The organism is Halopseudomonas salegens, from assembly GCF_900105655.1.
Lineage (GTDB): Bacteria > Pseudomonadota > Gammaproteobacteria > Pseudomonadales > Pseudomonadaceae > Halopseudomonas > Halopseudomonas salegens.
The window spans coordinates 1,663,470-1,720,926 of the sequence record NZ_LT629787.1; the positions used below are offsets into that span (position 1 = coordinate 1,663,470).

58 protein-coding genes and 4 tRNA genes (2 of these 62 only partly in view) are annotated in these 57,457 nt (G+C 55.8%); 20 read left to right on the top strand and 42 right to left on the bottom strand.

Going from position 1 to position 57,457, the window contains the following annotated elements; translation table 11 throughout:
* From pheS to BLU07_RS07470, 6 genes are all read right to left on the bottom strand, one after another.
* A protein-coding gene (gene pheS, locus BLU07_RS07445) for a phenylalanine--tRNA ligase subunit alpha (RefSeq protein ID WP_092385645.1) crosses the window boundary here: on the bottom strand, nt 1–764 show its 5' portion. 241 nt of this gene lie to the left of the window's left edge; 764 of the gene's 1,005 nt are visible here — the first part of the coding sequence; it begins with the start codon at nt 762–764; its stop codon lies off the left edge, out of view.
* A 105-nt stretch (nt 765–869) separates the two neighbouring features.
* On the bottom strand, nt 870–1,226 hold the full coding sequence (rplT, locus tag BLU07_RS07450) for a 50S ribosomal protein L20 (RefSeq protein ID WP_092385647.1): 357 nt from the start codon (nt 1,224–1,226) through the stop codon (nt 870–872).
* 23 nt (nt 1,227–1,249) lie between these two features.
* Complete coding sequence (gene rpmI, locus BLU07_RS07455; protein WP_092389665.1) at nt 1,250–1,444, bottom strand: 50S ribosomal protein L35; 195 nt, start codon at nt 1,442–1,444, stop codon at nt 1,250–1,252.
* Nucleotides 1,445–1,506: 62 nt separating this feature from the next.
* Nucleotides 1,507–2,058, bottom strand: a complete 552-nt coding sequence (infC, locus tag BLU07_RS07460; protein ID WP_172830135.1) for a translation initiation factor IF-3 — start codon at nt 2,056–2,058, stop codon at nt 1,507–1,509.
* A complete protein-coding gene (gene thrS / locus BLU07_RS07465; protein WP_092385651.1) occupies nt 2,055–3,980 on the bottom strand; it encodes a threonine--tRNA ligase in 1,926 nt (641 codons plus the stop codon). The genes infC and thrS overlap by 4 nt, the downstream gene beginning before the upstream one ends.
* 179 nt (nt 3,981–4,159) lie before the next feature.
* Nucleotides 4,160–4,236: transfer RNA gene (locus tag BLU07_RS07470), tRNA-Val, on the bottom strand.
* A gap of 165 nt (nt 4,237–4,401) precedes the next feature.
* On the opposite strand from BLU07_RS07470, the gene BLU07_RS07475 reads away from it, so the two are divergent.
* Together BLU07_RS07475 and BLU07_RS07480 are read left to right on the top strand one after the other, a co-directional pair.
* Nucleotides 4,402–6,117: a GspE/PulE family protein gene (locus BLU07_RS07475; protein ID WP_092385653.1), complete on the top strand. Its 1,716-nt coding sequence runs from the start codon at nt 4,402–4,404 to the stop codon at nt 6,115–6,117.
* A 37-nt stretch (nt 6,118–6,154) separates the two neighbouring features.
* Nucleotides 6,155–6,649, top strand: a complete 495-nt coding sequence (locus BLU07_RS07480) for a copper chaperone PCu(A)C (protein ID WP_092385655.1) — start codon at nt 6,155–6,157, stop codon at nt 6,647–6,649.
* A gap of 10 nt (nt 6,650–6,659) precedes the next feature.
* Here BLU07_RS07480 and BLU07_RS07485 read toward each other — a convergent pair whose 3' ends face one another.
* From BLU07_RS07485 to BLU07_RS07540, 12 genes are all read right to left on the bottom strand, one after another.
* Nucleotides 6,660–7,292, bottom strand: coding sequence for a trimeric intracellular cation channel family protein (locus BLU07_RS07485; protein ID WP_092385657.1), 633 nt, complete (start codon nt 7,290–7,292; stop codon nt 6,660–6,662).
* A 1-nt stretch (nt 7,293) separates the two neighbouring features.
* Entirely contained in the window at nt 7,294–8,658 is a 1,365-nt protein-coding gene (gene gorA / locus BLU07_RS07490; protein ID WP_092385659.1) for a glutathione-disulfide reductase, read from the bottom strand.
* A 77-nt stretch (nt 8,659–8,735) separates the two neighbouring features.
* Nucleotides 8,736–9,521 carry a metal ABC transporter permease gene (locus tag BLU07_RS07495; RefSeq protein WP_197675084.1) on the bottom strand — a complete coding sequence of 262 codons (786 nt, stop codon included), beginning with the start codon at nt 9,519–9,521 and terminating at the stop codon, nt 8,736–8,738.
* Nucleotides 9,508–10,104, bottom strand: coding sequence for an ATP-binding cassette domain-containing protein (locus tag BLU07_RS07500; RefSeq protein WP_092385661.1), 597 nt, complete (start codon nt 10,102–10,104; stop codon nt 9,508–9,510). The genes BLU07_RS07495 and BLU07_RS07500 overlap by 14 nt, the downstream gene beginning before the upstream one ends.
* The gene (locus tag BLU07_RS07505; RefSeq protein ID WP_092385663.1) at nt 10,097–11,005 is read right to left on the bottom strand and encodes a metal ABC transporter substrate-binding protein; all 909 of its coding nucleotides are present in this window, start codon (nt 11,003–11,005) and stop codon (nt 10,097–10,099) included. Before BLU07_RS07505 ends, BLU07_RS07500 begins: the two co-directional genes overlap by 8 nt.
* Before the next feature lie 91 nt (nt 11,006–11,096).
* Entirely contained in the window at nt 11,097–12,389 is a 1,293-nt protein-coding gene (locus BLU07_RS07510) for a zinc-regulated TonB-dependent outer membrane receptor (RefSeq protein WP_092389669.1), read from the bottom strand.
* Between the two features lie 158 nt (nt 12,390–12,547).
* Nucleotides 12,548–14,734 carry an OsmC domain/YcaO domain-containing protein gene (locus BLU07_RS07515; RefSeq protein WP_092385665.1) on the bottom strand — a complete coding sequence of 729 codons (2,187 nt, stop codon included), beginning with the start codon at nt 14,732–14,734 and terminating at the stop codon, nt 12,548–12,550.
* A gap of 75 nt (nt 14,735–14,809) precedes the next feature.
* Complete coding sequence (locus BLU07_RS07520; protein ID WP_092385667.1) at nt 14,810–17,983, bottom strand: efflux RND transporter permease subunit; 3,174 nt, start codon at nt 17,981–17,983, stop codon at nt 14,810–14,812.
* The gene (locus BLU07_RS07525) at nt 17,983–19,062 is read right to left on the bottom strand and encodes an efflux RND transporter periplasmic adaptor subunit (RefSeq protein ID WP_197675085.1); all 1,080 of its coding nucleotides are present in this window, start codon (nt 19,060–19,062) and stop codon (nt 17,983–17,985) included. Before BLU07_RS07525 ends, BLU07_RS07520 begins: the two co-directional genes overlap by 1 nt.
* Before the next feature lie 158 nt (nt 19,063–19,220).
* Nucleotides 19,221–19,901, bottom strand: coding sequence for a nitroreductase (locus tag BLU07_RS07530; protein WP_092385671.1), 681 nt, complete (start codon nt 19,899–19,901; stop codon nt 19,221–19,223).
* Nucleotides 19,902–20,072: 171 nt separating this feature from the next.
* Nucleotides 20,073–21,449, bottom strand: a complete 1,377-nt coding sequence (locus BLU07_RS07535) for a hypothetical protein (RefSeq protein ID WP_157719119.1) — start codon at nt 21,447–21,449, stop codon at nt 20,073–20,075.
* A gap of 182 nt (nt 21,450–21,631) precedes the next feature.
* Nucleotides 21,632–22,129: a hypothetical protein gene (locus tag BLU07_RS07540; RefSeq protein WP_092385675.1), complete on the bottom strand. Its 498-nt coding sequence runs from the start codon at nt 22,127–22,129 to the stop codon at nt 21,632–21,634.
* 323 nt (nt 22,130–22,452) lie between these two features.
* Here BLU07_RS07540 and BLU07_RS07545 point away from each other — a divergent pair, with 323 nt between their 5' ends.
* From BLU07_RS07545 to BLU07_RS07555, 3 genes are all read left to right on the top strand, one after another.
* The gene (locus BLU07_RS07545) at nt 22,453–23,703 is read left to right on the top strand and encodes an MFS transporter (RefSeq protein ID WP_092385677.1); all 1,251 of its coding nucleotides are present in this window, start codon (nt 22,453–22,455) and stop codon (nt 23,701–23,703) included.
* A 114-nt stretch (nt 23,704–23,817) separates the two neighbouring features.
* Entirely contained in the window at nt 23,818–24,471 is a 654-nt protein-coding gene (locus tag BLU07_RS07550) for an ABC transporter ATP-binding protein (RefSeq protein ID WP_092385679.1), read from the top strand.
* 22 nt (nt 24,472–24,493) lie between these two features.
* A complete protein-coding gene (locus BLU07_RS07555; RefSeq protein ID WP_197675086.1) occupies nt 24,494–27,019 on the top strand; it encodes an ABC transporter permease in 2,526 nt (841 codons plus the stop codon).
* A 71-nt stretch (nt 27,020–27,090) separates the two neighbouring features.
* Here BLU07_RS07555 and BLU07_RS07560 read toward each other — a convergent pair whose 3' ends face one another.
* Complete coding sequence (locus tag BLU07_RS07560) at nt 27,091–27,522, bottom strand: DUF2834 domain-containing protein (protein ID WP_157719120.1); 432 nt, start codon at nt 27,520–27,522, stop codon at nt 27,091–27,093.
* Nucleotides 27,523–27,555: 33 nt separating this feature from the next.
* The gene (locus BLU07_RS07565) at nt 27,556–28,218 is read right to left on the bottom strand and encodes a hypothetical protein (RefSeq protein ID WP_092385685.1); all 663 of its coding nucleotides are present in this window, start codon (nt 28,216–28,218) and stop codon (nt 27,556–27,558) included.
* A gap of 100 nt (nt 28,219–28,318) precedes the next feature.
* Between BLU07_RS07565 and BLU07_RS07570 the strand changes: the two genes are divergently transcribed.
* The 3 genes from BLU07_RS07570 to BLU07_RS07575 all read left to right on the top strand — a co-directional run bounded on the left by BLU07_RS07570 (nt 28,319) and on the right by BLU07_RS07575 (nt 29,711).
* Nucleotides 28,319–28,741 carry a winged helix-turn-helix transcriptional regulator gene (locus BLU07_RS07570; protein WP_092385687.1) on the top strand — a complete coding sequence of 141 codons (423 nt, stop codon included), beginning with the start codon at nt 28,319–28,321 and terminating at the stop codon, nt 28,739–28,741.
* A gap of 13 nt (nt 28,742–28,754) precedes the next feature.
* Nucleotides 28,755–28,886: a hypothetical protein gene (locus BLU07_RS17960; protein ID WP_269434159.1), complete on the top strand. Its 132-nt coding sequence runs from the start codon at nt 28,755–28,757 to the stop codon at nt 28,884–28,886.
* A 120-nt stretch (nt 28,887–29,006) separates the two neighbouring features.
* Nucleotides 29,007–29,711 carry a hotdog fold domain-containing protein gene (locus BLU07_RS07575; RefSeq protein WP_197675087.1) on the top strand — a complete coding sequence of 235 codons (705 nt, stop codon included), beginning with the start codon at nt 29,007–29,009 and terminating at the stop codon, nt 29,709–29,711.
* Between the two features lie 337 nt (nt 29,712–30,048).
* Here BLU07_RS07575 and BLU07_RS18060 read toward each other — a convergent pair whose 3' ends face one another.
* Complete coding sequence (locus BLU07_RS18060) at nt 30,049–30,183, bottom strand: IS1096 element passenger TnpR family protein (RefSeq protein WP_407920098.1); 135 nt, start codon at nt 30,181–30,183, stop codon at nt 30,049–30,051.
* A 256-nt stretch (nt 30,184–30,439) separates the two neighbouring features.
* Between BLU07_RS18060 and BLU07_RS07590 the strand changes: the two genes are divergently transcribed.
* The 5 genes from BLU07_RS07590 (at nt 30,440) to BLU07_RS07615 (ending at nt 34,157) form a co-directional block, all read left to right on the top strand.
* The gene (locus tag BLU07_RS07590) at nt 30,440–31,411 is read left to right on the top strand and encodes a hypothetical protein (RefSeq protein ID WP_092385689.1); all 972 of its coding nucleotides are present in this window, start codon (nt 30,440–30,442) and stop codon (nt 31,409–31,411) included.
* On the top strand, nt 31,408–31,782 hold the full coding sequence (locus BLU07_RS07595; RefSeq protein ID WP_092385691.1) for a hypothetical protein: 375 nt from the start codon (nt 31,408–31,410) through the stop codon (nt 31,780–31,782). Before BLU07_RS07590 ends, BLU07_RS07595 begins: the two co-directional genes overlap by 4 nt.
* A 21-nt stretch (nt 31,783–31,803) precedes the next feature.
* Complete coding sequence (locus BLU07_RS07600; protein WP_092385693.1) at nt 31,804–32,178, top strand: hypothetical protein; 375 nt, start codon at nt 31,804–31,806, stop codon at nt 32,176–32,178.
* A 268-nt stretch (nt 32,179–32,446) separates the two neighbouring features.
* Nucleotides 32,447–33,463, top strand: coding sequence for an IS30 family transposase (locus tag BLU07_RS07605; RefSeq protein WP_092385696.1), 1,017 nt, complete (start codon nt 32,447–32,449; stop codon nt 33,461–33,463).
* Between the two features lie 319 nt (nt 33,464–33,782).
* Nucleotides 33,783–34,157 (top strand): hypothetical protein, encoded by a 375-nt coding sequence (locus BLU07_RS07615; protein WP_197675088.1) that lies wholly within the window; start codon nt 33,783–33,785, stop codon nt 34,155–34,157.
* Nucleotides 34,158–34,179: 22 nt separating this feature from the next.
* Here BLU07_RS07615 and BLU07_RS07620 read toward each other — a convergent pair whose 3' ends face one another.
* From BLU07_RS07620 to BLU07_RS07635, 4 genes are all read right to left on the bottom strand, one after another.
* Nucleotides 34,180–34,455, bottom strand: a complete 276-nt coding sequence (locus BLU07_RS07620) for a hypothetical protein (protein ID WP_092385700.1) — start codon at nt 34,453–34,455, stop codon at nt 34,180–34,182.
* Nucleotides 34,456–34,492: 37 nt separating this feature from the next.
* Nucleotides 34,493–35,182, bottom strand: coding sequence for a class I SAM-dependent methyltransferase (locus BLU07_RS07625; protein WP_197675089.1), 690 nt, complete (start codon nt 35,180–35,182; stop codon nt 34,493–34,495).
* Nucleotides 35,183–35,276: 94 nt separating this feature from the next.
* On the bottom strand, nt 35,277–35,894 hold the full coding sequence (locus BLU07_RS07630; protein WP_197675090.1) for a LysE family translocator: 618 nt from the start codon (nt 35,892–35,894) through the stop codon (nt 35,277–35,279).
* Nucleotides 35,895–35,965: 71 nt separating this feature from the next.
* Complete coding sequence (locus BLU07_RS07635) at nt 35,966–36,139, bottom strand: hypothetical protein (RefSeq protein ID WP_197675091.1); 174 nt, start codon at nt 36,137–36,139, stop codon at nt 35,966–35,968.
* Between the two features lie 525 nt (nt 36,140–36,664).
* On the opposite strand from BLU07_RS07635, the gene BLU07_RS07645 reads away from it, so the two are divergent.
* The 4 genes from BLU07_RS07645 (at nt 36,665) to BLU07_RS17555 (ending at nt 39,407) form a co-directional block, all read left to right on the top strand.
* Entirely contained in the window at nt 36,665–37,645 is a 981-nt protein-coding gene (locus BLU07_RS07645; RefSeq protein ID WP_092385706.1) for a hypothetical protein, read from the top strand.
* Nucleotides 37,646–37,719: 74 nt separating this feature from the next.
* A complete protein-coding gene (locus BLU07_RS07650) occupies nt 37,720–38,304 on the top strand; it encodes an LOG family protein (RefSeq protein WP_197675092.1) in 585 nt (194 codons plus the stop codon).
* 226 nt (nt 38,305–38,530) lie between these two features.
* Entirely contained in the window at nt 38,531–38,884 is a 354-nt protein-coding gene (locus BLU07_RS07655; protein ID WP_092385710.1) for a hypothetical protein, read from the top strand.
* Nucleotides 38,865–39,407, top strand: coding sequence for a hypothetical protein (locus BLU07_RS17555; protein WP_157719121.1), 543 nt, complete (start codon nt 38,865–38,867; stop codon nt 39,405–39,407). Before BLU07_RS07655 ends, BLU07_RS17555 begins: the two co-directional genes overlap by 20 nt.
* Nucleotides 39,408–39,501: 94 nt before the next feature.
* Here the strand turns inward: BLU07_RS17555 and BLU07_RS07665 are convergent, their stop codons facing one another.
* Nucleotides 39,502–39,792: a hypothetical protein gene (locus BLU07_RS07665; RefSeq protein WP_157719122.1), complete on the bottom strand. Its 291-nt coding sequence runs from the start codon at nt 39,790–39,792 to the stop codon at nt 39,502–39,504.
* Between the two features lie 161 nt (nt 39,793–39,953).
* Between BLU07_RS07665 and BLU07_RS07670 the strand changes: the two genes are divergently transcribed.
* The gene (locus tag BLU07_RS07670; RefSeq protein WP_092385716.1) at nt 39,954–42,140 is read left to right on the top strand and encodes a TonB-dependent receptor; all 2,187 of its coding nucleotides are present in this window, start codon (nt 39,954–39,956) and stop codon (nt 42,138–42,140) included.
* Between the two features lie 79 nt (nt 42,141–42,219).
* Here the strand turns inward: BLU07_RS07670 and fos are convergent, their stop codons facing one another.
* The 14 genes from fos to gacA all read right to left on the bottom strand — a co-directional run bounded on the left by fos (nt 42,220) and on the right by gacA (nt 52,670).
* Entirely contained in the window at nt 42,220–42,618 is a 399-nt protein-coding gene (gene fos / locus BLU07_RS07675; protein ID WP_092385718.1) for a fosfomycin resistance glutathione transferase, read from the bottom strand.
* Between the two features lie 89 nt (nt 42,619–42,707).
* Nucleotides 42,708–44,132: an FAD-binding protein gene (locus BLU07_RS07680; protein WP_092385720.1), complete on the bottom strand. Its 1,425-nt coding sequence runs from the start codon at nt 44,130–44,132 to the stop codon at nt 42,708–42,710.
* 64 nt (nt 44,133–44,196) lie between these two features.
* Nucleotides 44,197–45,402 (bottom strand): IS256 family transposase, encoded by a 1,206-nt coding sequence (locus BLU07_RS07685; protein ID WP_092382989.1) that lies wholly within the window; start codon nt 45,400–45,402, stop codon nt 44,197–44,199.
* A gap of 221 nt (nt 45,403–45,623) precedes the next feature.
* Nucleotides 45,624–46,040 carry a hypothetical protein gene (locus BLU07_RS07690; protein ID WP_092385722.1) on the bottom strand — a complete coding sequence of 139 codons (417 nt, stop codon included), beginning with the start codon at nt 46,038–46,040 and terminating at the stop codon, nt 45,624–45,626.
* 67 nt (nt 46,041–46,107) lie between these two features.
* Nucleotides 46,108–46,635, bottom strand: coding sequence for a DUF2937 family protein (locus BLU07_RS07695; protein ID WP_092385724.1), 528 nt, complete (start codon nt 46,633–46,635; stop codon nt 46,108–46,110).
* 73 nt (nt 46,636–46,708) lie between these two features.
* On the bottom strand, nt 46,709–47,194 hold the full coding sequence (locus BLU07_RS07700; protein WP_157719124.1) for a pilin: 486 nt from the start codon (nt 47,192–47,194) through the stop codon (nt 46,709–46,711).
* Entirely contained in the window at nt 47,187–47,666 is a 480-nt protein-coding gene (locus tag BLU07_RS07705) for a pilin (protein ID WP_092385728.1), read from the bottom strand. The genes BLU07_RS07700 and BLU07_RS07705 overlap by 8 nt, the downstream gene beginning before the upstream one ends.
* Nucleotides 47,663–48,511 (bottom strand): hypothetical protein, encoded by an 849-nt coding sequence (locus BLU07_RS07710; RefSeq protein WP_092385730.1) that lies wholly within the window; start codon nt 48,509–48,511, stop codon nt 47,663–47,665. The genes BLU07_RS07705 and BLU07_RS07710 overlap by 4 nt, the downstream gene beginning before the upstream one ends.
* A gap of 522 nt (nt 48,512–49,033) precedes the next feature.
* A tRNA-Leu gene (locus tag BLU07_RS07715) sits at nt 49,034–49,120 on the bottom strand.
* 20 nt (nt 49,121–49,140) lie between these two features.
* Nucleotides 49,141–49,214 (bottom strand) — tRNA-Cys (locus tag BLU07_RS07720).
* A 50-nt stretch (nt 49,215–49,264) separates the two neighbouring features.
* Nucleotides 49,265–49,340, bottom strand: a tRNA-Gly gene (locus tag BLU07_RS07725).
* Nucleotides 49,341–49,565: 225 nt separating this feature from the next.
* Nucleotides 49,566–50,117, bottom strand: a complete 552-nt coding sequence (pgsA, locus tag BLU07_RS07730) for a CDP-diacylglycerol--glycerol-3-phosphate 3-phosphatidyltransferase (protein ID WP_092385732.1) — start codon at nt 50,115–50,117, stop codon at nt 49,566–49,568.
* An 82-nt stretch (nt 50,118–50,199) separates the two neighbouring features.
* Nucleotides 50,200–52,029, bottom strand: coding sequence for an excinuclease ABC subunit UvrC (gene uvrC / locus BLU07_RS07735; RefSeq protein ID WP_092385734.1), 1,830 nt, complete (start codon nt 52,027–52,029; stop codon nt 50,200–50,202).
* A 2-nt stretch (nt 52,030–52,031) separates the two neighbouring features.
* Entirely contained in the window at nt 52,032–52,670 is a 639-nt protein-coding gene (gacA, locus tag BLU07_RS07740; RefSeq protein ID WP_092385736.1) for a response regulator transcription factor GacA, read from the bottom strand.
* A 288-nt stretch (nt 52,671–52,958) separates the two neighbouring features.
* Here gacA and BLU07_RS07745 point away from each other — a divergent pair, with 288 nt between their 5' ends.
* Both BLU07_RS07745 and BLU07_RS07750 read left to right on the top strand, forming a co-directional pair.
* Nucleotides 52,959–54,890, top strand: coding sequence for a putative nucleotidyltransferase substrate binding domain-containing protein (locus BLU07_RS07745; protein WP_092385738.1), 1,932 nt, complete (start codon nt 52,959–52,961; stop codon nt 54,888–54,890).
* Between the two features lie 2 nt (nt 54,891–54,892).
* On the top strand, nt 54,893–55,603 hold the full coding sequence (locus tag BLU07_RS07750) for a 3'-5' exonuclease (protein ID WP_092385740.1): 711 nt from the start codon (nt 54,893–54,895) through the stop codon (nt 55,601–55,603).
* A 335-nt stretch (nt 55,604–55,938) separates the two neighbouring features.
* Here the strand turns inward: BLU07_RS07750 and BLU07_RS07755 are convergent, their stop codons facing one another.
* A complete protein-coding gene (locus tag BLU07_RS07755) occupies nt 55,939–56,250 on the bottom strand; it encodes a GNAT family N-acetyltransferase (RefSeq protein ID WP_407920105.1) in 312 nt (103 codons plus the stop codon).
* A gap of 84 nt (nt 56,251–56,334) precedes the next feature.
* A protein-coding gene (locus BLU07_RS07760; protein ID WP_092385744.1) for a GntP family permease crosses the window boundary here: on the bottom strand, nt 56,335–57,457 show its 3' portion. Its footprint extends 281 nt past the window's final position; 1,123 of the gene's 1,404 nt are visible here — the last part of the coding sequence; the start codon falls outside the window, past its right edge — the gene reads right to left on this strand; it ends in the stop codon at nt 56,335–56,337.

Genomic DNA, 57,457 nt, shown 5'->3' on the forward strand with positions numbered 1-57,457 from the left:
GCCGAGGGTTCAGTAAACGGAAAGAACGAGGGCCGGAAGCGCACTTCCAGATCAGCCTCGAAGAATTCACGCAGAAACTGCTCGATAGTCCCTTTCAGATCCGCAAAGCTGACACCCTCATCGATCAGCAAGCCTTCAACCTGATGGAACATCGGCGAATGGGTCTGATCCGAGTCGCAGCGATAGACACGGCCCGGACAAATGATCCGGATCGGCGGCTGCGAGCGTTCCATGGTGCGCACCTGGACCGGCGAGGTATGCGTGCGCAGCAAGGTGTTGGCATTGAAGTAGAAGGTATCGTGCATTGCCCGCGCCGGGTGGTGGCCGGGAATGTTGAGCGCTTCAAAATTGTGATAATCGTCCTCGACTTCAGGACCTTCCTCGACGGTATAACCGACGTGGGCAAAAATCTGTTCGATCCGCTCCATGGTGCGGGTGACCGGGTGCAGACCACCACTCACCTGACCACGTCCCGGCAGGGTCACGTCCACCCGCTCGGCGGCCAGTCTGGCATTCAGCGCAGCGGCTTCCATATCGGCCTTGCGCGCATTCAGCTCGCTGGACACTTGTTCTTTGGCGGCATTGACCATGGCGCCAACCTTCGGGCGCTCTTCGGCCGGAATATTGCCCAGGGTCTTCATCACCTGAGTCAGTTCGCCCTTCTTGCCTAGATACTGCACGCGGATCTGCTCCAGCGCAGGGACGTCAGCAGCGTGCTGTACCGCCTCCAGCGCCTGGGCGACCAGGGCGTCAAGATTTTCCATTGTCAGACTCCAGAAACAAAAATAGGGGAAGAGCGGTTAGGCTCTTCCCCTATCATTGACGTTGCCATCTACCCCTTGCGGGGCAGGGATTGTCGTAACGAGGGCTTAAGCCAGGCTAGCCTTTGCTTTTTCGACAATCGCGGTAAACGCCGCTTTTTCGTTCACAGCCAGATCGGCCAGAACCTTGCGGTCGATTTCAACGTTGGCCTTTTTCAGACCGGCAATCAGACGGCTGTAAGACAGACCATTCTGACGGGCACCGGCATTGATACGGGCAATCCACAGGGCACGGAACTGACGCTTGCGCTGCTTGCGGTCACGATAGGCGTACTGACCTGCCTTGATGACTGCCTGCTTGGCTACGCGGAAAACGCGCGAACGCGCACCGTAATAGCCTTTGGCGAGTTTCAGAACTTTCTTGTGACGCTTACGCGCCGTAACACCACGCTTGACACGAGCCATTCTTTATATCCTCTAACCTTGACTTAACGGAGGCGCAACATGCGCTCAACTTTTTGCACATCAGAAGCAGCCAGCTGCGAAGTACCACGCAGTTGACGCTTACGCTTGGTGCTCATCTTGGTCAGGATGTGGCTCTTGAAAGCGTGCTTGTGCTTGAGACCGTTCCCGGTTTTCTTGAAGCGCTTCGCAGCGCCACTTTTCGTCTTCATCTTTGCCATGTTCATGTAACTCCACGTAAGAGTGAATAAGGTAATCGCAAGGCCTGGCGTTGCCCTGGAGATTACTTTTTCTTCTTGGGTGCGAGGATCATCATCAGCTGCCGACCTTCCATCTTCGGGTGCTGTTCCACAGTGCCGTATTCCAGCAGGTCAGCTTCGACCCGTTTCAACAGCTCCATGCCCAGCTCCTGATGCGCCATTTCGCGGCCTCGGAATCGCAAGGATACCTTGGCCTTGTCCCCATCAGAGAGAAACCGGATAAGGTTACGTAGTTTAACCTTGTAGTCTCCCTCTTCCGTCCCTGGACGAAACTTTACTTCTTTGATCTGAATCTGTTTCTGATTCTTGCGCGCGGCAGCCTGCTGCTTCTTTTTCTCGAACAGGTGCTTGCCGTAATCCATGATCCGGCAAACAGGCGGCTCAGCATCAGGGGAGATTTCAACCAGGTCCAGCTTGACCTCCTCTGCGGCGGTCATGGCTTCCTGAATGGACACGATACCGATTTGCTCACCGTCAGCGCCAATCAGGCGAACTTCGGTCGCCGTGATGTTTTCGTTGATCGGCGGGCGTTGTGCGGCTCTTTTGTCTTGTCTCATCTCGCGTTTAATCGTTATTGCTCCGAATTCGGGCGGCCTCGTTGTGCGACAGCAGCGGCGAGGAACTCTGCGAACTCGGTAACCGTCATGGAACCCAGATCTTTGCCCTCCCGTGTGCGCACGGCCACAGTGTGCGATTCGACTTCCCGGTCACCTACGACCAACAGATAGGGAGTCTTGTGTAAAGTGTGCTCACGGATTTTAAAACCGATCTTCTCGTTTCTCAAGTCCGCTTGTGCACGATAGCCCATTTCATTCAATGTTTTCTCGACTTCTCGGCAAAATTCCGCCTGATTGTCGGTAATATTCAATACGGCAGCCTGATGCGGGGCCAACCAGGCCGGAAAATCACCGGCATAGTGCTCGATCAGAATACCGATAAAGCGCTCGAATGATCCCAGAATTGCCCGATGCAGCATCACCGGATGCTTGCGGCTGCCATCTTCGGCGACATATTGCGCGCCCAAACGGCCCGGCAAAAGGAAATCCAGCTGTAAAGTACCACACTGCCAGACACGCCCCAGGCAATCACGCAGGGAAAATTCGATCTTCGGTCCGTAGAAGGCGCCCTCACCCGGCTGCAAATCCCACTCCAGGCCGGCTTCATTCAGCGCTTCTTCCAGTGCCTTTTCGGCCAGATCCCAGTCGGCGTCATCACCCATGCGGTCATCCGGACGGGTCGACAGCTTCAACTCGACATCATCAAAGCCGAAGTCACGATAGACCTGCAGGGTCAGTTGGATAAAGTCAGCCGCCTCCTGCTTGATCTGCTCGTCGGTACAGAAAATGTGCGCATCATCCTGAGTAAAGCCGCGCACGCGCATCAGACCATGCAGCGAGCCGGAAGGCTCATTGCGGTGACAGGAACCGAACTCGGCCAGACGCAACGGCAGATCACGGTAGCTTTTCAGCCCCTGATTGAATACCTGTACGTGGCACGGGCAATTCATTGGCTTGACCGCGTAATCACGGCTTTCCGACTCGGTGGTAAACATATTCGCCGAGTAATGCTGCCAATGGCCGGAGCGCTCCCAGAGCACCTTGTCGACCACCTGTGGCGTCTTGATTTCCTGGTAACCGGATTTGCGCTGCAAGTCGCGCATGTACTGTTCCAGCACCTGATATACGGTCCAACCCGCCGGGTGCCAGAACACCATGCCCGGTGCTTCTTCCTGGGTATGGAACAGGCCGAGGCGTTTGCCGATCTTGCGGTGATCGCGTTTTTCCGCTTCTTCGAGGCGGGTAATATAAGCAGCCAACTGCTTCTTGTCGGCCCAGGCCGTGCCGTAAATTCGCTGCAACTGTTCGTTGCGTGCGTCACCGCGCCAGTAGGCACCGGAAATCCGCGTCAGCTTGAATGCCTTGAGAAAGCGCGTATTCGGCACGTGCGGGCCGCGGCACATGTCGAGATAGTCTTCATGGTAATACAGACCCATCTGCGTTTCGTCGGGCATATCCTCGACCAGGCGCAGTTTGTAATCTTCATTGCGGGCCTTGAATGCCTCGATCACCTCGGCGCGCGGGGTCATCTTCTTGACCACGTCGTACTCGGTGGCGATCAGCTCACGCATGCGGCTTTCGATCGCCGCCATGTCTTCCGGCGTAAAGGGACGCTCGTAGGAGATGTCGTAATAGAAGCCATCCTCGATCACCGGACCAATCACCATCTTGGCGCTCGGATACAGCTGTTTGACCGCATGCCCGATCAGGTGCGCGCAACTGTGGCGGATAATATCCAGCCCGTCGGCATCCTTGGGGGTAATGATCTGCAGCGTTGCGTCCTGCTCGATCAGGTCACAGGCATCAACCAGGCGGCCGTCAACACGACCGGCAAGGGTTGCCTTGGCCAGACCGGCACCGATGGATTGCGCCACATCGGCCACAGTCACGGCATGATCAAAGGAACGCTGGCTGCCGTCCGGTAGAGTAATGACAGGCATAGTAGGCCTCTCCTTTCAGTGGTGACCCCTACGCAAGGCCACGTGATGGATATGCCGTTACGCCGGGAAAACAGTGACCTGACTGGCAGTACCAGAGCCAGAGACTCGAAAGTCGGTCACAGCCCGTAGTGACGGCGCTGAAAACAAAAAACCCGGCCGCAGGGGACCGGGTTCGAAACTGGTAGGCACGATTGGATTCGAACCAACGACCCCCACCATGTCAAGGTGGTGCTCTAACCAACTGAGCTACGTGCCTGCAATGGAGGCGAACTTTACGCAGGCCGTCGCCCCTTGTCAAGCTTAAGTAACTGAATAAAAGCGAAAAAACCCGAGCCACGAAAATCCAGCCTGCAACAGACATCTTGTGCCTTTCAACAGACCTCGACATACTCAAGGGAGTAATCCAGACCCGGTGAAAGCAATGACGATAAAAAGCCGAGAGGCGCTCAATCTCCGCCTGAACAATTACCGCGCCGAATTGCCGGAAAAACTGCTCGGACAGATTCTGCTCGAACGCGGACTGATCACGCCCGATCAATTGAAGGCCGCACTCAACCTGCAACGCAAGCAGCCCGTCAAGTTGCGCCTGGGTGAAATGCTGTTGAATATCAACGCCATCAACCAGGAACAACTGAGCAGCGTAATCGCCGAGCAACTGAAAGTACCGGTGGTCGATCTGGCCGAATTTGACCTGGATGACGGCCTGCTTGCCCTGTTGCCCGAAGAAATCGCCCGTCAATATCAGGTAATCCCCTTGATGGTGCATGCCGAACGGCTGATTGTTGCCTGTCCGGACCCTACCCAGCACGAATTGCTGCATTTGCTCGGCTTTATAACCGGCAAACCCGTGGAAGCGGTTTTGGCCGATACGCAGGCGATCGAGCATGCGATCAACATGCACTACGGCACGGTGGCAGCGGATGTCTTGCCGGAGGATGAGACCCGGGAACCGGTGCTTTCATTGCAACAGATGAAGCAGTTGGCGGAAGACAAACCGACCGTGCGTTTTGTTGATAACCTGCTGGAAGATGCCATCAGCCGGCGCGCCTCGGACATTCATATCCGCCCTGACGAGAAAGAAGCCAGCATCCAGTTCCGGGTTGATGGTGTGCTGCTGGATATTCGCAAGATCCGTCGCGCCGCCCTGCCCGCCATCGTCAGCCGCATCAAGATTGTCGGTGGCATGAATATCGCCGAACGCCGCCTGCCACAGGACGGACGCTACATGGTGCGCATGCACGACCGGGTGATCGACCTGCGTCTGTCGATCATGCCCACGGTGCATGGTGAAAGCGTGGTCATGCGCATTCTGGATACCAACCAGAGCATGAAAAAGCTCGAGGATCTGGGCTTTTCCGAACAGGATGCCGCGCGCTTTCGCCGGCTGGTCAGCCTTAACCAGGGCATTTTGCTGGTCACCGGCCCAACGGGTTCGGGCAAAAGCACTACCCTGTACGCAGCCATCAATGATATTCGCAACACCGGGGTCAACATCATCACGGTGGAAGATCCGGTCGAATACCAGATCGAGGGCATTCGCCAGATTCAGGTACGTTCCGGCATCGGCTACACCTTTGCCCGCGCCCTGCGCCATATTCTGCGACATGACCCGGATGTGATCATGGTCGGCGAGATTCGCGACCATGAAACCGCCATGATGGCCAGTGAAAGCGCGCTGACCGGACATCTGGTCCTCAGCACCCTGCATACCAACAGTGCGTCCAGCACAATCACCCGGCTGCTGGAAATCGGCATAGCGCCCTATCTGGTCAACGCTACCCTGATCGGCGTTCTGGCTCAGCGCTTGGCTCGACGCAACTGCACTCACTGCCTGACCACGGAAAAAGTCCCCGATCATGTATTGCAGGCGCTGGGGCTGGATAGCCGGGAGACCTTCAAGACAGGTGCAGGCTGTGAGCACTGCAATGATCGTGGTTATGCGGGCCGTATTGCCGTTTATGAACTACTCGAAGTCACACCGAATCTGCGCCGACTGATCCAGCCGGACGCCGCCGCACAGGATATCGAAGAGCAAGCAATCAGCGACGGCATGCGACCACTGACTCAAGGCGCACTGAACCTGGCCCGGCAGGGCGTAATCTCACTGGCCGAGGTCTATCGCGTGCGTCTGGAATAAGGCTACACTGCGGGCAATCATTAACAAGGGGATTTTCATGCGCCATTTGCTTACAGCCGCCCTGGCTACTGCTGCTCTGCTCGCCCAGCCGTTGCTGGCCAACGAATACAAGCATGGTGATCTGTCTATCGACAATCCCTGGTCGCGCGCAATGCCCGCTGTCGCTCAGACCGGTGCGGTCTACCTGACGATCCGGAATGACGGCGACAAGACAGACACCCTTCTCAGTGCCAGCACGCCGGCTGCCGGTAAAACCGAGCTGCACGAGCATGTTCATGAAGACGGCCTGATGAAAATGCGCGAAATGTCTGAAGTGATCATTGCCGCAGGTGAGACCGTCGAATTCAAGCCCGGTGGTTATCACGTCATGCTGTTCAGTCTCCAACAAGAACTGTCAGCCGGCAGCGAACTGCCCCTGACACTGATTTTTGCTGAAGCCGGTGAAATTGAGGTTAGCGTTCAAGTAGTACCGAGCAGGGGTAGCCATAATGATCGTCGGCCGAACGAGCACGGCAACGACCACCAGCATTAATAATGCCTGTTTATTGCTCAGGGGGCTCCCGATCGAGCAAATGAAAACGCGGCAACCCCAGATGCCAGCGGATTGCCGCCAGCCGAATGATCAGTACGACCGCAATCGCCAGTTTGACATCCAGATTGAACGGCCAGTTGAACGGATGCAGCAGGATATAGACAAGTGACCCGGCAATGCAGGCGGTGGCATAGATTTCCTTGTGGAAAATCAGCGGTATCTCGTTGCAGATGATGTCACGCATTACGCCGCCGGCAACACCGGTCATCACGCCCATGATCACTGCTGCGCTCCAGGGTACGTCCAGCTGCATGGCCACCTGGGTACCAATCACGGTAAAGACCGCCAGGCCAAGCGCATCGGCTACCAGCAAACCGGTTTCATGGATCGGGTGAGTCAGGCGCACCCAGAGCACAGTACCCAGCGCCGCCATTACCGCAACCAATATGTAGACTTCATTACCAATCCACAGCACCGGATAATTGTTCAGGATCACATCACGCAGGGTACCGCCGCCCAGCGCGGTAATGATGGCGATGACCATCACCCCGAACAAGTCCATCGACTTGCGCCCAGCCATCAAAGCACCGGTGATGGCAAATACGGCGACGCCAAACAAATCAAGCGCATACAACCAGGTCATGTCAATCGACTCGAACGGGTGTACGCATGGTGACAAACTCTTCCGCCGCAGTGGGATGAATACCCAGGGTCGCATCGAACTGGGCCTTGGTAGCACCGGCTTTCATCGCCACAGCCAGCCCTTGCAGCATCTCGCCAGCTTCCGGACCAACCAGATGAATACCCAGAACCTTGTCGGTGGCCTTGTCGACCAACAACTTCATCAGACTCTGCTCATCCCGCCCGGCCAGAATATTGCGCATCGGGCGGAAACGGCTGACAAACACCTTGAGTGCATAGCCCTGCTCGCGGGCCTCCTCTTCACTCAAGCCCAGCGTGGCGATATTCGGAATACAGAAGACCGCGGTGGGAATATTCGCGTAATCAACCGGCACATAATCCTCTGGCCCGAACAAGCGCCTTGCCAGTGCCATACCCTCGGCCAGGGCCACCGGGGTCAGTTGCAGGGTATCGGTCACATCACCAATGGCAAAAATCGCCGGATCACTGGTCTGGTACTCAGGATCGACCGCCACAAACCCCTTGTCATCCAGCTGAACATTGGTGTTTTCCAGCCCCAGACCATCCAGCTTGGGCCGCCGGCCGGTGGCATAAAGCACTAGATCGGTCTCAATGACTTCGCCATCCTGCAGGGTCACTCGATAGCTGCCGTCTGCCGATTGATCAATACGGGCCACATCACTGTTGAAGCGCAGCTCAGTGCCTTTCTTGTGCAGCATCTCAGCCATATGTTCGCGTACTTCACGGTCAAACCCGCGCAGGAACAAATCACCGCGATAGAGCAGAGTCGATTCGCAACCCAGACCGTGAAAGATGCTGGCAAATTCAATCGCGATATAACCACCACCGACCACCATTGTGCGCCTGGGCAGCTCCTCCAGGTAGAACACCTCGTTGGAGCTGATGACGTGCTCGCGACCCGGGAATTCGGGAATGAACGGCCAGCCGCCGGTGGCAATCACAATGCGCTCCGCGCTGTAAGTCTTGTCCCCTACCGCGACCGTATGCGAATCAATAAAGCGGGCGCGACCATCAATCAGGGTTATCCCGGCCCCGGTCAGCATGCCCCGGTAAATGGTATTCAGGCGCTGGACTTCAGCCGTCTTGTTATCACGCAGGCGCTGCCAGGTAAAACCGGCTGCCGCCAGGTCCCAGCCATAGCCCGCTGCGTCCGCCAGGTCTTCGGCAAAATGCGCTGCATAGGCGAACAGTTTTTTCGGCACACAACCAACATTCACGCAGGTGCCACCCAGGTACATATCTTCCGCCACCGCAACCCGGGCACCATAACTGGCCGCAATCCGGCTGGTTCGTACACCGCCTGACCCGGCACCAATGACAAAAAGATCAAAATCGTAACTGGACATGCTGACTCCTCATTCAGGACTGCCACAGCATACCCCATCCCCTATGCCATGTGGATGGGTGAGCGCCGCACAAGGGATCAGCAAGAACGCATGCGCAGCTTTTGTCCGCCAACCAGTACGCCCATCAAGCCCAGTTGAAGCAGCACAAGCACAGGTGCAAAGGGTTGATCCAGCCACAGGCTGACCACCCAGGCGCAGACGAAGGCCAAAAACGCCAGCAGCTGACTCCAGACCAGCAGGTGCGTCAGGTTCTTTGCCACGCGTGCAGCAGCCCAGGCCGGCAGCAACAAGGTTGCCATGGCACCCGGTACACCCAGGGCCTGTGCCCCGACCACAATCACCAGCACCAACCAGCCGAGTTCCAGTGACCGCCAATACCAGGCAAGACCAGGCTGGGCGCTGATATCCGGCTGCCGCTGTGCCCAGAGCCAGACCCGGCGCAACATCGGCAACACGATGACGGACAGTGCAACCAGGGCAGTAACCCGGACCAACTCGCGAACCCCGGTGAAATAGAGCTGGCCATCGACCCAACGCGCTGCGGCCAGGCTGGCTTGTGAGATATTTGCCGCCAACAGGGTAATAACCGCCAGACCGGCGAGAAACAGAGTCAACGACAAGCGCTCGGCATCATGCCAGCGTCGCTGGATGGCCAAAGCCAGCGCAGCCAATACCAAGGCCGGCCACAATACCGGAATGGCCAGCACCGAGGCGGCCACACCGCCAACTGCGGCCCACTGGCTGACGGCAAACACTTGCCAGACCGACCCACGCAACAAGAGCCCGACTCCGGCCAGAGTCAGTAATATCGTTGTCAGCAGACCATTGACCAGAGGCAGCAAAAACCAATCATGCAGACTCAAGCAATTGCTCCATCGGGGTAGCAGTAAAACCCAGGGCGGCCATAAACTGCTGATCATGACTGGTCAGCAGTAACGTAGACGTCGCCGGCATGGCGTGAATCAGCTGTACCGCCGTAGCACGCACCTCGGCATCCAGATGATTGGACGGCTCATCGAGCAGAACCAGCGCAGGCCGTTTGGCGCTCAGCGCCGACTGCACTACCGCAGCCAGACGCAACAATTGCCACTGACCGCCACTCAAGCGGTCCAGGCGCTTGTTCAGCAAGGGCTGTATCAGCGGTGAATCCGGCACAGGCGCCTGCATGGCCGAAAACCAGTCACGCCCGCTGAGGGGCCAGGGTGTCGGGCGTGGATGCTCCTGGGCCAGATAGCTCAGTGCGCTGTCCGCCAGATGCAATTCACCCGCAAACACCTGCGCCCGCCCGACCAGGGCCTGCAGCAACAAGGATTTGCCACTGCCATTGGGGCCGGTAAGCAGATGGCGTTCACCGGCCTGCACGCGCAAGTTCAGCGGTCCCAACAAGGGCCGCTGAAACCCCAGGGTCAAGGCCTTGCAGTGGACCAGGGTGCGCGAATCAGTCATCGATAAAGACACGGGTCCATTGCGCCAGCAGACTCAGATAGCTGTCCAGTGTCGGCTCTGCCGGCTCCAGTGGCAAAGGATGCACAGACCAACCCAGCTGTTCCTGCAGATAGCGCCCACCGCGTTCCGGTTGAAACACCGCAAACAGTACCCGACCCTCGGTACCCGCCAGGCTATCCGTCAGCTCACGCAAATGCCGCGCCGTTGGCGGAATTCCCGGCACCGGCTCCAGATAGCCCACGACCTCGACCGGCAGCCATTCGCTCAGATAATCCAGGTCTTCGTGATAGGACACATAACGCTGACCGGCAGTTACGCTTGCGGCCAGATTGTCCGCCTCGCTGTGCAGGCGAGCAGCGAGCCTTGTTGCCTGATCGGCAAAATACGTCGCCTGCGTGGGCTGCAACTGCCCCATACGTTCAGCCAACGCGACAGCCAACGTCGCCATACGCCGTGGGTCGAGGGTAAAGTGCGGATTACCCTCGGCATGCACATGGCCCATATTCGGACCATCCAGGGTAATCGACTCCCGCAGACGCAAAAAATCTGCCGCACGAAAATGCCCGGGACGACCTTGATTGATCCCGGGATTGGCGGAACCGCTCAATGCGGCTGGCAACCAACCCTCTTCCAGACCAGCCCCCACTGAGAGCAGCAGATCGGCACGCCGCATAGTCGCCATATAGCTGGGCCGCGCATCCAGGTAATGCACATCCCGGTCAGCCGGTGCCAGAACACGTACGCTGACCTGATCACCCCCGATCGCATTGGCCAACATGCCCAGGCTCGGCGTCGTCGCTACCACCCGCATCTCGGCGCTGGCTGACTGGGCCAGCAACGCGCTGCCCGCCAGAATCAGCACCATGCAGGGCAACTGCAAATACCTGTTGATAAGTCGCATGCAAATCTCCGTAAAAAAGCCGGTGTGCCCTGTTCAGGCTGCACCGGCGTCAGGCAAGAACGGTCGCAGACGTCCCTGTCTACAACAACAGTCAGAAAGAGTGAGCACCGTGAGCGCCCAGCGCCACATTGAGTTGCAGCATGAACTCCAGGCCCCGACCCGGATTGTGATCATGCTCGTGGTCATCATCATGACCATCCGCAGCAAAATCATTACGGCTCAGCTGGGCGCGCAGAAAGACCGGTTCGATTGGACGGAAGGTCAACTGTGCACTCTGCCGATAGGATGTCTTCAGGCTGTTGACTGCTGTCGGGTGGGAGCCGACCACATCGTTGGTCAAGCCCAGCGCTTCGGCGCGCAAACCAACCTCCCAACGGGGCGCAATACCATACACCGCTTCCAGGTACAGGCCGTCCTGGCGTTCGCTGTGGTTATCACGCTTGTCCCAGTGACTATGGTCATCATGGGCATGCTCTACGTACTCGGTGAGGTCACGGCGCATATAGACGTATTCACTGGCCAGCTTCCAGTTGCCATGCCCGTAACTTTTGCCGGCATCGTATTTGTACACAGCATCCAGACCGGCAAACCAGGCATCACCTTCCAGACCATGGGCATGGTGACCGTGGTCATCCAGGCGGCCATACTGGTTTACGTAACCGGCAGAGAGGCCGTATTGGGCGGCATGCTGCGCACCCAGATCCGGGCCGAATTTGGCAAAGGCGGTCATCATGCGTGGACCGCTACTTTCGCTGACCGGCAATTCATCGTTGAACTGCGAGACGGTATTGTCCTGATCACCCTGCAACAATTCCACACCCAGCCGGGTGTAGCTCGCAGTGGGAGCCAGCCAGTTGACCTGAACACCCGTGTCTTGCAAACCATGCTCGCCAAACAGGTATTCGTTGACCATAGGACGATCAACAAAGTCCCAATCGTGACCGTGCTTGCTGTTGATGTAACCGATATCGGACAGGAACTTGCCAGCCTTCACCTGCAAGCCAGCAGGCAACGAACGCGTGGTCAGGTAGGCCTCTTCAACGTCGAAGTCGCTGTCATCAAAGCCGATCAGCAAGGTACCGTCCATGAAGTCGCCCAGACGTGCCTGGAGAGCCAGTTCCGAATGGCCCATATTGAAGCCGTCATCAAATCCATGATCGTGACCGCCATGACCGTGGTCATGGTCATCGTGACCACCACCGAAACCAGCTGGTGACGCGTTGCCCTCGTCGATCTGGTTGTAATACACCCCTTCCAGAATCAGCGAAATATCGATATCGACATTTAACGCCGAACGCTCCTGGGAGGCCGACTGCGCCAGCACGGAGGTGCTGAAGGCCAAAGCGGCCAGGGTTGCAGCGATGGGAGTTGGGGAAAATTTCATAATGGATTGACCTATTGGTAACTGGGTTTCAAAGCGGATGTGATAATGTAACATTACGCCTGACAGGTCAACCTTGCATTGAACTTTTGCACAACAAAAACGCCCCGAGCCAGGCGTCTGGCTCGGGGCATACATAACTCTCTGATGAAAAGACGGGCTTACATGGCAGCGCGGGCTGCCCGTGCCGCATGCAATTTCTGATAGCTCTCAATCAAGCGCTGATGCTTCTCGAGGCCTTCCAGTTGCATACTGGTCGGTGTCAGACCATGAAAGCGAATCTCGCCCTGAACCGAGCCGACCACGGCTGCCATGGTTGCTTCACCAAACATGCGCCCGAGGTTGAAGAGGAAGTCATCCAGCTCCAGCTCATCATCCAGCACGATCTCAAGCACCGCACCGACTGCCTGATAGAAAAGTCCACGTTCCAGCGTGTTGTCGTTGAACTGCTGGAACATCTCCACCCGCTCCAGGGCCTCTTCATGCTGCTGCAAGGCCAGATTGATCAGCAGTTTCAGCTCCAGAATGGTCAGTTGCCCCCAGCAGGTATTCTCGTCAAACTCGATGCCGATCAGGGTAATGATATCCATATGTTCATCGATCTGGCTCTCCTCGAGACGGTCCAGCAAATCGGCCAACTGATCATCATCCAGTGCGTGCAGGTTGAGAATATCTGCCCGGTAGTCCAACGCCTTGTTGGTATTGTCCCAGATCAGATCCTCTACCGGATAAACCTCGGAATAGTCGGGTACCAGAATGCGACAGACCGGGGCGCCCAGGTCCTCGTACACCGCCATGTAGGACTCTTTGCCCATTTCATCAAGAATACCGAACAGGGCTGCGACTTCTTCGGCATTGGAGCCTGAGAAATCCCATTCACAAAAATCCACATCCGCCTTGCTGCTGAAAAAGCGCCAGGACACCAGCCCGGACGAGTCAATAAAATGCTCAACGAAATTGTTCGGTTCGGTCACCGCCATACTGTTGAACGTTGGCGGCGGAAAATCATTCAGGCCTTCAAAGCTGCGGCCCTGCAAGAGTTCGGTCAGGCTGCGCTCCAGAGCCACTTCAAAACTCGGATGCGCGCCGAACGAGGCAAACACACCGCCGGTTTTCGGATTCATCAGCGCCACGCACATCACCGGGAACTGGCCGCCCAGCGAAGCATCTTTTACCAACACCGGAAACCCTTGAGCCTCCAACGCCGCGATACCCTGAACAATCGCCGGGTATCTGGCCAATACCGCCTGTGGCACATCCGGCAATGCCAGTTCTTCTTCAATAATCTGCTTCTTCACTGCCCGTTCAAAAATTTCCGACAGGCACTGTACCTGCGCCTCGGGCAACGTATTGCCCGCACTCATGCCATTGCTCAGGTACAGGTTCTCGATCAAATTGGAAGGAAAGTACACCACCTCGCCATCCGACTGGCGCACAAAGGGCAGCGAGACTATGCCCCGCTCCACCTTGCCGGAGTTGGTATCAATCAGGTTGGAACCACACAATTCCCCTTCCGGGTCATAGATGGCGCGGGTGTACTCATCAAGAATCTCCACCGGCAAGGCATCATCCGGGCCAAGCTGGAACCACTTCTCGTCGGGGTAATGTACGAAAGCGCTGTTGGCGATCTGTTCGCCAAAAAACTGATCGTTGTAAAAGAAGTTGCAGCTCAGCCGTTCTATGAACTCACCCAGTGCCGAACACAGGGCGCTTTCCTTGGTCGCGCCTTTGCCGTTGGTAAAGCACATCGGCGAGGCAGCATCGCGAATATGCAGCGACCATACATGGGGCACTATATTGCGCCAGGATGCGATCTCGATTTTCATTCCCAGCCCGGCCAGAATGCCGGTCATATTGGCGATGGTCTGTTCCAGCGGTAAATCCTTGCCTTCAATCCAGGTCGCCCCGGCCTCATCCGGTTTGCCCAGCAGCAAGGCCTGGGCATCCGCATCCAGATTGGCAACGGTTTCAATCTGAAATTCCGGGTTGGTCTGTACGACCTTTTTTACGGTGCAGCGATCAATGGCGCGCAGAATACCCTCGCGGTGTTTTGCCGACATATCCTCCGGCAACTCAACCTGAATCTTGAAAATCTGGTTATAGCGATTCTCCGGATCGACAATATTGTTCTGCGACAGGCGAATATTTTCCGTCGGGATATCCCTGGCAAGGCAATACACCCGGACAAAATAGGCGGCACAGAGCGCTGATGAAGCAAGGAAATAATCAAAAGGGCTGGGCGCAGACCCGTCGCCCTTGTAACGAATGGGTTGATCAGTAACGACAGTGAAATCATCAAACCTGGCTTCAAGTCTGAGATTGTCGAGAAAGTTTACCTTGATTTCCATGAGCACCCGGCCAGCAGAATGAGTTGCAGCGGTAACGCTGTCAGTGCTCCATTGTCCGGGTTTAGCGCCTGCTTGTCATGGCTGGTCTTGAGGAACAGCCGATTGCCGTCGTTCCCGCCAGTGCAACGCAACAATCGTCAAGGCTGGCAGGAAAGTCAGAGTAACGATGGCGGCGCCCAACAGCCCGAACAGCACAATCGCGCCAACACCACGATAGAGCTCGGTCCCCTCCCCCGGAAGGAAAACCAGAGGCGAGAGTGCGCACAGGGTCGTCAATGTGGTCATGGCAATCGGTCGCAAACGGGTTTGCACCCCAGCCAGCACGGCATCCACTACGCTTACGCCTTTGTGACGCAGGTTCTGCCGCGCCTGATCCACCACCAGGATCGGGTTATTCACCACGGTCCCCATCAGAATCAGAAAGCCCAGCATGGTGATCATGTCGAAGGGCTGGCGCAATGGCTGCAACCCGAACATCGGCAATAATCCTCCAACCAGATTCATCAGCGCCAGACCAATGATGCCACCCGCCACCCCCAGTGGAATGGCCGTCATGATCAGCAAAGGGAAACCCCAATGGGCAAAGATCGCTACCAGCAACAGATACACGATGGCGATGGCAATCAGAAAGTTGCCACTCAGTGCGTCACGGGTGGCGTTGAGCTGGTCGCTGGCCCCGGAAATATCGACATTGACCGCAGCGGGTAGCTCTCCACTGGCACGCATGTTGTCCAGCAGCTCGGTGCGGACGCGCTCTACCCCCGCCTCCAGCGGCACATCCGGCGGCGGAATAATGTTCAGAGTCACGGTGCGCCGGCCATCGACCCGCCTGACCGTGCTGGTATCTACCGTTTCATCTATCTGCGCCAGGCTCGACAACGGCAACGCCTGGCCGCTGGCAGTATAAATCTGCGTGTCGGCCAACTGGTCCAGTTGCGGATCGCGGCCCTGGCTGCCATACAGATAGATATCGATTTTCTCGTCATCAAGGAAGAAGTCATCTACATAGGCCCCTTCCGTCAGCGCTGCCACTGCGAAACCGATCGCCCCGGTGCTCAGCCCAAGCTCTGCTGCGCGCTCCCAGTCTGGCCGGATCTGGATGAGTGGCTGAGCAAGCGTCAGGGTAGAAGGCTGGCTCTGGATTCTGGGATTATCGAAAATCTCCCCCGCCCGGCGATAAGCCGCATTGGCTGCCTGGTAGACTTCAGCCAGATCGGCTCCGGAGATATCCAGATTGATACTCCGGGTGCCACCATCATTACTGGAGATGATCGAGCCTTTGGCCGCAAAGGCTCGCATGCCCGGGAACTGCCGATAAAACCGGGTGATTTCATCCATCAGCGGCTCGATGTGGCGTGGGTTCAGGGTTTCCGCGATGATCCTGACCCGGGTTGGCGATACGCCCATATTCAGATAGGCCAAAGGCGGTACGCGGGTTTCACCGCTGGCATAGGCCTCACCATCCGCATTCACGTGCGGCAGGAAATAGTCTTCTACCTGCTGGGCAATTCCCTGCATTTCAGTGAGGTTGTAACCCGGGGGCGCAGTCATGACAGCAAAGGTTTTCGGTTCTTCACCCTCGGGCAGGTACTCCGCTGGCGGGGTCAAGAGCAGGATGACCAGCAGGCTGCCCAGCACAGTCGACGCAATAACCAGTGCGCGACGCAGCGAGCCGGTTGCCAGCCAGCGTACCCAGGACATCAGGCGCCTGGACCAGCCGCCGCCCGTCACATTACCGTATTGGTCAGTGACGACCTCGCGTCGGCCAAAATCCAGCCGCGCACACAGGGTCGGAATCACGGTAACGGCAACCAGCATGGACGCCAGAATGGCCGCCGAAATGGCGATGGCGACATCCGAATACAGCTGTCCCGCCTCCTGCTGAATAAACAAAATCGGCAGGAACACCAGAATGGTCGTCGCGGTGGAAGCCAGCACAGCCGGCCAAACTTCCCGCACCCCTTTTAGCGCTGACTCGAAGCGGTCCAGCCCGAGTCGCCGATGTCGTTCGATGTTTTCCAGCACCACAATGCTGTTGTCCACGGTCATGCCGATGGCAAAAGCAATACCGGCAAGGGAAATCACGTTCACTGTGCGCCCGGCCAACAGCAAACCGATAAACGCTGCAATAGCACACAGGGGGATACCCACCACACCGGCAAAGGTAGCGCGCGCGGAGCGCAAGAACAGGAACATCACCAGAGTGGCAAAGATGGCGCCGATACCCAGATTGGTCCAGACATTGGCAACCGATGCTTCAACATAGCGAGCGTCATCGGACGTCAGCCCGAGCTGCATGCCAGCGGGTTCCAGAATCTCCCGGTTGATTGCCGCGACCTCGTCCATCATCGCGTGCTTGATATTGATTACATTCGAGCCGCTTTCGCGCCTGACCTGCAGGCCCAGGCCCCGCTGACCATTGATGATCGACAGGTCGCGTATCCGCGAATGGTCCTGACGCACGCTGGCGACATCAGCCAGGCGAATCACGCTATCGCCACGGCGGGCTATCACCAGGTCTTCAAGTGCCTGTATATCGGCAAAGCGTCCGACCGTGCGCAGCAGGTACCTGCGCTTGCCGGCGTCAATCTCGCCGGCGGAAACATCCCGATTGCGCGCACTGATTGCATCACGCAAATCTGTCAGCCCCAGACCCCGCTGCGCCAGTGCCGCTTCGTCCACGGTAATCTGTATCTGGCGATCAGCACCGCCACCGACAGACACTTCCGAAACGCCGGGTACGCTTTCCATCCGAGGCCGAACACGGTCTTCAATAAAGTCGCGCATCAGCTCGATATCCAGCTCCCGAGGATTCCCCTCAAGGGTGAACACGCGAAAATACATGAAGGCATTGGATGAGAAAGAGGCTGCCACAATGCGTGGCTCATCCACATTGTTCGGATATCCGGACACCTGGCTCAGGGCATTGTTGATCTGAATCAGGCTTTCATTGATGTCGACGCCGAACGGAAACTCCAACTCGAGCTCTGCTGCGCCGCTGGAGGCGGTCGCAACCATCCGGCTCAAATTGGGCACATTGCGCAGGTAGCGTTCCTGCTCCACCAGGATTTCTTTCTCGATGTCCTGGGGTGTAGCCCCGGCCCAGCGGGTTTCAACGCTGACTGTTCGCACCTCCAGATCCGGAATCATCTGAACCGGGATACGCATGGCGGCCGCCGTCCCGAGAATGGCGACAATCAGAGCAATAACGGCAACCAGGGTCCCATGGCGAATAATGCCGGCGAACATCAGTTATCCTCACCGGTAGCCAATTGCACTTCGAGTCCTTCACTGAGGGACTCATTGCCACGGGTAACCACGTGTTCGCCACCCTGCAGCCCTGACAATACCTCAACCTGCCCGGCGAAACCGGTGCCCGGCCTGATACGCTTTTCACTGACCACAAAGACACCTGACTGATCAGTTGGCTCGGCCAACCAGACTGTCACCCGGCCCTCAGGGTAACGGTTAATCGCATCCCGCGGCACAGTAAAGCCCTGCTCTCCCGTCGTCATTCGCAGCGTGGCCTGCATCGCCATGCCGGGCAGTACATCCACATCCTCCGGTGCCACTGCCCGCAACAGAAAGGTCCTGGCTCCGGAGTCGGTTACCGGCACCAGGGTATCAATGGTTGCTTCAATGCGTTCGCCCGCATGGTGCAACTGCAGAACCGAGCCCTCGTTGATACGCGCGTAATGGACCTGCGGCACCTGAAAATCCAGGCGTATATTCTGGGTATCGACCAGCCGCAACAACTCATCGCCGGGTGCGACCCATTCACCCAGATCACTCATGCGCTGACTGACTACCCCGGCAAAGGGTGCCTTGATACTGTGCCGTCGCAGAGCTACTTCATGGCGGTTGCGCTCTGCTTGCAAGCGCTTCAGCTGGGCCTGCGCCGACGCCACCGCACTCTCACGGGCACTGACTTCAGTCGCCGCAATATTGCGCCCGGCACCGACTGACTGCGCCTCGGCCAAGCGACGACGCGCCTCAGCCAGATCGACCCGGCCGGCATCCAGTGCAGCGTCAGCCTGTTCCAGTTCCAGTTCCGCCTGTTCGTCATCCAACCCTATCAGCAGGTCACCAGCGGCAACATGATTGCCCGGCTCGACCGAGACCCGGTCAAGCAAGCCGGCCACCGAGGTCGACAAGCGTGAAGATCGCATGGGATTGGCGGTACCATTCAGCAACACCTCAACGATGATGTCCGTTTCGGTGACACGTTCGATACGCACTTCAGGACGATTGTCAGCGGATACACTGACAATCGGGCTGCAGAGCAGGAGCAAGGGAACAATCCACCAACCTGGCAATAAGCGACGCAAACCTGATTCCTCGGATGAGAGCATTTATTGACTATCAGGTTACAGCAGCCGGATTAACCGTACTGCTGCTGCAGCCTGATAAATTGCAACAGAATACTCTCATCAAAAACAAATAATAATCAATTGCGTTTCGCCCGCGTTATGCTACTGCGCTCTGCCTATGCCTCGTCAAAGCCAACGAATGCAGCCACCTCATTGACTGAACGACGCCTGGAAACCACCGCATTGGCCGGAAAACCCTCATCCGGGTAGCCCATGGCTACACAAATCATGATCACCTGATCTTCGGGAATGCGGGCATGCTCGCGTACCACCGGCGAATGCATGATGCCCTGACTGTTCACAACACAACCCAAACCACGGGACCAGGCGGCATTGACCAGGCCGTTGACCAGTGCACCACAGTCAAACTGGGCGATGTCTCCATCCTTGAGTACCCGGTCATAGGTCACGACAATGGACACCGGTGCATCAAACTGCCGGAAGCCACGCAGTATCCAGTCCTGACGCTTTTCCTTGTCGTCACGGGCGATACCCATGGCCTGGAAGAGTTGCACGGCGATATCGACCTGCCGCTGTCGGTGTTCCCCCTCGTAAGTGCCAATACCGCGACTTTCCTTGGAGGGCGGCACACCCTTGAGCATGCGTTCGGTATTCTCGGCACGGATACGATCGAGCGGTTCACCGCTGACCACATGCAAATGCCATGGCTGGGTATTCATTGAGGAGGGTGCCCGCGTGGCCAGGGCAATGACTTCCTCGAGCACACTGCGCGGGACCGGCTGCTGCTTGAATGCACGGATGCTGCGACGCCCGTTTACCACCTCATCGTAATTCACCCTTGATCTCCCCTCGCCCATCAGATTGATTCAAAGCGCCGATCTTACGTTCAGTGATCACCCCGCGTCACGCCGTAACAGCCTGAACAATATCGCCTCAAACAGGCTGGTGATAAAAGCCCGCGACACGACAGTCGGTGATTGGCATGCAAGCACGCCTTGGGCCGAGGGTTACCTGGCCGCCTCAAGGACAATCTTCAAAGCCGTTTCCGGCATCGCCGGACTGTCCGCTGACGGGAATCGGGACATGAAATCCATCCGCATGCTCAACCGATCAGCATCGGCGCTGAAATGGGAGATGTACTTGAAGCGCGGATTCCTTTCGATTGACTCATGCATCACGTCAAGCTTCTGCCGCCCGACGTAATCCCCCTCAATACTTAGTTGATCAAGGAAAGTACGGCTCAGTACGCCGGAAACCACATAGACACTATCACCCTGACAAACAGCGTGATCGATTGGAAGACCGGGCTCAAAGCGCCAATCCGGGCTCGCGGACTGCAAGAAAACACGGCTGCCCATATTTTCCAGAGTCACGCCCGCGTCGCAGCCGGTCACCTTGTTTGCCATATCCTCCTGACTGACGGGACGGGAAACCACCGCAGGTTCAGTGCGCATGTGCCACCCCGCAAACAGCTCATTCGGGGCGGCAACGTTGCTGAGCGGCTTCAACACGTCCCGGAAAAACTCAGCCGCGTGCTGGCCCTGCCAGCCACGTGGAGTATCTGTCGACCAACCGGACGTGGACCGCTGCCATAGCTCGCGCTCAGCCATCAGTTGGTCAGCCTCCTCGTCACGCAGCGTCCAGACCACCCTGGTCGGCCAGCGTTTGTGCTCGGCATTAGCCTGCACATGTTCCCGGATGACATAACGAGACGTTCGCCCTTCCCGGGGAAATGACAGCAGACGCCTATCCACCAGGGGAATATAGGTTCTATCACGGTAGTGAATCCGGGCATAAGGTACCTTGCCCAGATAAGCCAACCCCATAACCGGATGCCCGTCGTCCGTGCTGTTTTCCACAATCAGGGTCACATCCCCGGTTTGTGCCCTGGCATGAACCACCGCTTCAGGTGGGCTGGGTCTGACCAGGTACCCGATGCCGGGGCTCACCACTATCACGATAGCGACAAGGCCCAGCGTACGTCGTTCGCCGGTACTGGAAGCCCGGACAACCTGCCAGCAATAGTGCAAAGCTATTATCACCGGCCCTGACACGACTGCACTTAATTCCAGATGGCTAAAATCGCCGCCAAACACACCCAGCAGCGTGCTCATCAGCAGCGGCGACATGGCAAGCAACCCGAGCATCAGCAAGGCGGTGACTATCAGCCTCAGCCGTGACTCGGTACACGCTGGCCTGCATGCTGTCGCCAGAATCAGCCCGACCGTGCCCAGCCAGGCAAGCAGACTGAGCAGGGCATTCCAGCCAGCACCGCCGGTCAGGAAAATCAGGCTCAGAACCGACAGTACCAGGGCAGGCAAAACACCCAGGCACACATACAGAACCATTCTGAGCAAACGCCGTAACACGCCGTTCGGCTCCATCAGGTCAGGCCACCGGGTAACAGGAATACGCAGGCAAACGAAGATGTCAAAGGATTCTCTCGGCGTCGATAGTTACTGGTCGAATGGTAGCTTGTGCCATCCTGTTGATGAACCCTATGCCACCAGCAAGATGACATCTGGGAGCCTCCGAGCGACACGGGATACCCTGCCGCAGGGTATTGTCAGTTGTTGAGATAAAACCCGTAGCCCACAGGCCACATTATCGCGATAGCGACAAGGCCGAGAAGGCATCGTTGCCTGACGCTGGAGACCCGGACCACTTGCCAGCAATACTGGAGGGCCAACAACGTCGGCCCGAGCAGAATCATCAACAACACCAGGAGGATCAGCACGTGGACGCCCGGATCGACCACTGAAAAATAAAGCACAATCGCAAATCCAATCACTTGCGGTAATATCAAACTCAGCCCGAACATGAGCAAGACGGTAATAAGCCCCCTCAAGCACCACCCTATTCGGGATGGCTGGTAGAAGATTGCCAGAATCAGCCCGGCTGCGCCCACCCAGGGGATCACAGTGGTGAACGGGCCATAGCCGTGCTTGATATCGTTCGGAGCAAAAAACTGAACCACCAAGGCCATCAGCAAGGCAGGCAGTACACCTGCAATCAGGAATAAAGCCGGGCGAAGCGCTTGCCATGCCTCGTTTTTATGTGTCATCAGACAAAGCCTCCCTGCAGGATGCATCTGTAGATAATTGCGTGCGTCAAAGGGCACAGCAGAGGCATCAGATTCATATTCCGTCCCTGGTCTCAAGATAACACCGCCATCATAGCGCTCCTGCTCTACTGCTGACAGTCCGGCCTTGATACCCGAACATCAACAGCTTCTATGCGTTACCCTCAGCAGCCCGCGATTGGGCAAAAACAAGTACCCTTAGGCTTGAGCTGTAATGAACGCCCTCAGGCTGGATCGGTTTGCAGCAACAGGGAAAAGATCGCCAGCATCCTGCGACGACCCCACCAACCTGGAAGCGAGCCACGATGCATCAGAACACCCATCGCCCGAACATGATCATTACCGTACTCTGCGGCACTCTGACATCGCTGGTTGTAATCGGCTTCGCGCGCCTGGCCTACGGCATCATCCTGCCATCGATGCGCACAGATCTCGGCTTGTCCTATCAGCAAGCCGGTATTCTCAGCACGGTTACCGCCCTGTGTTACGTCTGCTTCGTTCTGGCCGGGGGCCTGGCAGCCGCGCGTTGGGGTGCCAAGGCCTCCATCATGTTTGGCATGCTCACGGTCACTGTGGGGTTCGTCGGCCTGGCATTCGCCACGAACTTCTGGCTGGTGATGGCGCTGATGGGACTACTGGGTTTTGGTACCGCTTTCGCCTTTGCGCCCATGGTGGCCTTGCTGGCTACCTGGTTTCCCGATAAACGCGGCCTGGTAATCGGTTGCATGACCAGCGGCGTGGGGATGGGCGTTCTGGTATCCGGCGTTCTGGTGCCCTTCCTTTTCACCACATTCGGTGAGCAGGGTTGGCGAGTCAGTTGGGGCGCGTTTGCTGGCGCCGCCCTGTTCGTATCCATCATGATCGGGCTATTCGTCAGCAACCCACCAAAGGCGACCACCAGCACTGCCGGCCAGCTGCCGTCAGACCAGAAGTGGCTGATCTACCGCAACCCACGGGTACTGATCGTCGCCACCACCTACGGCATCATCGGCCTGAGCTATATCGTTCAGACGGTGTTCATGGTCAGTTTCATGGTTGAATCCGGCCACAGCGAAGCCATTGCAGGGCGCTATATGGCGATGATGGGGCTGATGTCCATTGCCGCAGGCCCGCTGTGGGGCTGGGTGTCTGACTTCTGGGGCCGGGGCAACGCATTGACGATGTGCATCTTTCTGGTGATCGTGGCCATGGTATTGCCGCTGGTTGAGCAGAGCCTGCCCTATTTCTTTGTTCACTTCCTGATCATGGGCGCTTCCGTGAACGGGTTGTTCGCGATGATTCAGACCAGTGCCACGGACCAGGTGGCACCCCGCTACATCCCCATCGCCTTCAGCTTCGCGACCCTGTTCTTCGCCTTCGGCCAGTTCCTCGGCCCGGCCATTGCCGGCTGGCTGATCGAAACCACCGGGGGCTTCACCGTCGCATTCAGCCTCACTGTGTTGGCGCTGTCAGTGGGCTTTTGCCTGACCCTGCTGATCCGCCGTTTTCCCAGGGAATGGGCGGTAGGAGAGCCCGACGCGGTGCCGTCCGCTGAAAACCCGGAAAGAGCGCACTGAAACTCGGGAGAGTGTTGCCAATCGTGTCTGCGCGTCGTCGGCTTTGCAGCGAGCGTGGCATAGTGTCGTTTGATCCGAGCAAGCCAGGGAGCTCCCGTGTCCACCAGTGTGCAAATGAGCGGCATTCACCTCTCCTACCCCACCGAGTCAGGGACTGTCGCGGCACTCAAGGATGCCTCGCTCAGCGTCCCGCCCGGTGAATCACTGGCCATCACCGGGCCCTCGGGCAGCGGCAAGACGTCCTTGCTGCTTCTGCTGTCCGGCCTCGAACGTCCGGACCGCGGTGAAATACGGGTAGGCAGCCAACGTCTGGGCGACATGGACTCGAATGCCCTGGCTGACTGGCGCAACGAGCACCTTGGCATCATTTTCCAGTCATTCCATTTGCTACCCGGCCTGAGCGCACTGGGCAACGTCAGCCTGCCGCTGGAAATTGCCGGGCAAGCCCACGCCCGCGAGCGTGCCCTGACCATGCTGGATTCGGTCGGGCTGAGCCATCGATTGCAGTACTACCCCACACAACTCTCCGGTGGCGAGCAACAGCGCGTGGCGATTGCCCGGGCACTGGTGCATCAACCCAGCCTGCTGCTGGGCGACGAGCCCACCGGTAACCTGGACCAACAAACCGGTGAAAAGGTGCTGTCATTGCTGTTCGATCTGCACCAGCAGAGCCATTCCACTCTGGTGCTGGTAACCCACGACGAGCGCGTCGCCGAACGCTGCCAGCACCGGGTCAGAATGGATGGTGGTTGCCTGCATGCGCTCTGAGGCCTCTGCAAGCGTCTCCTGGATGCTCCGATTCGCCATCAGCGACCTGCGCTCACGCCTCTCCGTACTCAAGATCTTTCTTGCCTGCCTGATACTCGGCGTTACCCTGGTGGCCGCCACGGCCAGCCTCTATCGGGTAATCGAGCAGAGCATGCTGGCGGATACCCGCGCGCTGCTGGGGGGCGATATCGAGTTGGACAGCAACGAGCCGTTACCGGATGAAGTGCTGGACTGGATTCGTAGCGGGGGCACTCTCTCGCTGGTGCGTGAGCTCGACACCATGGTCAGCGACGCCAGTGGCAACAACTTTTTTCGCGCGGAAATACTGATTCCTGATGCCGGCTACCCGCTGTATGGCGAGCTGCAACTGACACCAGACCAACCTCGCGCACAACTCACGGCGCAGCAGGATGGTTTCTGGGGCGCCCTGATCGATCCATTGCTGGCTGAGCGCCTGGGGCAGAGTATTGGCAACGACATTCAGATCGGTGCAGCACGCTTTCGCATCAGCGGCCTGATCGAGGCACAGCCAGACCGCCGGCTGAACGCCAACTGGCGCGGCCTGCCGATCATGATTTCCGAGGAGGCGCTGCAGGCAACCGAACTGATACGGCCAGGCAGCCGCGTCGACTATGAATACCGTGTACAGACCGACCGCGATCTGGATGTCTGGCTGGCAGAGTTCGAGCAGGCCTTCCCCGAACCACGCTGGGATACCACCACCTTTGCAGAGCGCAGCGAGCGCCTCGCCGAACGGCTGGACCAGATCGCCACCGCGCTGATCCTGATCGCATTCACCACCCTGTTTATCGGCGGTCTGGGTGTCGCCAACAGCATCCATGCCTATCTGGATGAAAAGCTCGGCACCATCGCCACCCTGCAGACCCTGGGCCTGCGGCGCAGGCCATTGGTCGGTATCTACCTGCTCCAGATCGGCATACTCGGCAGTATTGCCGGCCTTGTCGGCGGCGCCATCGGTTTGGGGCTGTCTACAGCAGCTTTGAGTCTGGCCGGCGATGCCTTTGCCGTGGCCGATTCGAGCGACTTAGTGTCGCTCTGGATACTGCCCTTGCTGCTGAGCTGGCTGTTTGCCGTGCTCACTGCCTATGTGTTCGCCCTACCCGCTCTGGCCAGAGCCTTGTCTGCGTCACCGGCCGGGTTGTTTCGCGGTTCAGTGCAAGCTGCCAGCCATGAGCCACGCAGTTGGCGTATCGCCAGCTATGGACTGCTGGTCACCTACATCACCACGCTGCTGCTCTGGCTGCCCTCCTCTCAACTCGGCTTTCTGTTCCTGCTCGCACTGGTCGTGCTCTGGGGGCTGTTGGAAGCGCTGATCAAAGGCTTACAATTCGCTGCCCGAGCGTTGGAAAACGGTGGCTTTGCCGAGCGCAATTTCGCCCGGCGGCTGGCCCTGGCCAACCTGCATCGACCGGACTCGCCGCTTCGGGCGACCTTGCTGTCGCTGGGTACCGCGCTCACGCTGGTCGTTGCCTGCACCCTGCTGGTCAGCACCTTGCTGCGTGCGCTGGAATCCACCATCCCGGCCGAAGCACCGGCATTGATTCTCTATGATGTTCTGCCTGATCAGGTGGATACGCTCGAAGCGGGCCTCGAATCCCTCGACCCCGCCAGTCAGACAGAACTATTGCCACTGGTACGGGGTCGCCTGTCCACCATCAACCAGCAGCCAATAGCCGAAGTGCTTGCAGACAACCCACGCGCCAGACGTGAAGCCATGGGCGATGAATACAAGCTCAGCTACCTGTCCGGCAACCCGGAAGATCTCGAGCTGATTGCGGGCAACTGGTGGACGTCCCCTGCCCCTGAGGGCCAACCCGCCTTCATGGCCATGGAAGACCGGGAAGCCAACCAGCTCGGCCTTTCCGTAGGCGACCAGGTAGCCTTTCTGGTCGAAGGTCAGAGCATTCCTGCAGAAATCAAGGCTTTGTACCGGCAGAAAGGCCTGCAGACCCGTTTCTGGTTTGAAGGCGTGATGCAGGATGGCGCACTGGATGAGCTGATCGGCCGCTATGTCGGCGTGGTCTACCAAAGCGACCCCGCCGCAAAAACCTCCCAGCAATGGTTGGCCAGAAATATCCCCAACGTCATCACCCTGCGTACCGCCGACTGGCTCGAAACCGCAGGCAACCTGCTCGGCAAAGCCGCTGCCGGTCTTGCCGCCGTTGCTCTGGTCAGTCTCACGGCAAGCCTGCTGGTGTTGTCCAGCGTGGTCAGCGTCAGTCGCCGCCGGCAACTGTATGAAGCCAACCTGCTGCATGTCCTGGGTGCGAGGCACAGAGCCATTCGGCTGGCCATGCTGCTGGAAACGGCGCTGCTGACGTTTATCGCCACCCTGTTCGCTACTGCGCTGGGTGCGTTGGTCGCTCTGCCGTTGGCGGCGACCCTGTTGAAACTGCCGGCGGGAGATCTGTGGTGGCTAGGCGCCCTGGTTGCAGCTGCAGTCAGTTCACTAGCCCTTCTCGGCGGCCTCATCCCCACCCTGCGCGCGTTACGGCTCAATCAGGCCCTGCTACTGCGCGAAGGATGAGCGCAGCCACCCCAAAACCGCCCCTTTCACTCCAGTAGGAGGGTCGGCCTACGCTGTTACCGGTGATATATTCAGATCGCCAAAACACCCGCGCCTACAGCAGTGAAAGAAAACAACATCAAAACGAACATGTCATACGTCTTGATCTGATAACGCAAATCACCCTTCGCCAATCTGAGTTCTCGTGCAGCCAAAAACAATGGAAATGCAACACTGATGGCTATCAATGCACCGCCAAGAATATAGACGTATAGATAGCGAAAGCCCAAACGTCGCCCTTCAATAAACATCCAGAGGTTACAGACAAAAGCCAGAAACAGAATATCGACAACGATAAATTTGGACGCCGGGTTTGTATCAACTATTGCAGCCGTCCAGAATGCGATGAGCGCTTCCAACGCCCCATTACCCAGATACGCGGGCACATGGTACCAGGTAAAAATGAGTGCAAGTAGCGCCGACAATACATAAACTGGCACCAGTAGCTTTGCTGTCAAGTTCATTTGCATACCTGCCTTTCTAGGTTCTCTGAATATTTACACGTGGCCAGGTTGCTGCAGGTCTGGTCTTGATTTCCACGCAAACACAATACGTCCAACCAGAAAGCCCATTGCAAGCATTAGCAGCCAGACAAAGACCATCAGCATGAGGGGTGGGGGGATTTGGATGCCCGGTAGCTTTATTCGAATATTCGTTTCTGCCGAGGCGATTCGATGCGGGAGAATTGCCAAGAAATCGCTACTGGTTTGAATTTCTGCGTAATCACGCCGGCTGCGATAGCGCACCACACTGACCATATCCCACTCGTTGACGAAACCGTCACTCAGCGTGGTAGTAAACACCGGATGCGCGCCGTTCTTTATCCAGATAGGCAAGACTGCTGCCCTGAATTTCTTGAAGGTATCAACGCCGGAAAGGCCATCGGAAGCACCATCACCATAATCAGCCTGATCACGGAACTTGAATACGTTGAGAACGTAAAATGGCTTTCCATCATCCGTGCGCATCAGCTCACGGGTAGCTTCCATATCTACAAAGTCTTTCGCTACTCCTGTGAACTGTTCTATTTTCGCCAGATAATAGGCTTGCTCCTCCCCTGACAGTGGCGCTTGGCCGCCTCGGTACCAGATAACAAAGATCACAAAAACTACTAACCCAGCTATGCCCGCCAAAGCGGTGGGACGCTTGAACAGTCTCATGCGCCTTCCTCCTGAAGTGATCAGCATAATGCTTGCAAAACGCAAGTTAAGATTATTATACTAACTTGTAAAACGCAAGTAATATATGCTTTAATACGCCATGCTTGACAAATTCCCCTGCCGTTCACACTGCCCAATCAACTATGCGCTTGAGTCCTTTGGCGATAAGTGGACCTTGCTTATCATCCGCGACCTGATGTTCAAGGCTAAACAGTCGTACGGTGACTTTCTTGCGTCCAACGAAAAAATTTCTACCAACATCCTCGCCGACCGCTTAAAGCGACTGGAAGAGATGGGAATTGTGATAAAGAGTGTGAATGAAACCAACCGCACCAAAATGATTTATTCCCTAACACCCAAAGGCCAGGATCTTTTGCCAATAATGCTTGAGATTACCAAGTGGAGTGGCAAATATGACGCGCAAACCAACGCGCCCAAACCCTTCCTGGACAGTATTGAAAATGACAGACTAAGACTGATTGAAGACATACAAGCTGGTTGGAAAAGCGCCAAGAAGCAATAACCCCCTCCACACAATGCTGCTGTTTGCCATGCTCACCGACTACGTCTTTGCCCTGCCGGCACTGGCCAAGGCGCTTGCTGCTGCACCGACAGGACTGTTCAGCAGCAAGCTTCATGGCGCCAGACATGAGCTGCGCGAAGGGTAAACACAAGATCCCAAACTGGCTCTGATGCACCAACATCATTATCCTCTATGCCACGCTCTCCGTGCCCCGCCACAACCGGCAAGCAAGTAACATAAGGCGAGACCCACACCCGGAGGCAGCATGAACAACCCAACACTGCATATCGCCCGCCGCTTCTGCGGGCCACCGAACAGCGGCAATGGTGGTTATGTCTGCGGTCTTGTGGCCAAACATATGGACCAGACCTGCCAGGTAACCCTGCACGCACCGCCGCCACTGGATACCGACCTGCAGCTGCACTCCGATGGCGACTGCCTCCAACTCAGACACGGCGACCAGCTACTGGCCAGCGCCAGACCCTACACTTTCGATCTGGACATTCCGCCGCCGCCCACACTCGAGGATGCCGAGGATGCCCAGCAACGCTTTGTCGGCATTCGCTACCACGACCTGCCCGGCTGCTTTGTCTGCGGCACCAACCGCGATGCAGGCGACGGTCTGCGCATATTCACCGGCTGCGTTTGCGATCATGAGGACCAGGTAGCGGCACTCTGGAAACCCGCTGCTGACCTGGCTGACACCAACGGCAACGTAGCCAGCGAATTTCTCTGGGCCGCACTCGACTGCCCCGGCTTCTTCGCCGTCAAACCCGTATCCAACATGGCCCTGTTGGGACGCTACAGCGCTCGAATTGAACAACCCGTGCATGCTGGAGAAACCCTGATAGTGTCGGCCTGGGCGATTAGCCATGAAGGGAGAAAGCACAATGCGGGCAGCGCCTTGTACCGCAGCAACGGCGAACGCGTCGCCTGTGCGGAAGCGACCTGGATCAGTTTGAATAGGTGAATAGGCAGGGGGCAGGGGTACGCTGCATGCGCCAACAACCCTCCCCGTGGTGGCTGCTGTTGAAGATGAATTTGGTTATGCGGAGATCGCCGTGGTGAGCATTTCGGACCCTTATAGCGGCATAATTGTGCGCCGCGCTGGATCGGCAGCACCCCCGCGACCCGTTTGATGTGTACCTGCTTTTGCGCCATAACACTGGGGGTTGCGGTATCGAACTCACTCTCACCCCACCAGTTCTGCATGTCCTCATGCTCAGGATGCGATGGGTCAGCCATGGCTTCGAGGAAGAAGGCATAAAAGCCACCAATGCCTCCCACATCTTCCGGCGGGCACTGGCCTACTGCATGCAAAGCTGAACCGTGTGATGCAATTGCTCCAGCGTAGAGTCTCCACTCACCCTGATCCGGCGCCAGATTCGGGCCTTGGTATGACGCAGGGTAATCTGAAGTTGCTGGATGATATCGGATGGCATGAATAGCGTCCGTTTTGGTGATCCGAGTGAGTAGCCGATAGCTCAACAGCGGAAGCATTCAAACATTAGCCAATAATATGTCAACCACTTCACAGTTTCAGCCAAACCCGATTGACCCGGTCGATCGCACTCAGCAAAATCTCACGCCAGAGACGCCCCAGATCTGGCAAAGGTTTGCACGGAGCAACGGACAGTCGCCACATCTCGGCCATATGGGCGGTGCGCTTCAGAATGGATTACCCAAAAGGAATTGTTGATGCCCGAAATACTTCTGCCAAGCTACCCGCTCGGTGCCCGCGAAACCGACCTCATGTGCGCTGACCCGAGAATCACCCTGCGGGACGGATTGAACCGCCAACCCTTGAGATTAAATGCCAACACGCCCTATCTGATGACCGACACAGTCAGGCCGGGCGATATGGATATTCTCGGCACACTGGCCGCAACAAATGCATCCCGAGATCTCACTGAACTGACATCAGTGTTGACCAGTGAAGGTGTCGAGATTCTTGCTGGTTTCCATGAAAACATGGTTTCAGCAGGTACAGCTGGCGCAGGTCCCGCTGCGGCAGTGTACGGCGGACGCATGACGCAGCTGTCAGAGCATCTTGCTGCATACGAGAAGGCTTTGCTCGAATACAGAGCCGCTGCTCGCTCAGGCTCACCGCTTATGGTTGCCAAACGCCAGGAAGCCACGCGGGCTTTCGAGAGGCTTCAGCGTGGTTTCCAGAATGAGATCAGCGCAATCACTGCAGATATAAAAGCCCGTAGAGGTACGGCACTGACGCGTCTGGAGCGCGGCCTCAACATCGCACGCAGCAGCCGTAATACGAACTCGCTGCAAATCCGGAACCAGGCACATGCCCATCAATTGGTGCGTTTCAGCCAGCACGCAAAACTCTTTGGGGACAAACTCGCCATCATAGACTTCGGAAGCCGCATCGGGCATATACACACCGAACACATGGCGGGAGGCGACTGGCATCGTGAGATGTTTAAACAATCGTTGAGTTTTGCAGCGAGTGCAGGCACTGCAACGGCAGTTGTTAAATTCGGGCTAGCTGGGCTTGGCGCTTTAATGCTGATAACACCTCTAGGGCCTATAATTTTGGTGGGTGCAGGTATAGCCATTGCGGGCACTGCTGCATATGCAGCCATGAAAGCAGACGATATTTTCTTAAACAACTCAGGAGGATGGTATGACCAGCTTATGGAGAAACTCCAATGAGTTTAACCTCAAAGCTTGCGCTTATAGCAGCCATAGGTATGTTGTTTGCCATGTTTCTTTTTGTCATATTTGGCCAAATCACTGTACGAAGATTGCGCAAAAAATCGGAAATCAAGCAGCTACTTGGTATGGAGCTTGCCAGCGGCTGGGACATCATCAATGTAGCCGGAGCCCTATCACGTCCAAAATGGTTTTCAGAAAAATTGCGCAAAACACCAATATATTTTATGGCGGCAGATGAACGGCCGCTCTACGAACACACCAATAAATTCGAGCGCTGCTTGGCCCGACTTTTTTTTTGGTCCTGGATGTCTTCAGTTGCATTGATCCTCATAATCATAGCCCTTTCAGAATTCGGAATCATTGACTGAAATATAAAACAGAGAAACGAAATGACATTGACCCAGGAGCTATTAGCGTATGCTATTGCAATACTTTTTATTGCCATGATTCTCTTTGTTATGGTGGGGCAGACCACTGTCCGTCGACTACGAAAAAATCCGGAAGTCAAAGACTCATTGGGTATGGAATTGGCCAGCGGGTGGGATATTCTAAACGTCGCAGGAGCCTTATCCCGTCCAAAATGGTTCTCCGAAATGATGCGCAAATCGCCATTGGGTTTTATGGCGGCTGATGAACGGCCGCTCTATGAACACACCAATAAATTTGAGCGCTGTTTGGCGAGAATGTTTTTCTGGTCGTGGGCAATATCGGGCACCTCATTACTTACAATCGCCATTCTCTCAAAGCTCGGAGCTCTTGACTAACAAACACATAAACAGACTGAGATTCAGGCAATAACAGCGGACGTTAAAGCATGCAGGCGTAAGTCACTGACAAGTCTGGAGCATGATCTACATATCGCATGCGACAGCCGTAATACGAACTCGCTGCAAATCCGGAACCAGGCACATGCCCATCAATTGGTGCGTTTCAGCCAGCACGCAAAAATACTGGGGAATAATCTCGCCGTTATCGATTTTGGAAGCCGGCGGTCTCAAGGTCCAAGTGCAACACATGAGATAAAGTGTTGCCATGAAAACCTACACGCATTTAACTACTGATGAACGGGTCGCCTTGATGCTGATGCGAAACAAAGGGTTGAGCCTGCGTTCTATCAGCCTCCACCTGGGCCGAAACGCCAGCAGCCCCAGTCGGGAACTCAAACGTAATAGCACCGGAAAGCATTACGATGTCATTCATGCTTGCGCCTTGGCGCGTGAGCGGCGAAGCATACCCCGGCGCCAAAGTCGCTTGCTACCAGACAGCGAGTTTTTCCTGGTTGTACGCAAAATGCTCAAACGGGGCTGGTCTCCCCAACAAATCGCGTCCAGACTGAAACATCAATGGCCGGACAGCCCCGAGTTTCATGTGAGTCACGAAAGTATCTACCTTGCCATCTACGCGCATCCCCGCGGCGAACTCAAGCGGCAACTGATCAGCTACTTGCGCCAAGGTCACGGCAAGCGTCGCCGCCGCACAGTCAACGCAGAACGGCGTGAGCGCTATCCCTCTGAACTGAGCATCCATTTGCGACCTCCAGAGGTTGAGGATCGCCTGATTCCGGGGCACTGGGAAAGCGATCTGATCATGGGAGCCGGCAACCGCTCGGCCGTAGCAACGATGGTTGAGCGTACCAGCCGCTTTGTTGTTTTGGCCAAGCTGGACGCCCCAACGGCTGAATGTGCATCACAGGCGATAACGCGCGAAATGAATCGACTCGCACCTTCACTGCTCAAAACCATGACGCACGACCAGGGCAGTGAGATGGCACGTTATCAGGACATTACCGCCCAGACGGGCATGAAGATCTATTTTGCCGATCCACACAGCCCATGGCAGCGCGGTAGCAACGAAAACACCAACGGCCTGCTACGCCAGTACCTGCCAAAAGGAACAGACTTGTCCACGGTCAGTCAGGAGCGCCTTGATGAGATTGCCAACTTGCTGAATACTCGACCACGCCAGACGTTAGGCTGGAAATTTCCGGTTGAAGTGCTTGTTGAGTACCTTCAGCTGTCGGCGAGCAATAATCTTGAATCCATTAACTGAGTGTTGCACTTGGATCCTGAGACCGCCCCCGCATCGGACATATACACACCGAACACATGGCGGGAGGCGACTGGCATCGTGAGATGTTTGTGCAGTCGTCGAGCTTTGTAGCGAGCGCCACCTCCGCGACTATAGTTGTCAAAATTGGTTTAGCCGGATTAGGCGCGCTCTTAATGATAACGGGGGTCGGGCCAGTAGTCTTGGTCGGGGTCGGAATCGCCATTGCTGGCTCTGCCGCCGCCGCAGCAGCAATAACGATGGATAGTTATACCAAGAGTAATGCCAGGAGTTGGTATGATGAAATAATGGAGATATTGCGGTGAGTTTATCATCTAAGATTGGATTTATAGCATTTTTAGTCTTGTTATTTTCGGTATTTCTGTTTGTTATATTCGGCCAGATTACCGTACGCCGACTACGCAAAAATCCGGAAGTCAAAGACTCATTGGGCATGGAGTTGGCCAGTGGATGGGATATTCTAAACGTGGCAGGAGCCTTATCCCGTCCAAGATGGTTCTCCGAAATGATGCGCAAATCGCCGTTGAATTTTATGGCTGCTGATGAGCGGCCACTGTATGAGAACACCAGTAAGTTTGAACGATGTCTGGCACGGCTGTTTTTTTGGCCTTGGGCTACATCAGGCCTTGTATTACTTTTACTCGCTATTCTTTCAAGCTGCGAAATCATTGACTGAATAATACGCCCCATGCGGCTCCTCAGTGCTGCATTCCCATCACCAATATCTTCATTAGCAAATAAAACGCAATAAATGCGAGCGCAGCCAGCACTAGCAAAACGCCCAGCAAAATATTCAGCACAAAAACAAACATATTGGGATGCAGGCTTTTTTGCTTGCCGGTTGCATACACGAGCGCCGCGCCAATGAATAAATAAAACACCGCTTCCGCTATTGAAAACTGACCGTTTACCAGCGCTGTATAGCCAACTGAAGACCAGACCAGCACGGCTATCAATAAAATAAAACAGGGCATATTTATCGTTTTCTTGGTGGCTGCAAAATCGGACAGATCACGCGTGAGTGCCGGGTTTGACCGCCGCAAAACGCAGGCGGACGTAATCCGCCGTCCAGTTGCCCTGGGCGTCACAAAGACGGGGCTTCAGCTTCTCGACAACCGTGGTAATCAAATCATCGCGCTGCGACTCTGGCAGCACGTTGGTGTAAGGCTGAGCAAATGTTCTGAGCCACCCTCCCACATCGCCAGGCAAAGGCGTCGCGCGGGGAATGAGCGCTACTTTTGTCACTTCGAAACCAGCCTGCTCGAGCATTGTCTGATACGCATCTGGCGTCGGAAAAAACCAGGGGCATTCTGCAGGGACTCCCAGCCCGTGCAACTCCGACTCAAGCGCATCGATAATCGTGGCCACATTGCCTGCACCACCAAACTCACCAACAAACCGACCACCCGGTCTGAGCGCAGCCCACACCCCTGCTATGACAGCCTCCGGTCGCAGCATCCAGTGCAAGGCGGCATTGGAAAAGACGGCATCGAATCTCTCGACAAACGGAAGCTGATGCCCGTCACAAACGGACGCCTGCAAGCCACTGGATATCGCTGCCGCAATCATGTCCGGGCTGGCATCGATCCCCACTACATCGCAGCCTGATCGCTGCAGCTTCAAAGCCAGTGTGCCATCTCCGCAGCCCAGATCGAGTATGGATTCCCCCTTCACCGGGGCAAGCCATTCAATCACCGGCATCCCCAGTTCGGATACAAAGCCTGCATTTGCGCTGTAATCCTGAGGATTCCAGTGTTGCGTGGATCCTGAATTCATTATTTATTCCTTTAAACAGTCAAGCCTTGGCCAACACGTATGCCCCGGCGCCCAGCATAAACCCGCCAGCCGTCATATTCAGCGTGCGTCTTGCCCTGAATCCGTCAACCAGCGACAACACCCTGCCAGCAACGCCAGCATACGCCAGTTTTGCCCCACCGACCGCTACGACAGTGATGATCACAATCAGGGCAATATCCGCAAGGGTAACAGCGCCCAAATCGACAAAGGCGGGAAACAGGCTGGCATAGAAAAAAATGGCTTTCACATCGCCGAGGGTAACAATCAGGCCAGAAGCAAAATTCGCTGACAGCGACGCTGCAGAGTGATCAACAGACCTGACGGGTAAGAATGCCTTGGCGCGCAGCAGACTGATACCAAACCAGATCAGGTAAAGGCCCGCCATATAGCGCAAGACCAGGAAAAATCCTCCCATCACTTCCGCCAGCGCCACCATACCGAGAACAGCGAAAAACACGAAGACGAGATCACCCAGTACGATACCAGCCGCCACTGCAGCCCCACTCCAGAACCCGGCTGTCGAGGATCTGACCACAACCAGGGCTACGCTGGTGCTGGGAATCAGCGCCAGGATTGTCATCACGACAAACAGCGCAACTATTTCAATCAGGTTCATGGTCATTTCCATCGCAGATACCTCAGCTTTATCCCTCTGGCAGCGCATGCTTCAGGCAAACGGCGAAAGTATCAGTCACCAGCAAGCCCGCGCAGAAATTGACTCAACAGATCATCCAGTTGCTTGCGCTGCTCCTCCGAAAGAACAGACACCAGTTTAGCCTGCGTTTCGACATGTGCGGCCACCGCTTGATCAATCAGGTCATATCCTTGAGTAGTAAGAGGAAAAGGCCGTGGGCCGCCCATGTTTTTTCCATGCTGTGGTCAAGCTGCTGATTAAGCAGCTTGACCCGGCCAAGTGTGCCCATCGGTGCATCGCCGTATAGCGGATGCAGCTAATCCCCAGCAGGTGGCTGATAGCGCTGATGGCCAGGATCGGTTGATCCGCGCCGTGCGGCCACCACAAGGGCTGGAAGATGCTTTGGTCGTTCTGACTTGCTCCTTGCTGTCCCGCGTGAAAACGGGGCAGCGCATTCTGATCGTCGGCGGCGCAGCGCGCCTTTAGATGTCGCGTGAGTTGATTGACGGTGCTTTTGCTGGGCGAAATGCCAATGCAAACCCAAGGAAACTTTGGACTTTGCCCAAGGGACTGGCTTACTCTCTGATCAAATCAGGGAGTAAGCCAGTCCCGCATCCGGACACGGACAGTCTGCTATTCCCCTTTTTGCATTATCACAACCACGCCATATTCGCATGCAAAATTGACCGATCAACTCAACGCTAGCTGGGCTGATCGGCAAATAAGCGCGGGGCAGGAAAACAGAGGCACTTATGCGTATTGTCTTCGGCTTGCTGATTACCTTTGCAGTGATTTCTCATTCATTGGCTACTGAACTCAAGCAGTTCGATTTTCAACCGGATGCAACGCCAGCAGAAACGACAGACAGTCCATCAGTCTGTGCATTTAGTGATCTGACGCTCCCTGACGATTTTGCGGTTTTCGCGGCGGGTGCCTATTCAGGTCGCAAGATCTCGTATCAGATTGATCAAAGTGGACATGAAGGCACCCAGATCGACGTAGCTGTAAACAGCCCGGACAAGCCTGTAGTACTCATGCTCGGAGCTTATGAACCCACGATCTGGAACATCGGTTGGTCTGAGAGAACCCATATTCTCGCCGTGCTCGTGAGTGGGTACCATCGTCAGGTAGTCGCCGGGTTAGAAAGCGGCGTACCCTTACTTGCAAGCACACAGAACAACCGGGGGCCATGTGGCTATTTCTACGTAAAACCGGATAACCTTGCACCGCTGAATCCTCTCGCCAAACGAGTCTTCGGCCAGCCAGTAGACATGGTTTTCCCGGCGCAGAACGGCACAGTGGTCATTGGTGACCCCATCGATCAAGGAACCACCCTGGTGACCTCTGATGAGGTCACACCGGAATCCTTTCGTGACGAGTCCGCCCCCATTGCCGGTCAGGCCGGTTTACAGGATGCAGTAAACAAGGGTTTGTTGCGTAGAGCCACCGAAAGCGATGCTTCAGCATGGTCGGATGCCGTTTTCCAGAATTCACCCCAACCTGATTTACCACCGATTGCCGGTCAGGGTGTTCCACGACCGCCCAAGCCACCCATCATCAATGCGTACGTCGTTCTCAAGGATTTTGTCTATCCCGCAGGTTTGTATGGCGCAAATTCAGCCACATTTCTGATACCCGAGGGCGTGCGAAGGCCAGAAGGCAATCCCGGGCACTCAGCCGTTTATGATTTCAACACCTTGAGTTGCACTGGTCCTTTATGCAATACCCGTTAGCCAGGGGCCTGCCCAACGATGGTCCTCTGTTCAAATAGACGAGTAAAATGGTTTTTTAAAACGTTTTTCAAGGAATGCCTGTGAGAATTTGTGTTTTCTGCGGCTCAAGTGCCGGCAATCATCCTGTGTATGTTGAAGCAGCCCAGCAACTGGGGACGGCGCTGGCCAAGGCCGGAATCGGCCTGGTATACGGTGGTGCCCAAGTCGGCTTGATGGGCGCAGTAGCTGATGCGGCGCTGGCCGCCGGGGGTGAAGTCATTGGTGTGATTCCGCGTCACCTGGTTGAACGCGAACTGGCCCACGAAGGCCTGAGCGAGCTTCGCGAAGTAAACTCCATGCATGAACGCAAGGCGATGATGGCGGACCTGTCCGACGGATTTATCGCCCTGCCCGGCGGTGTCGGTACCTTTGAAGAGCTTTTTGAAATCTGGACCTGGGCCCAGCTCGGGCATCACCAGAAGCCATGTGCACTGCTGAACATCGGCGACTACTACAACAAGCTGATCGGCTTTCTTGACCACGCCATGAACGAAGGCTTTATCAAGCAACCTTACCGCGAGATGCTGATCGTTGCGTCAAATGTGGACACCGTTCTGGCCAGGGTACAAGCCTACGAAGCACCCAAGGTGGCAAAGTGGATGGGGGCGAACCAGCGATAAAGGCATCCACCCAATCGCCCGAGCAATAATAAAACAGACGCCCCCATGGGGGGAAGGCATGTGCTGCCGGGAGCTGAATGGGCGGACTTAACACCAGGAGCCCTGTCGTTCTGACCCAATATTACTGAAAAAGTGTGACTAATCTCACAAATCGAAATCAAGTGCTTGACCATATATACAGCATCTATCTATCTTTCATCGCTCAAATGTGGAGAAGGAGTGCCCAATGAGCGATTGTCCGGAGTCCGTTATTGGACTGAGACTGGATCAAGAGAGCACAAGAGAAGTTGAAAGGATTCGCAGGAAGTATGAAGCAAGTCTCTGGATCAATGCCTTGCTTTCTGTTGCAGTCATTAACAGTATATTTACCCGCAGTTCTCCACCTGTTGCTGGTTGGAATATCACCCAAGTGGATTGGCAAAGTTACAGTAAAGCCATGATTAACGTCCCCATGATCACCCGAGGAGCCATTGAGCGTGATATGAAACTAATGGTTTTACATTATGAGATGCCGGGCAACTACGATTATAAACACTCACAGTTTTGGCGAGGACTCCTGAATGGTTGCGCGATGCCTTAATTTATTGATTATCACAGCGGCTTTGGGCGGTCCAGTGTTGGCTTGGGCGTCTTCTGGAAATGATCGGCATCACGAAAACCAGCCTGTGGTGGACTATCTTTCTCATAGCGCACGCCTTGAAATAAAGCAGCTTGAACAGGAAATAGAGCGATGCTCCCATGCGGCCAGGTCCCGGGAGATATCGCAGGACGAGGTGTTAGCTGATCTTCAATCCGAATACGGAAGAGAAGCATTGATCAGCGCTTTGGGGCACCTTCATTTTCGCAATCAACTGCAGTGTGAGCTGGCTGCCAGGCAGTCTCTGTCATACACGCTGGCAACACTCGATAGCGTAGCGGATGATGAAGCGGTTATTGTTGACGAGATTGCCAGTTACCCGCGCAGCCTGCTGTATCCGAGTGCTCGGGAACTTGCGTACGAGCTTCGATACGAGGATCTGCCTTCTGAACTCAAAGGCAGCCTGGAAGCACTCCTCGGGAGTGAGCCTTTTGATTTGCTGACGGTACTGGACTTCGATAAATAAAGGTTGCCACATTGCAGGCCAAAAACCCGAAAGTTGCCGGCATCAGCCATCAGCACGTGACTGGCATCTTCGGGGTCATCATATGAACAGGCGCTTAATCATCCCTCTCAAAGGCTTTCCACTTGCGATTGCCGGATTGAAGAAATTCAGACCGCCAGGATACGGCGATGACGCCCACCGCCAGCAGCAGAGTGGCGCCGCTTCCGGCTTTGAAACCAAGCTGTGACGTAAAAATCCACCAGAAAACCAGTAGCGCTACAACACCGAATATAACGACAAAAGGCGTTGATCGCTTTTTACCCAGCTGGCCAGCAATGGGCCTGCCAAGGGCACTGCTGGCCCGGTTGTTATCGTCAGTGGATTGTCGATGTTTATCCATAGCCACCCAAACTACCTTAGCCAGCAGGTGCTGGAAACCCAGCCAACAAAATGAATCATATGTTGATCTGCCAAAGGGTGATCGATTGATGAATTTTACACGACCGCTTGAATCTAAATGATAACTATTTACAATGCTCCGACATTTAGTTCATGGAGCATCATAAAATGGAAGCCCACCCATTAAGTCGACAGGTCAGTTTCGCCCTCCTCTGTCTTGCTGTTGCCACACCTGCCTACCTGCAGGCAGCCCCCAAATCTCTCGATGCTCTGGTTGTCGTTGGCAGCCGCACCCCGGCCCAGATCAGCGAGATTCCCGGCACCGTGTGGGTGCTGGAAGGCGAAGAGCTGGAAGAGCAATTCCGTGCCGGTCAGGACCTCAAAACCGTACTTGGCAAGCTGGTTCCCGGCATGGACCTGGCTCCGGAAACGCGCACTAATTACGGTCAGAATATGCGCGGGCGCAGCGTCCTGGTGATGATCGATGGCGTATCCCTGAACGGTTCACGCGGATTGAGCCGACAGTTCGATTCCATTGACCCGTTCAATGTAGAGCGCATCGAGGTGCTTTCCGGCGCTTCAGCCATTTACGGCGGTGGCAGTACCGGGGGCATCGTCAACATCATCAGCAAAAAAGGGCATGCGGGCAGTACCCGATTCAGTACCGAGCTGGGCGGCTCCAGTGGTTTCAATAACAGTGAAGACCGCACCTTGCGAGCTGGCCAGGCAATCGCAGGCGGCAATGAGCGTATCAGCGGCCGACTTGCCATTGCCGCGCAGGACAAGGGTGCCATGGTCGATGGCAACGGCAACCCGATCATGCCGGACATCTCCCAGACCGACCTGCAGTTCAACCGCAGCGTCGATATTCTCGGCAGCACCCAGATCAGGATCGATGACAATCAGCGCCTGGACTTGATGGCTCAACTCTACGATTCGGGATATAACGGTGATCAGGGTGTCTGGCTTGGCCCCTACCTCAGTGAAATCAACAACCCGGACATTCGTGATGGCTTCTCCAGCGATCGTGAGCCGGGGACCGAACGCTATATGGTCAACCTGGCTTACCAACACCTGGATTTCCTTGGTCATACTGCGTATGTGCAAGCGTCGGTCCGCAATGAAGAATCCAGCTTTCATCCCTACCCTTACCAGCGGGCAAGCTTGCCACAAAGCTATTTTGGCGCCTCGCGCCAGGATACCCGTCAATACCTTCTCAAGGGGCTATTGGCCAAAAACCTGGGTAAGGTCAAGCTCAGCTACGGCGTCGATCTGGATCGCGAGGACTTCGCCGCCAGCCAGATGATCTTCGATAACGCAAGCTCCTTCCCCAGTGGTGGGCTGGTGTTCAATGAGGAGTTTACCGTCGACCGCTACCCCGATTATCGGGTTGAAGGCATTGCCGCCTATCTGCAAGGGGAATGGCAGGCAACAGACCGCCTGCAATTGAATGCCGGTATCCGCCAACGCTACGCACGCCTTGAAATGGAGCCCTTCATAGGCACCCAGCAAGCCGTTGAGGCAGAACGCGGACTGGTAGAGGGTGCAGATGCCATACCGGGTGGCGAGAGTGATTACGATGTAACCCTGCTGAATGCCGGCGCCATCTATAAACTGAACAACGGTCACCAGATATGGGCCAACGTCAGTCAGGGCTTTGAAATCCCGGACCCTGGCAAAGTCGCCGGACGCGGCAGTTACAGCCTGCAAGGTAACCGCTACATTCTGACCAATTCGTTGAACATTGACGACAACCCGATCCCTGGCCTGAAAACCAATCAGGTCGAATTCGGTTGGCGAACCTATCAAGCCCGCTGGGATGCCCAGCTGGCCAGTTACTACACCTGGTCCGACAAGGAAGCCCAGACCAACCGCACAACGCTGACCGTGGATGTCGTCGACCGTAAAACCCGGGACTACGGCATTGAAGGCGCACTCAACTGGCGCGCCGACGAACAATGGTCATTCGGCGCCAGTGCTCACTACGTGCGCTCTGAAATCGAAGACAGCACCGGTAGCTGGCAGAAAAACCTGGTGACCGCTGCCAGCCTGCCCAATGCCACCGCCTTCGTGCGTTGGCAGAAAAACCGTAGCTCGGTACGCCTGCAGGGAGCCAAGGCCTTTGATATCAGCGATGATGCTGGTGACAAGATCGAGGGCTATACGACCTTTGACCTCATGGCATCCCATCCGTTGCCGCTAGGCCAGCTCGACCTGGCCGTTACCAACCTGCTGGATACGCAGTACGACACCGTATGGGGCCAACGGGCCCAGCTGTTCTACGGATTTGAATCACTGTTCGACTTCAAGGGCCAGGGCCGCACCTACACGTTGACCTACTCCGTAGACTACTGAGGTATTGCTGCTGGACACCAGGTCATTTCAAGTGACAGCGGTAACCGAAACATTCCGGGCAGGTAACGGTTGCCAGGTTTCAGCACCAGACCAAGCCCTTATAAGGTGACATTTCAAGTTCGGCCAGACGCGATTGCAGTGTACCGCAATGCAGTTCCAGACGATGGCCATTGGGGTCGAGCAGGTACAGGGAGTCGCCTTCACTGGTATTTTGTTGCCACTCCCTGACGCCTGCCTGTTGCAGCTTGTTGCGCAACGCTGCAAGCTCTTGATCACCGACACTGAATGCAATGTGGGTATAGTCCTTCGCGGGCTCAGGCTCGCCCAGACTCAAACATAACCAGGTGTCGCCGGCACTGAGGTAGGCGCCAGTATCCCAGAACACATGCAACTTCATTCCCATCAAGTCGCGGTAGAACGCGATGGACGCAGTCAAATCCCTGACTGAAAAAGTAATGTGGTTGATGCCGGTAATCATGAATCCGAGTCCCCGGGGGCAATGTTACTGATACAGGCTACACCAGAGCGAAATCGAGTGCCCAATGGATACCGATATTCTCGATGTCGTCAGTGCCCAGATTCCCGGTTGCTGACCGGCGCTTCTTCAGCCGCCATATTCAGATGACTCAGGTATTTGTCGTAGAACTGGTTGGTAAAAAGCTCGCCGGGATCATGCGCACGTTTGAGTGCGACAAACTCCGTCGCCTGGGGATATGCCTGCAGAAACTGATCAAGGGTCGCGTGTGGCCGGTACGGCAGGTAATAGCGACCGCCCAGATCCAGGCTGGCATCGATCAGCTCGCGGGTCATGTCACGCATGCTCTCCTCGCCCGCTTCTGTGCGCGCCTGACTAAAAAGCATGACAAGCGCCAACATATCCTGGTCGGCATAGCTCATAAAGGTCTCAGTGTCCTGCTGGACATCTCGGACAGTGACATTCAACAGATCCAGACCGTGCCGCGGAATAATGTCTCGGGCATGAACCAGAAAAGCAGCAAACTGATTCGAAGGCACAAAGTACTCATGAAGGATGTCGGTTTGCTCTTCCTTGCGATTTGTAAACAAAGACACATCGGTATCGAGCAACTGATTTCGCGCCACGAATCGCCCACCGAGCTTCTCGCCCAACCGGGTTTCCAAAGTCCAGCGCAGGCGTTTTCCATAGTCGCTGCCGACCGAACCACGAAAAACAGTACGTCGCAGAGGGTCCAGATTTGACGCGGTCAGCGGCGGTAGCGAATCCGTTTTTTGATCGGTTGTCCGATAGACAGTCAAGATCATGTCTTCAAGAAAACCACTCTCGGTCACCCGTAGACGACCGAAAGCCATTTCAGCTGCTTCGTCCTCTCTCACGTGTTCCTGATATGCCCTGGAAAACCGCTCTGCCGGCATCGAATAGCGTGATACCTCATACCACTCGTTGGGAACCGTCCAGAGTTCTGCTTCGAGGATAATGCCGAACAGTCCGTAGCCACCCAGCACCAGGTTGAACAGCTGTGAATTTTCCTTTCGACTGCAGCGCACTATGCGACCATCAGCCATGAGCAGGCTGAACGCCTTTACCGAGGACGAAATCGGCGGTCGGTTGGCCTGCCAACCGTGCACATTGACACTCAGTGAGCCCCCGACCGAAAAGGAGCTATCCGATTGCATGATCGCCACGGAGCGGCCATGCCGATCGAGAAAGGGAATAACATCGGACCACAGTGCCCCAGCCTGGACGGTCAGCACCGCACCGTCTTCATCCAGCGACATACCGCGGAACGGGAGCATATTGATAACGATGCCGCCCGGTGCGATTGTGTGGCCGCCCATCGAGTGCCTGGCACCTGAAATCGATACCGGCAGTTGATCTTGTCGTGCCCGGTTCAACAGCGCTGCCAGCTCTTGTTCGGCGTCACGAGGCGATTCAGGTATCGCCCACAGCTCATCGACGGGTACCGCATTAAGCCGGCTCGCATCATCAGTCTGGCCAGCGGGAACCGGCCGAATCGATTGCTTATCAGACGCCGCCGTAACCGAGGGTGTTCAAAACTCTGTGTCACCGACAGCAGCGTCACAGACTGATGTATTCGTCCAGGCGCTCGGGGAAGTGGATGGCCATCTGCGACAGCGTCAGGTTCCAGTTCTGAACGGGGTGGGTCCAGCGCTCGGATGCCTTGAGTATACCGGCATAGAGCAGCTTCAGTAAGGCGTTCTCACTGGCAAAGCCGCCCTTGGTCTTGGTCAGCTTGCGGAACTGGCGATGCACAGCCTCCACCGCATTGGTGGTGTAAATCGCAGTGCGGACGTAATCGGGATATTTGAAGTAGGCCGATAGGGTTGGCCATTTGCCCCGCCAAGACTTGATCACCATTGGATATTTCTCGCCCCATTTGGCTTCCAGTTCATCGAGTGCGATTTCTGCGGCGTTCAGCGTTGCAGCCTTGTAGACGGGCTTCAGATCAGCCATGAAGGCTTTCTGGTTTTTCGATGCGACATACTTCAGCGAGTTGCGGATCTGGTGAATCACGCAATGCTGGATTTCCGTTTTCGGGTAAATGCTCTCGATGGCTTCCGGGAAGCCTTTCAGGCCATCTACACAGGCGATCAGGATGTCCTTAACGCCACGATTGTAGAGGTCTGTCAGCACGGAGAGCCAGTGATGGGCGCCTTCCTGGTCGGACAGATACAGGCCAAGCAGCTCCTTCTTTCCCTCGATGTTCAGGGCGAGAATGGTGTAGATGGCCTTGCTGACGTAACGCCCGTTTTCCTTGATTTTGTAGTGAATGGCGTCAAGCCAGACAATTGGATAGATGACTTCAAGATCACGCTCTCGCCATGCCTGTAGCTCTGGCAGAAGTTTGTCGGTGACAGCATTGATGGTGCCGTTGGACAGCTCAATATCATATAACTCAGCAATGTGAGCGCGGATGTCCTGGTAGCTGTTGCCGAGCGCAAACAGGGCCAGGATTTTGCGCTCCAGCTCATCGGTCAGGTGCGTCTGGTGTTTCTTGATAAGCTGGGGCTCGAAGGTGCCGCTGCGGTCACGGGGCGTCTTCAATTCGAAGCTGCCGACGGGGCCTTTCATGGTCTTGCCAGTCGTGCCATTCTTGCGGTTCGGCGTGGCCTCTTTGGCAAGATGATTGTCCAACTCAGCCTGCATGGCGGCTTCGGTGAGTTGCTTGATCAACGGCGTGAGAATGCCGTCTTTACCGGTCAAATCCTGGCCGTCACGCAGGGCTTGCAGGGCGGCGTCAATGTCGAATGTGGGTTTGCTCATGGTTCACCTCTCTGATGAGTAGATTAAAGAGGTGACACAGAATTATGAACACTACCCCGTAACCAGTAGATGAGTTGCGGGAAGGCCAAGCGCCAATACAACCCCAACAGCCACCGAAACCTTCACTATTTGTTTGAAGCGCACCGTCAGTCTCATCTATTCAGTCATTTACTCAGCCTTGCGCATACTCGCAAGTTGATGAAAGCGCTTTAATTGCCTGTTCATGCCTGCTTGACTTCAATGAACCACTTGGGCTCCATTGCATTGAAATCCGTTCGGATATTCGATGGCAAATAGCTTGCAGAGTCCAGCACAAAAGCCCGACCATTCTCGCGTTTGAAAACAACCCAGTGCCAGTAGTTTCTGCCATCTTCCCGGTAATGCTTTATGGACAGCAATGCCAGATCCGGCAATGTATTCCATGATTCAAACGGAATCTCGTCGTCAGACGTTGCTACCCCGGCATGCGACAGGATTCTTCGTACATAGCGGGTATCCGACCAGAGCGCTTTGTCGTCAGCATGGATGCCCAGGGCATTTGCTGCGAGCTTCATTTCCGAGTAGGTCTTGCCCAGAATGTTGGCAACAGAGGCAATGCCACATCCGGTGGTTTCTTCCTGTATCACGGGCTTCAGCAAGCGTTACTCCTTGATCTGTGACCTGAAGCTTGAAAGGCGCGAGCCTGAACCAGACGCGCAGCCATATTCATGGCTTTGGGTTCGATTGCAGTCTTTTATTGAGCAACCCCGGGGTTTTGAGCAGCAATTTGAGCAAAAGCTCAATTCCCAGAGTAAAAATCAAGCCCGCAACCAGACCAAAAGCGATGGCAGCCGGCTTTAACTGAATGGCATAGGAATAATTTTTCCAGACTTCCTGTCTCACATCGGGCACCGGCGTGAGCAATACCTGAGAGTACGCCGACCATGGGTTGCTCTGGAATTGGCGGACATTCCTCTGCAGCATTAAATGACGATCGTAAATGGATTGAATGCTGCGGCCACCCTCATTAAAAACCTGGTCAGCATTGGATCGATAGTGCGCTATCAGATTTTCCAGACTACCGGCAAAAAATCTATCCGCATCATCCTGAAATTCGTTGAGAGCAATCCGCGATTCTGCCAGGTGCGATTCCAGGCTTTTACCATATTGGTCGACGAATACCGGTACCTGAATACCTGCCAAGGTACAGCCGAGAAACACGAACACCCTGAGGTATGAATAGAATAAAGGCACTGTCACTCCCGGGCAGGTTTACTCCCCGCTCCCTTGATTACGCAAGTAAGACGCTGACACAAACCAGCACGAATCAGCCGCGACAGACTGCCGGCAAGAACCCTCTATCCAGGTCCGTTTTATTACTTCCAAAAACAGTCATGCCGGCTACAGGCTCGTCGTACCCACACAGCCACGCAATTGGGCTTGCTGGATTTCCCGCAACAACGGCGGGCCTAAAAGTTAAAACCTTGCCATGAAGTGATTCGTAAGCACTGTTGCCCAGTGTTACGTGAATTGCGCCAGACTCAACAATCAGGGCAGAAATTCGGTAGTAACTCGAGAAGTCAAACTCAGGAATACCCGCCATCTCATTATCCTCAGGAAATGCCTGTCTCTGAACATAATAGCTGGTTACGTCCTCTCTTAAGGTGCCCGCCATCATCAAGGCTTCAGCCACTTCACTTCTTTTTATATACACCGGGTATGACTGCACAGTCAGCAGCATCAACATGCCAATGGCCGCAACCACGACCATCAGCTCTACCAGCGTATACCCTTTGTGATGTGATCTACCCACGACATGCCGCCGGCAAGAATTCTTTCCCTATATCTGTCAGATTGCTTCCAGAAGCCTCCATACCCGTAACAGGCTCATCGTAGCCGCACAGCCAGGCAACCGGACTTGATGGACTTCCCTTGACAACCGCAGGTCGGAAAGTTAGTACCTTGCCCTGAAGCGGTTGAGATGCTTTATTTCCCATTGTCACATGAATAGCGCCCGCCTCTACAACCACACCAGTGATTCGGTTTCCAATCAAATAACCCGGTGCCGGCACTCCTGCAACCTCGTTGTCTTGCGGAAATTCAAGCATTTCAACATAGTAGTTATCTACATTCTCCCTGATGGAGCCAGCCATGCTCAACGCCTCTGTCACTTCACTTCTTTGCACATATACCTGATAGGAGGGCAATGCAATGGATGCCAGTATTCCGATAATGGCAACCACAACCATCAGCTCAATCAAAGTAAACCCTTTGGCATCCCTCATACTGCGTCTCCTAGAATAAAAATGGGTGAGTAAGCGCTGGTCAGGAAGAAGAAAATTCCAAACAGTACGACAACGCCAACCAGCATCAACATAAGTTTCACTTGTTTCTCGCAGCCGTCCAAAAGACACTTCATCTCCTGCTCTATCAAGGCTTTCATTTCTACCGAGACATTCATTTCAGAGTGTCTAACTGCTCGCAAATGACGCACAACACTCTCCTCGGACCCGGTTACGTTGGACCCTGAGTCGGCAACCGGAAACTGCAATACAGCTATCACCTTTCGATAGGAGTCCCTGATCGGCGAGAACAACAGATACTTGAAGATAAAGCCTTTTTCTCTACCGACCGTAAACTTGAAGAGCGAGCGCATCTCAAAGCCCACCAGCAAGATCGTTATCAAAAAAACAGACACCAGCAGCACAAAGTAGCCCATATAGTCCTGATACAGGATCAGAGAACGCGGCGCAGACAATCCAAGCGTATCAAACACCTTTAGAAAGTTAGGAATTATCTTTAAATGATACAACCCGACAACAGAATAAAAAACAAACAACACCAAACCAAGATATGCAACAGCCCGCTTCAGAGTCATTGGCTCATCAAAGCCCTGCGACAAGTTCAAATTCCTGTATATATCTAAAACACGACGGGCTTCTTCCCTGTCCGTCATAAGTCCGATTTTATCCAATATCACCCTGGGCCACCTGTCAGCAGCCTCCCTGCCCCCATATAAATCACTAGCCTCTTCACGATCGATTCTTTGCAGACAATGAGCAATGGACTCATTGTCCCTGTGGTCGACACTAGCCTTACGGCAAATATACCCAAACCGTCCCCATGTCATTGACTGGCTTCCTTATATATCTTCAGCAAACACGGGCATTGGGTACTGGACTTCCCCGCAAGCGTGAATATGCCTAGAAGTATGGCGTTTCGAATGGTGGATAGAACAATGGAAGGTGGTCAGCTTATCCATAATAGGGGCCGGCATCCTGCCATACGGCCCGAACACTAACGCAGTTTTCCGATCTTGCCAAATGTAGGGAGCCACTGAACAACTCCTTGCCTGCTCAGGCTTTCAGGCTGGCGCGCAATCAAGGCGCAATTTTGTCGGTGTATGTCGATCCAGCAAAAAATTGCAACGACGAGTACGTGTCAGCCGGAAAGCCCCGAAGGGCGAGACCTGAAGCGCACATCTGCGGCACTTTGTTGCTGGTAAAGGCAACCAGCCTTCACGTCGCAACCAAACTCAGCATATCTGCACGCTTCAGGTTACGCTGAGCACGCAAGGAGCTATTCAGAGGCTACCGAAGGAAACAGGAATGGGTTTTCAGCGACCATGCGGTGCCGAGGAGAGCGGAGTAATTGGTGCCCGGAGCCGGAATCGAACCGGCACGGAGTTGCCTCCGAGGGATTTTAAGTCCCTTGCGTCTACCAGTTTCGCCATCCGGGCTGGCAGGATACTGAAAAAGATGGAGGCCGAGGTCGGAATCGAACCGGCGTACACGGATTTGCAATCCGCTGCATAACCACTCTGCCACCCGGCCTCATAAAGGGACAAGCATGTTGTGGATGACATCAACAGGCTTTTTGAATCTGGAGCGGGAAACGAGACTCGAACTCGCGACCCCGACCTTGGCAAGGTCGTGCTCTACCAACTGAGCTATTCCCGCAAACACTGTACAACATTTGACCTAAGGTCCCGAGAACTCACGAGCCAGTGTGGCCCGCCTCTACCTTGCCAAGGTAGCGCTCTGTCAATCAGAGCTGTTCCCGCATACGTTGTAGGTTAACAAAAAGTTAATGCCTTCAACGAGGGCGTATTCTAAAGATTAGCCCGGTGGCGTCAACACTTTTTTCAACTTTTTGTTTTTGTTCGATTTTTGATCTGAAACGGGTTATTTCTCGGTACGCATATGCGGCCAGGCTGCGCGCAGGTATATGATCATCGACCACAGGGTCAGTACGGCAGCGATGCCCAGCAGCACGTAGCCCAGCAGCACCCACCAGGTAAAGGTCACCGGGTTGGCCAGCAGGACGATAAGCGCGACCATTTGCGCTGTCGTCTTGTATTTGCCCAGATTGGAAACGGCGACCTGAGCACGGGCACCGAGCTCGGCCATCCATTCGCGCAGCGCGGAGATGACGATCTCGCGGCCGATAATGACCATGGCAGGCAAGGTTATCCAGAAATTGGCGTGACTCTGTACCAGCAGGATCAGCGCAACGACCACCATGAGCTTGTCAGCCACCGGATCAAGAAAAGCGCCGAAAGGCGTGCTCTGATCCAGCTTGCGTGCCAGGTAGCCATCCAGCCAGTCAGTCACGCTGGCGATGGTAAAAATGATCGCAGCTGCCAGATAGCTCCAGCCAAACGGCAAGTAGTAGAACAAAATAAAAACAGGTATCAGCACAACCCGCAGGGATGTGAGGATGTTGGGTATGTTCATGGACTGGCAACCGCGCGGAGGAATTGGTGAATCAACGCCATTCTAAGGAATGCAACGGCACTTGCACAGAGCGGTAACATAATTAAGCGCTGTGCAAGGCAGCGTAGATCTTTTCTGCCAGCGCCTTGCTGATACCGGGCGCCTTGGCGATTTCTTCATTACTGGCGCGACTGAGCTCCTGCAGCCCACCAAAGTGCTTGAGCAGTTCACGGCGGCGTTTCGGGCCGACGCCGGCGATTCCCTCCAGTGGTGACTGGTTACGTGCCTTGCCACGACGCTGGCGATGCCCGGTAATGGCAAACCGGTGCGCTTCGTCTCGGATATGCTGAATCAGATGCAATGCTGGTGAATGTTCCTGCAGACGCAGTTCGTTCTGTGTGTCATTCAGAAACAGGGTTTCCATCCCGGCTTTACGGGTAACGCCCTTGGCGACACCCAGCAACGTCAGATCGTGTATGGCCAACTCTTGCAGCACCTCTCTGGCCATGCTCATCTGACCTTTGCCACCATCAACAATCAGTACATCGGGCAGTTTGCCCTCGCCGTCCTGTATGCGCTGGAAGCGCCGCATCAGCGCCTGCCGCATGGCGGCATAGTCATCCCCTGCGGTCACCCCTTCGATATTGAAACGCCGGTAATCGCTTTTCAGCGGGCCTTCTGGCCCGAATACCACGCAGGAAGCGACAGTGGCTTCGCCACTGGAGTGGCTGATGTCATAGCATTCAAGGCGATTGGGCAGTTCATCCAGCCCCAGTGCTTCCTGCAGCGCGATAAAGCGCTGCTGCACGTGTTGTTTGTTGGCCAGTTGGCCAGCCAGGGCCTGTTCGGCATTGCTGACCGCCATTTGCTGCCAGCGGGCGCGAGTACCACGCACCCGCTGGCTGATGCTGACACTGTAACCACGCGCCGCAGCCAGGGCTTCGGCAACCACCGGCATATCGTCATCCACTGCATTGACAATGATCTGCCCCGGCACCTCGCGCTCGCTGGCACCCAGGTAATACTGTGGCAAAAAGGCCGCGAGGACTTGCCCCGGTGTCTGTTCGATAGGTACGCGGGGGAAGTGGTTGCGCGTGCCCAGTACCCTGCCCTGACGCACCATGACCACATGCACGCAAGCACCGCCAGGCGTTACGGCAGCGGCGAGGACATCGACATTGCCCTGCTCTGTATCCATGGTTTGCTGATCCTGCACCCGGCGCAGCAGGGAAATCTGGTCGCGCAATTCAGCGGCACGCTCAAAGTCCAGCGCGCTGGCGGCTTTTTCCATGGCTTCGCTGAGTTCGCCATTCAAGGCGTTGCTGCGGCCTTCAAGAAACATGACCGAGTGCCGAACGTCTTCGGCGTACTCCTGCTCGTCCACCAGACCGACACAGGGCCCTTTGCAGCGCTTGATCTGATATTGCAGGCAGGGTCGTGTGCGGTTGCGAAAGTAGCTGTCTTCGCACTGGCGAACCTGAAAGGCTTTCTGCAACAGGTTGAGACTTTCACGAATCGCCCCGGCGCTCGGGTACGGGCCGAAGTAGCGGCCTTTAACGCGTTTGGTCCCGCGGTGCAGCCCAAGGCGGGGGAATGTATCCTGACTGGAGAGAAACACATAGGGATAGGATTTGTCATCCCGCAGCAGAATATTGTAGGGCGGGCGCTCGGACTTGATCAGGCTCTGTTCCAGCAGTAGCGCTTCGGTCTCATTGGCCGTGATGGTGGTATCGACTTGACGGATGCGCGCCACCAGCGCAGCGGTCTTGGGACTCAGCCCGGTTTTGCGAAAATAACTGGCGAGACGATTTTTGAGATTCTTGGCCTTGCCGACGTACAGCACCTGACCATCACCGGCGTACATGCGATAAACGCCTGGCTTGCTGGTAACCGTGGCCAGAAAGGCACTGGCATCGAAGGTGTCTGCCGCCATAGTCAACGGGCTTCGATCATGCCGTGACGGACTGCCAGCAGGGTCAACTCCACATCACTGGTAATGCCCAGCTTTTCGAAAATGCGGTAGCGGTATGTATTCACGGTTTTCGGACTGAGGCAGAGCTTGTCTGAGATGCTCTGAACCTTCTCGCAACTGACGATCATCAGCGCGATCTGGATTTCCCGTTCAGACAATTGATCAAAGGGGGTTTCCGTGTCCTGGCCAAAGGGTTTCAACGCCAGCAGCTGAGCAATCTCCGGGCTGATATAGCGCTGCCCCTTGCTGACCTGGCGAATCGCCGTGACCATCTCTTCCAGGGCTGCGCCCTTGGTGATGTATCCGGCAGCACCTGCCTGCATAAGACGGGTCGGGAAAGGTTCTTCATGGCAGACGGTAACGGCAATGACCTTGACGTTGCGGTCATGTTGCAGCAATTTGCGGGTCGCTTCGAGGCCGCCAATACCGGGCATGCGTACATCCATCAGCACCACGTCCGGGTGCAGCTGACGCGCCAGGGTAATGGCGGTTTCACCGTTATCGGCTTCCCCTACCACATCCAGATCAGGTACATCGGCCAGCATGCGACTGATACCGGTGCGAACCAGGTCGTGGTCATCAACCACCAACACCTTGATCAATTCAGGACCCCTTTGTGCCAATTAGTCGGTGGCGCTTAAAGAAAAAACCACCGCAGTAAACGACACTGCCATTACGTCAATGTGACGCCTTTCGTTCACTTGTATACAAACCCGAACGATAGCAAAAGCGGCTCCTGAGTGGAATTAAAAAACAGCTTGTTGCCAAATTGTTTTCAAAACAGAGCTGCCGGTCAGATCAGGGGTTCAGCAACCTTCTAGACCAAGGTCGCATGGTATTGATTACCCGTTGCAAGGCATAGTATCCATACGGATCAAAGGGCGATAACAATGAGCAAAAGCGACCTCTACCGTCAGACAGGCAAAACCGCTGTGCAACAGAACGTGCACGGCACCATGAGCCTGTTGCTCAAATACCCGCCTTTCAACCAGATGGAAGCCAGCCATCTGGCGTATCTGGTCGAGCATTGTCAGCTGCGTTTTTACGCCTTGGGCGAGTGCATCATTCAGCCCAGTGACGGCCCGGTCGATCAGTTCTTTATCGTCAAACAAGGGCTGATCAGTGGTCAGCGCATGCTGGCGGGGCAGGATCAGCCGGAAACCACTTTCGAGATCAGCGTCGGCGAATGTTTCCCGCTGGCCGCATTGATTGGCGAGCGCGCCACCCGGACGGCACACATGGCCGGGGAAGATACCTTCTGTCTGTGCCTGCCGAAAGCGCATTTTGTGCGCCTGTTTTCTTTGTCTCCCCCCTTTCGTGACTTTGCCCTGCGGGGTGTCAGCAGCCTGCTGGACCAGGTCAATCAACAGGCACAGATGCAAGCGGCGGAAAACCTCGGCGCACAATATTCGCTGGATACCCGCCTGGGCGAGCTGGTCATGCGTCAGCCGGTCACCTGCGCGCCGGAGCTGCCGATCAATCAGGCCGTGCGCCGCATGCACGAGCACAGTGTCGGCAGTATTGCCGTCATGCAGGCTGAACGACTGATCGGCATTTTCACCCTGCGCGACCTGCGCCGGGTGGTGGCCGAAGACCAGATCAACGTAGCCGCACCGATTGCCGAAGCAATGACCGCCGACCCCTTCCATCTCAGCAGCAGCCACAGTGCCTTTGATGCAGCGATTGCCATGACCACTCACCACATCGCCCATATCTGCGTGGTGGACCAGGGACAGCTGCTGGGCATGGTTTCCGAACGGGATCTGTTTTCACTGCAACGGGTCGATCTGGTTCACCTGGCGCGAACGATCCGCCAGGCCAGCCGCATCAGCACCCTGAAGGCGTTGCGCAGCGACATTCGTCATCTGGTAGAAAACATGCTTGCGCATGGTGCTTCCAGCACCCAGATAACCCATATCGTCACCCTGCTCAATGATCATACCGTGTGCCGGGTGATTGAGCTGTGCCGGCAGCAATTCGATCTGCAAGACCTGCCCTTCACCTGGCTGTGCTTTGGCAGCGAAGGTCGTCGTGAACAGACCCTGCATACCGATCAGGACAATGGCATTCTGTTCAGCGCCAGCGATGCCACTGATGCCGAAAGCAAGCGACGGCAGTTGCTGCCGTTGGCGGAGAAAATCAATCAGGCCTTGGCCGAATGCGGCTTTACTCTGTGCAAGGGCAATATCATGGCCGGCAACCCGGCACTGTGCCTTTCCCTGGATGAGTGGCGCAGCAAGTTCCAGCGCATGATCAGCGAAGCCACCCCGGACAACCTGCTTGCTTCATCGATCTATTTCGATTGTCGAGTAGTCTGGGGGGATGAGCTAGCGGCCGAAGGGATGTTTGCCGAGGTGATGCAGAACATCCGGCGCAATAGCGTATTCCAGCACCTGCTGGCCCAGAACGCCTTGCGGCTCCGCCCACCCATCGGCCGTATCCGTGATTTTGTGGTTGCACGCAGCGGCGCTGACAAGGATACCCTGGACCTGAAAACCCAGGGATTGACCCCCTTCGTGGATGCCGCCCGACTACTCAGCCTGGCCCATGGTATTCGCGAGAACAACACGCTGGAGCGCTTCCGCCTGCTGAGCGAACAAGGGGTTATCGACAGCAAGGATGCCGCCGCCTACGAAGAGGCCTATCACTTCATCCAGCTCATCCGCATGCAGCAACACCAGCGCCAGGACCTCGAAGGCAAAGCCTTCAGCAACCGGATTGACCCGGACAGCCTCAATCACCTCGACCGACGAATCTTGCGCGAGTCCTTCCGCCAGGCCAAGCGCCTGCAAGCCAGCCTGGCATTGAGGTACAACCTGTGAACATGTCCAACTGGTTAACCCGTCGCCGCCCGGTACTGAACAGCCACCAACGCGAGCGCCGTGAACAGCTTGTCGCGCCACCACAAACCGACCAGCAGCCGCTGCACGCAAGCCGGCTGATCGTCCTGGACCTGGAAACCAGTGGCCTGAACCTCTATCGCGACCAGGTCTTATCCATTGGTGCGGTGGCGATTGAACAGGGGGCTATCGATATGGGCCAGCAGTTTGAGTGCACCCTGTTCCGGCCTGGCCACAAAGTCACTGAAGCGGTGCTGCTGCATGGCATTGCGCCCAGTGACATAGCCCTGGGCTGCGCTGCGGCCGATGGTTTGCTGGATTTTCTGGAGTTTGCCCGAGGATGCGTGTTGTTCGCCTTTCATGCGCCCTTTGATCAGCGCATGCTCGGACGCAGCCTGAAGCAGGACCTGGGTTATCGCTTGCAGCATAGATTCATCGACGTGGCCGATATGGCCCCGATGCTGTTTCCACAAGCAGACGTGGGTCGTGGCGGCCTGGATGACTGGTTGACATACTTCGGCCTGCTCAACAGCGCTCGTCACAATGCAGCTGCGGACGCCCAAGCCACTGCTGAACTGTTATTGATTCTGCTCAGCAAGGCGCGCCAGCAGGAAATTTACCGTCTGGAGGACTTGCTGCAACGGCTGAACCGCTGGCGGAGCCTGCGACAAACCCGCCTCTCTGCCCATCTGTAACCCATCACGATAAACAGAATGAAACGTATTCCAAATGAGTTTATAAAATCACCCGGCAAAACTGGAAAAAGCGCAAAAAGCGTCGATACTAATGGTTAACAGTTCTGACATATCCCCCAAGTGTCGGAGCTGTCAGAGTAAACATTTGTGCTTACTCTCGTATCACTCCTAATGGTCTTGACCCGAACTCCTCCCCCAGAGTTCGGGTTTTTTTTGCTTGTGCAACGGAGAAGTGGCGTGCGCCCGGCCCGGTAAATCAGGCAAATAGTCAGCGTCAGGATGCCAGCTTTGCCGGTCGCGGGAGACTGGAGCAGGTGCAGAGCGGGAGGTTTGAATCAGGCCGTTTTCGCATCGTCACGGTTGTAACGTTGCATGAAGCGCTCGACATAAGAACAGGAAGGGATGACCGAGTAGCCTGTCTGTTCGGCATACTTCAATGCGTACTCGGTCAGTTTCGCCGCAAAACCGCGACCACGCAGACCCTGGGGGACAAAGGTGCGGTAGTAATCAAGCGTTTTCTTGCCGAGGTCCATGTAGGACAGATAGGCTTTTTGCTCACCGACGACGATAAAAAATTGTCGGGCACGCTTGTCGTGCTGGATCTTGGTTTCGTTGCTGCTCATATAATCCTCCCAGTTGCATGACACCCACGCTTTATTCAATCTTATTTTGCTGGCAGAAAGTTTTGACTTTGGCCCAGAGGGTTAGTTCATCCCCTGAGCCAAAAAAAGTCAACCCGCAGGAGGAACCACACCTATACCGAGTGCCATCAGCAACCCGATGGAAGCCAGACAGGCGATAACCGGAATCGCCACGGTAACCACGAACATATCCTTGTAGGCTTCCTTGTGCGTCAGCCCCATGATCATGAAGGTGGCAATAACCGCACCGCAATGCGGCAACGAATCAAGACCGCCGGAAGCAATGGCAGCGATACGGTGCAGAATTTCCGGCTGTACGCCCATCTCAAGATAGGTAGGCGCCAGTGTCTGCATGAAGATCTGCAGGCCACCAGAGGATGAACCAACGATTGCCGACACCACACTGGCCGAGGCAAACACCGACAGCAACGGTGGCAGATTGGCACCGATGATCCATTCAGCAAAAGCCGCAAAACCGGCTGTTTGGGTAACCACACCGCCAAAACCGATAACGGCAGCGGTGTTGAATAGCGGCATCACCGAATCCTCTGCACCCTGGCCGAATACCGACATGACCTGGCGACGCATGCTGCGGAACAGCACAACACAGGTCAGCGACCCCAGAATCAACGCCATGCTTGGCCAAACGATCGGCTGCGACTGACTGAAGGCCAGGATACCTGCCATAGCGCTGGTGCTTTCTGACCAGTCAGCCATACCCAGAATCAGACGCGGCAGCATGATGGTTCCCAGGACCACGACCATCGGCACCATCGCCAGAAACCAGGGCGGGCAGTCTTCGGGATCGCCGATCAGTTGCTCCATGCGTCGGTCCTGCGCATTCTCGACAAAGCCTTCGCCCGTGCTGCGGGCCTTGGTCCAGCCACGCTCGACGTACCACATCCCCAGGCCACCCATGATCAGAGCAGCAAAGATGCCGATCCAGCCACCGGCGAACAGATCGGTTCCCAGAGAACTGGCGGATATCACGTTGTGAATCGAAGGCGTGCCCGGCAACGCTGTCATGGTAAAGGTGCCGGCACCCACCGAGGTAGCCGCCGCCCAGAGACGCTTGGGCAGATTGGCTTCACGCATCAGGGTAATACCCAGAGGGTACATGGTGAAGACCACCACGAAGACCACTACCCCGCCATAGGTCAGCAAGGCACAGACCAGCATACCGACCAGCAGGGTACGTTTGACTCCAAGGGTA

Bases quoted from the DNA above. Each gene is read 5' to 3' on its own strand.
- BLU07_RS07745 (WP_092385738.1), top strand. From the start codon at position 52,959: ATGAGCAAAAGCGACCTCTACCGTCAGACAGGCAAAACCGCTGTGCAA.
- BLU07_RS07750 (WP_092385740.1), top strand. From the start codon at position 54,893: ATGTCCAACTGGTTAACCCGTCGCCGCCCGGTACTGAACAGCCACCAA.
- BLU07_RS07630 (WP_197675090.1), bottom strand. From the start codon at position 35,894: ATGAACCTGATTGAAATAGTTGCGCTGTTTGTCGTGATGACAATCCTG.
- BLU07_RS07620 (WP_092385700.1), bottom strand. From the start codon at position 34,455: ATGCCCTGTTTTATTTTATTGATAGCCGTGCTGGTCTGGTCTTCAGTT.
- BLU07_RS17960 (WP_269434159.1), top strand. From the start codon at position 28,755: ATGCTGCTGTTTGCCATGCTCACCGACTACGTCTTTGCCCTGCCGGCA.
- BLU07_RS07600 (WP_092385693.1), top strand. From the start codon at position 31,804: ATGACATTGACCCAGGAGCTATTAGCGTATGCTATTGCAATACTTTTT.
- BLU07_RS07625 (WP_197675089.1), bottom strand. From the start codon at position 35,182: ATGCCGGTGATTGAATGGCTTGCCCCGGTGAAGGGGGAATCCATACTC.
- BLU07_RS07710 (WP_092385730.1), bottom strand. From the start codon at position 48,511: ATGACATGGGGACGGTTTGGGTATATTTGCCGTAAGGCTAGTGTCGAC.
- BLU07_RS07560 (WP_157719120.1), bottom strand. From the start codon at position 27,522: ATGAACTTGACAGCAAAGCTACTGGTGCCAGTTTATGTATTGTCGGCG.
- gorA (WP_092385659.1), bottom strand. From the start codon at position 8,658: ATGTCCAGTTACGATTTTGATCTTTTTGTCATTGGTGCCGGGTCAGGC.
- BLU07_RS07685 (WP_092382989.1), bottom strand. From the start codon at position 45,402: ATGAGCAAACCCACATTCGACATTGACGCCGCCCTGCAAGCCCTGCGT.
- BLU07_RS07645 (WP_092385706.1), top strand. From the start codon at position 36,665: ATGCGTATTGTCTTCGGCTTGCTGATTACCTTTGCAGTGATTTCTCAT.
- BLU07_RS07565 (WP_092385685.1), bottom strand. From the start codon at position 28,218: ATGAGACTGTTCAAGCGTCCCACCGCTTTGGCGGGCATAGCTGGGTTA.
- BLU07_RS07485 (WP_092385657.1), bottom strand. From the start codon at position 7,292: ATGACCTGGTTGTATGCGCTTGATTTGTTTGGCGTCGCCGTATTTGCC.
- BLU07_RS07500 (WP_092385661.1), bottom strand. From the start codon at position 10,104: ATGACTGATTCGCGCACCCTGGTCCACTGCAAGGCCTTGACCCTGGGG.
- BLU07_RS07555 (WP_197675086.1), top strand. From the start codon at position 24,494: ATGCTCCGATTCGCCATCAGCGACCTGCGCTCACGCCTCTCCGTACTC.
- BLU07_RS17555 (WP_157719121.1), top strand. From the start codon at position 38,865: ATGGTTGCGCGATGCCTTAATTTATTGATTATCACAGCGGCTTTGGGC.
- BLU07_RS07590 (WP_092385689.1), top strand. From the start codon at position 30,440: ATGCCCGAAATACTTCTGCCAAGCTACCCGCTCGGTGCCCGCGAAACC.
- BLU07_RS07570 (WP_092385687.1), top strand. From the start codon at position 28,319: ATGCTTGACAAATTCCCCTGCCGTTCACACTGCCCAATCAACTATGCG.
- pgsA (WP_092385732.1), bottom strand. From the start codon at position 50,117: ATGAACATACCCAACATCCTCACATCCCTGCGGGTTGTGCTGATACCT.
- BLU07_RS07510 (WP_092389669.1), bottom strand. From the start codon at position 12,389: ATGAAATTTTCCCCAACTCCCATCGCTGCAACCCTGGCCGCTTTGGCC.
- fos (WP_092385718.1), bottom strand. From the start codon at position 42,618: ATGATTACCGGCATCAACCACATTACTTTTTCAGTCAGGGATTTGACT.
- rplT (WP_092385647.1), bottom strand. From the start codon at position 1,226: ATGGCTCGTGTCAAGCGTGGTGTTACGGCGCGTAAGCGTCACAAGAAA.
- BLU07_RS07540 (WP_092385675.1), bottom strand. From the start codon at position 22,129: ATGACACATAAAAACGAGGCATGGCAAGCGCTTCGCCCGGCTTTATTC.
- BLU07_RS07705 (WP_092385728.1), bottom strand. From the start codon at position 47,666: ATGAGGGATGCCAAAGGGTTTACTTTGATTGAGCTGATGGTTGTGGTT.
- BLU07_RS07475 (WP_092385653.1), top strand. From the start codon at position 4,402: ATGACGATAAAAAGCCGAGAGGCGCTCAATCTCCGCCTGAACAATTAC.
- rpmI (WP_092389665.1), bottom strand. From the start codon at position 1,444: ATGGCAAAGATGAAGACGAAAAGTGGCGCTGCGAAGCGCTTCAAGAAA.
- BLU07_RS07480 (WP_092385655.1), top strand. From the start codon at position 6,155: ATGCGCCATTTGCTTACAGCCGCCCTGGCTACTGCTGCTCTGCTCGCC.
- thrS (WP_092385651.1), bottom strand. From the start codon at position 3,980: ATGCCTGTCATTACTCTACCGGACGGCAGCCAGCGTTCCTTTGATCAT.
- BLU07_RS07515 (WP_092385665.1), bottom strand. From the start codon at position 14,734: ATGGAAATCAAGGTAAACTTTCTCGACAATCTCAGACTTGAAGCCAGG.
- BLU07_RS07575 (WP_197675087.1), top strand. From the start codon at position 29,007: ATGAACAACCCAACACTGCATATCGCCCGCCGCTTCTGCGGGCCACCG.
- BLU07_RS07670 (WP_092385716.1), top strand. From the start codon at position 39,954: ATGGAAGCCCACCCATTAAGTCGACAGGTCAGTTTCGCCCTCCTCTGT.
- BLU07_RS07595 (WP_092385691.1), top strand. From the start codon at position 31,408: ATGAGTTTAACCTCAAAGCTTGCGCTTATAGCAGCCATAGGTATGTTG.
- BLU07_RS07505 (WP_092385663.1), bottom strand. From the start codon at position 11,005: ATGCGACTTATCAACAGGTATTTGCAGTTGCCCTGCATGGTGCTGATT.
- BLU07_RS07520 (WP_092385667.1), bottom strand. From the start codon at position 17,983: ATGTTCGCCGGCATTATTCGCCATGGGACCCTGGTTGCCGTTATTGCT.
- BLU07_RS07535 (WP_157719119.1), bottom strand. From the start codon at position 21,449: ATGGAGCCGAACGGCGTGTTACGGCGTTTGCTCAGAATGGTTCTGTAT.
- BLU07_RS07545 (WP_092385677.1), top strand. From the start codon at position 22,453: ATGCATCAGAACACCCATCGCCCGAACATGATCATTACCGTACTCTGC.
- BLU07_RS18060 (WP_407920098.1), bottom strand. From the start codon at position 30,183: ATGCCATCCGATATCATCCAGCAACTTCAGATTACCCTGCGTCATACC.
- uvrC (WP_092385734.1), bottom strand. From the start codon at position 52,029: ATGGCGGCAGACACCTTCGATGCCAGTGCCTTTCTGGCCACGGTTACC.
- BLU07_RS07635 (WP_197675091.1), bottom strand. From the start codon at position 36,139: ATGGGCGGCCCACGGCCTTTTCCTCTTACTACTCAAGGATATGACCTG.
- BLU07_RS07550 (WP_092385679.1), top strand. From the start codon at position 23,818: ATGAGCGGCATTCACCTCTCCTACCCCACCGAGTCAGGGACTGTCGCG.
- BLU07_RS07605 (WP_092385696.1), top strand. From the start codon at position 32,447: ATGAAAACCTACACGCATTTAACTACTGATGAACGGGTCGCCTTGATG.
- BLU07_RS07650 (WP_197675092.1), top strand. From the start codon at position 37,720: ATGCCTGTGAGAATTTGTGTTTTCTGCGGCTCAAGTGCCGGCAATCAT.
- BLU07_RS07655 (WP_092385710.1), top strand. From the start codon at position 38,531: ATGAGCGATTGTCCGGAGTCCGTTATTGGACTGAGACTGGATCAAGAG.